Source organism: Lactobacillus sp. ESL0679, assembly GCF_029433515.1.
GTDB lineage: Bacteria > Bacillota > Bacilli > Lactobacillales > Lactobacillaceae > Lactobacillus.
In genome coordinates this window covers 115,343-173,013 of record NZ_JAQTIG010000002.1, presented here as the reverse complement: position 1 = coordinate 173,013, position 57,671 = coordinate 115,343, and the positions used below count along the sequence as shown (strand labels likewise).

Sequence of the window (57,671 nt, the reverse complement as noted above, 5' to 3'; positions counted from 1 at the left end):
CTTTGGCTGCCTTTTTAAACGGCTTATCGTACGTATTGTTATCCTGATACATTGCGTAAAGGATTCTTCTTTGTACCGGTTTTAAGCCATCACGAATATCCGGCAGAGCCCGTTCCTGAATGATGTATTTGGAATATCGTCCAAATCGTTCACCCATGACCTGCTCAAGCGGCATTTCACGAATTCGTTCTTTTATCGCCATTAATTAAAAACCTCTTTACTCATTTTCTTCTTCTAAGATTGACGCGTTTTCGCCCATTCTAAACTTAACGTTCTGTTCAATCCATTTCCGTCTAGCAGCAACCTTATCACCCATCAAAGTCGTAACTCGGCGTTCAGCAAGAGCCGCATCATCAATCTTCACCCGAATTAGCATTCTAGATTCCGGATTCATGGTTGTTTGCCACAATTGCTCGGCGTTCATTTCACCTAAACCTTTGAATCTTTGTAAAGCATAGCCGCGACCCATATTTTTCTCGTCGGTTGCTAATTCCTCATCAGTCCAAGAATACTTAACCTGTGCCTTTTTACCGCGTCCTTTTTGCAGGCGATAAAGAGGTGGCAGAGCAATATAGACCTTGCCCTGTTCAATCATCGGTCGCATGTACCGGTAGAAAAATGTCAGCAGCAAAATTTGAATATGCGCACCATCATCATCGGCGTCCGTCATAATAATGACTTTATCGTAATTAGAATCCTCGGCCTTGAATTCGGCACCAACACCAGCACCAATGGTATAAATCATGGTGTTGATTTCTTCATTTTTAAAGATGTCTTGTAATTTAGCCTTTTGGGTGTTTAAAACCTTGCCCCGCAGCGGCAAAATTGCCTGAAATTTGCGGTCTCGACCCTGTTTAGCAGAACCACCGGCAGAATCACCTTCGACCAAAAATAACTCATTCTTTTTAGGGTTACGTGACTGAGCTGGGGTTAATTTACCGGACAATACTTCTTTCTTGCGGCGTTTTTTACCATTGCGGCTCTCGTTACGCGCTTTTTTAGCTGCTTCACGGGCGTCTCTTGCCCGTTGAGCCTTTTTAACAAGGTCTTGGGCTAACTCACCGTTTTCCATTAAATAGTACGACATCTGCTCATAAACGAGCGTATCAACTACTGAACGAGCCTGAGGTGTTCCTAATTTACCCTTAGTCTGACCTTCAAACTCAAGTAATTCTTCCGGAATTTTGACTGAAAGAACAGCACTGAGACCTTCACGGTAATCTGAGCCATCAATATTTTTATCTTTTTTACCAAGCAAGCCTTGCTTTTTGGCATAATCGTTAAAGGCACGAGTGAAACCACTGCGGGCACCAACTTCATGAGTACCACCATCAGAGGTTCGGACATTATTAACAAATGAAACTAAGTTTTCTGAATAGCTATCGCTGTATTGACCGCTAAACTCAACTTCCATCCCGTCCTGTTTGCCTTCAAAATAAAATACATCATTCAGAGTATCTTTGCCCTCATTCAAATAGGACACAAAGGACTTAATCCCATCATCATACTTGAAGTCATCATGATGCTCTGGCTCACGTTCATCAGTTAAGATAAAACGCACGCCCTTTAGCAAAAAGGCAGACTCACGAATCCGTTCTTGGATAGTTTCGTATTTATACTTAGTAGTTGAAAAGATGGTCTCATCTGGCTTAAAAGTAATGGTTGTGCCGTCTTTTTCCTTGGTTTTACCCAGCGACTTTAAAGTGCCTACTGGATGACCGCCGTTAGCAAATTCTTCCTCATAAGCTTTGCCGTCACGCACAACTCTAACTTTCAGATAACTGGACAGAGCGTTGACAACTGAAGACCCAACACCGTGCAGACCACCTGATGTCTTATAGTTTTGTTCGGTAAACTTACCGCCGGCATGCAAAACAGTCAGGATAACTTCAATCGTTGGTTTTCCTGACTTGTGCATCCCCGTCGGCATTCCCCGACCAAAATCACGCACAGTCACACTATTATCTTGATGAATGGCCACGTCAATTTCTTTACCATAACCAGCCATCGCTTCATCAACTGAATTATCGACAATTTCATAAACCAATTGATTCAAGCCATGAATATCAGTTGACCCAATATACATCCCAGGCCGCTTACGAACCGCTTCTAAACCGTGAAGAATCTGAATTGACGAGTCATCGTAAGAATTTGTTTTTTTATTTGTTTTAGCCAAATAAACTCCTCCAGTTATTAAATCATCTAAAAAGTCACCGCATCTTGCTTAATCTTTGCTAAAATAGCTTTAAGATACTAAGAGAGCGGGATTTAAATGATAAATTTGAAATTATTACTGGTATTTATTCTAGCATACTTAATTGGATCCTTCCCGACGGGGGTAATCATTGGCAAACTATTTTTCCATGAAGACATCCGTAATTATGGCTCGGGAAACATCGGTACCACCAACTCATTTCGGGTTCTGGGACCACTTGCCGGCAGCTTCGTGCTCGTCGTTGATGTCCTTAAGGGGACGCTTGCAACTTGTTTGCCGCGGCTCTTGCATCTGGGGACACCTAAGTATGTCTTATTAATTTGTGGCGGGCTAGCCGTTTTAGGACATACCTTTTCAATCTTCCTTAAATTTAAGGGAGGCAAGGCAGTTGCGACTAGTGCCGGTGTATTCTTGGGGTACAATCTCCAATTCTTTGGCGTTTGCGCGGTAATCTTCCTACCATTAGTCTTTATTACATCGTATGTTAGCCTATCAAGCCTAATTTCGATTACCGCAATTTTTATCGCGACGTTTTTCTTTCACGATATTTTCTTAACCGTAATCGCGGGCGTTATGCTCATTATTCTTTTTACAAGACATCGAGATAACATTAAGCGCCTTGAGCACCATAAAGAGAATATTATTCCCTTTGGGCTACTTTATTGGTATAAGAAACGCCACCACAAATTATAAACTAGAAATAAATACAGCCAGTTAAACCTTAGTTTACTGGCTTTTATATTATAGCTATTCGAACAATTGTTCGCAAGTATTAATTATAATTAAAAAGAGACACTAACGTGTCTCCTTTTTTGCTTAATTTTAATCATGAAAAGCCATGCCAAAACCAGCTGTAAAAGTAGCATCATGAGCTAAATGGTTCATTCCGTATTTGTCTTCCAGCTTACCATTAGTATCACTTCTGTCAGCAATCCCCCACCAGGGCTCAATACATACATAATCGGCTGTTTGCGGATACTGTGACCAAACACCAACAAATGGTGCATCCCGCAACCAAACATTAACATGAAAAGCACTCGTCTCTGTCTTAAGGGATACCTTATTATCGTGCCCTCTCATTTGAAAAATCAGGGCATCATTCTTAAATAAATGATCGCTTAATGTAATCAGACTATTGGTAGAAGCAAGTGAGCGATTATCCCAGTCAAGATATGAACCCTTTAATGGAATTTGCACTCTAGCAACCGAAGGCTTCGTACTAAAGTAGTAATCTTCCTTACTAATCGAATTAGTTGTTGGAATATTAAATCCTGGATGACCACCGATACCAAAAATCATTTCACCAGCGGACTTATTCGTCACACTGAAGTTTTCTTCAAGCAAATTATTCAACAAATTGTAATTGACCCGCAATTCAAACTTAAACGGATAAATCTTCCTTGTTTCTAGGGTATCTTTTAGCAAAAAGGTAATACTCTCAGCGGTCTGCTGCTCAACAATAAATTCCATATCACGAGCAAAGCCATGTTGCGTCATGTGATAAGTCTCACCCTGATAAGTGTACTCATCATTTTTAAGCCGACCAACAATTGGAAACAACACTGGTGCATGACGTCCCCACACATTGGGGTCTGCCTGCCAAAGATATTCATAATCATTGTGCTGGCTCTTAATGCTTTGCAATTCGGCACCTTTGCTTGAAATAACAACCTGTAAAATTGTATTTTTGATAATGTAGTCCATCTTACTCATCATCCCTTGTTAAAGAATAAACTTAGTCAAATCTTTATTTGTTATTATATCACTAAGTTTTTCATTAACATATGCTTCGGTCACGGTAATTTCACCCATTTCCATGTCTGGGCCTTCATACAACACATCTTCTAGTAATTTTTCAAGGATAGTTGCCAATCTTCTTGCCCCGATATTGTCTGTTCCCTGGTTAACATCATAGGCAATTTGCGCAATGCGATCAATGGCTTCTTGTGTAAAGATTAATTTAACACTATCTGCATGCAACAAGGCAACATATTGCTCTAAGAGCGAATCTGCTGGATCTTTTAAAATTTTAACGAAGTCATCTTTAGACAGGGCATTTAGCTCAACTCTAATTGGGAAACGTCCTTGTAATTCAGGAATTAGATCACTCGGCTTAGTTTCTGCAAATGCTCCTGCAGCAATAAACAAAATGTGGTCGGTTGAAACTGGGCCGTATTTGGTCTGCACCGTCGAACCTTCGACGATTGGCAAAATATCACGTTGCACACCTTCACGAGAAACCTCACCGGAGTTTTTCTTATTACCCGAGGTAATTTTGTCAATTTCATCAATAAAAATAATTCCGTTGTTTGTTGTGCGCTCAATTGCCTTTTGGTAAAGGGTATCATAATCAATCAGCTTGTGCGATTCTTCTTGAATTAAGACTTCGCGCGCATCTTTGACCGGTAAAGTTCGCTTAACTTTTTTCTTAGGAACGAGGTCACTCAGCATTGAGCTCATGTCAAGTCCCATTTGGCCCATCATGTCACCCATTGGGTTAACCTTTGGTGCCTGCTCGACTTCAATCGTCACTTCCCGGTTTTCTAACAAGCCCTTATTCAGCTGCTCGGAGACCGTTAACCGTTGATTGCGAATGTCATCTGTGACTTCTTCTTGGTCAGTAGGTTGCTTATCAGTTTGACTACCGCCCATCAACATTGACATCATATCTTGCATTTCCTGCATCTGATTTTGGCGCTTTTCGTGCTTAATCCCAGGAACCAATAACCGCACCAAAGTCTTATTAGCTTCCTTAGCCGCTTGAGCACGCACGCGATCAAATTGATCCTTTTCTTCCATGCGGACAGCTTCATTAACTAAATCTCGCACCATTGACTCAACATCGCGGCCGACATAACCAACCTCGGTAAACTTAGTTGCCTCGACTTTAACAAATGGAGCCTGAACAATTGCAGCAAGCCGCCGAGCAATTTCCGTCTTACCAACACCGGTAGGACCTGCCATCAATAAGTTCTTAGGCGTGATGTCTTCCTGCATTTTCTTTGGCAATTGCATGCGGCGATAGCGGTTATAAAGAGCAATCGCCACTGCCTTTTTTGCCTCATCTTGCCCAATAATGTACTCATTTAGCAAATTAACAATTTGTTTTGGCGTTTTTGTTTCCATGAATTTTTCTCCTAATTAGAGTTCGTCCGTGATAATTTGATTATCAGTAAAAATATCAATTCCTGAAGCAATTTCCACTGCTTCATGAGCAATCTCTTCAGCCGACATCCCTGTTGAATGTCTTGTCAAAGCAATTGCGGCAGCCTGAGCAAAGTTACCACCAGAACCAATTGCAACAACATTTTCGTCTGGTTCCAGAACTTCACCATTTCCAGAAATCAGCAACAAATCCTTTTCATCAAATGCAATCAGCATTGCTTCTAGCTTTTGCAGAGTAGGATCTTTGCGCCATGATTGAGCCATTTCAACGGCAGCACGACGCAAGTCGCCGCCAAAGGCTTCCAGTTTACCTTCCAGCATATCCTGCAAGCTAACTGCATCCGCAACGCCGCCGGCAAAACCGATCACAACGCGGTCATGATAGATCCGCCGGATCTTTTTAGCTGTTGCTTTGGCAATTACCTTTTCGCCTAAAGTAACTTGACCGTCACCAGCAATTGCTGTTTTACCATTAAATTTTACTGAACAAATTGTTGTCATTATTTTGCCTCATCTTTCTGATTATTACGAGTGAAAAATTGCTCGTAATTAGCCTGTAAGTGGCTCATTGTAACGTGGGTATAAATTTGCGTTGTCGACAAGTTTGCATGCCCCAGTAATTCCTGCACACTGCGCAGATCAGCACCGTTGTTAAGCATTGCTGTCGCAAATGAATGGCGCAGCTCATGGGGATGCACCTTGCCGCTGACCCCAGCCTTATTAAATACTTTTTGCATCACATATTCAATTCCACGCGATGTGATTGGCTTACCTTGATTATTTAAAAAGACTGTTTGTGGGTCAGTTTGCTGACCAAGAAGTTGCGGCCGCGAGTCGGTTAGATATTGCTTTAATGCTTTTTCAGTTTGCTCATCAAAAGCGACATAACGGTCCTTATTGCCTTTACCGTGAACTAAAATAACTTTTAAATCCAAGTCTAGCTGCGACAATTTTAACCCACTAACTTCACTAACCCGCATCCCAGTTGTATAAAACAACTCAAACATCGCAAGGTTACGCACCGTTAGTGGATCACTAGCCGTCAATGTCGCAAAGACCTGCTTCATTTCCGGTGCATAGAAAAATTGGGGCAATTTGCGCGTCTTTTTGCGGAGTACAATTGTTTGCGTCGGATTAGTTTTAACTACCTTCCGCCGTGTTAAAAATCGATAAAATGACCGCAAACTGGACATCTTACGAGCCTGTGTCGTTCTAGCTAATTTACGGTCTGCAAGATTTTGTAAAAAAATCTCAATATCACGTTCAGTAATCTTTTGCCAGGACACAAACCCACCATTAGCCTGCCAAAATGCCTTTGCCTCAAGCAAATCAGTTTGGTAAGACTGGATCGTCTTTGAACTATAATGCCGCTCATTTTGCAAATAAGAAATAAAGCTTTGCAATTCTTGATCTTGCGTTGTCATTTAACCCAAGACTTCCTCTTTAAATTTAGCTAAGCTTGCTAAACCACGTTCACTAATTTTTTCGTGGCGCTCACGCTTATTCCGCACCTTTTTACCTTCAAGCCCCGGAATTAGAGCAAAACTAGCATTCATCGGCTGGAAGTGTTTAGCACTAGTGGTAGTTACATAATTAGCCATCGAGCCAAGAGCTGTCACTTTCGGGAAAACAACCGGCTCTTCTGCCAGCGCTCTTCTAGCCGCATTAATTCCAGCAACTAAACCACTGCCGGCACTTTCCACATAACCTTCAACGCCAGTCATTTGTCCAGCAAAGAACAAACCAGGTTGCTTTTTAGCTTCGTAACTAGCAGTTAAAACTTCTGGTGAAGCCATGTAGGTATTACGGTGCATTTTACCATAGCGAACAAAGCGAGCATTGGCTAAACCTGGAATCATTGAAAAGACCCGCTTTTGTTCACCATACTTTAAATGCGTTTGGAAGCCGACAATGTTGTACATTGAGGCAGCCGCATTATCCTGTCTTAATTGAACTACAGCATATGGCGTCTTACCCGTGTGCGGATCTTCCAAACCAACTGGCTTCAGGGGACCAAACAGCATTGTTTTACTTCCCCGTGCGGCCATTACCTCAATTGGCATACAGCCTTCAAAAACGTCGCTGTTTTCAAAGCCGTGCATTTCAGCTGTTTCGGCATTGACTAGTTCTTGGGCAAAGCGATCGTATTCCTCTTTAGTCATTGGACAGTTTAAATAAGCTGCCTCACCGCGGTCATAGCGTGACTTTTTGTAAACGATCTCCTGATCAATCGAATCGGCCGCCACAATTGGTGCCGCTGCATCAAAGAAGTGCAGACTATCTGTTCCAGAGAACTGTTGGATTTTGTCAGCCAAGGTATCACTAGTTAACGGACCAGTAGCAATTACTGTAATTCCATCTTGCGGAATCGTCGTGATTTCTTTATCATGAAAGGTCACATTAGGTAATGAGTGGAGCTTTTGGGTAACATACTCACTAAATTTATCCCGATCAACGGCTAAAGCACCACCAGCTGGAACCTGGGTTTTATCAGCTGCCTCTAAAATAAGCGAATCTAATTGTCGCATTTCTTCTTTCAATAGGCCAACGGCGTTGGACAATTGGTTGGACCGCATTGAGTTGGTGCAGACTAACTCGGCAAAATTACCAGTCTTGTGCGCTGGCGTTAACTTCGTGGGACGCATCTCATATAAGTCAACCTGGATTCCACGCTTGGCTAACTGCCATGTTGCCTCACTGCCGGCAAGCCCTCCACCAACTACTATTACATTTTTAGGCATCTTAAGATATTCCTTTTCTAAAAAATATTTTTTCTAAATACAAGAATATCATCAAACCATACCTGACTTGATGATATTAACTTAAATTTAACTTTCTTTTACAACGCCTTCATCCTTAGGCTCCTCTTTATAATCACCGTTAGGACACAGAACAACTAAACCCTTTTTGTTTTTCTTTTCAACCAAGAAGTGGCCATCATTAGGGCAGTTACGACCAATCGGTTTATCCCATGAGACAAAGTCGCATTCTGGATAACGCGAGCAGCCAAAGAACTTACGGTTACGCTTGGATTTCTTTTCAACAACATCTCCCTTGCCACATTTAGGGCAGGTCACACCAATCTTCTTGACAATTGCCTTAGTGTTACGACAATCAGGGAAGCGTGAGCAAGCATAAAACTTACCATAGCGTCCCATTTTAATGACCATTGGTGCACCGCAGATGTCACAATTAAAACCAGCAGGTTCATCCTTAATCTGGACCTTTTTAATGTCGGCATCCGCCTTATCGAGCTCCTTTTTGAAGGGATGATAATATTCGTCAATGACCTTGACCCAATTTTTCTTGCCTTCCTCAACGCTGTCGAGATCATTTTCTAATTGGGCGGTAAAGTCAACGTTAACAATATCAGGGAAGAACTTTTCAATTAAGTTATCAACGATTTCACCTAACTCCGTCGGTACAATCGCCTTACCCTCGAGTTTGACGTAATAACGACGCTGAATAGTATCAATAGTTGGAGCATAGGTCGAAGGACGACCAACACCGTTTTCTTCAAGTGAATGTACTAGACTAGCTTCGGTATATCTTGCCGGCGGCAAAGTAAAGTGCTGTTTGTTATCCGACTTAGTTAATTTAACTTGGTCACCTTCATTTAAATCTGGTAATTCGGTATTCTTTTCCTGTTGATTATCGTAAACCTTAGTAAATCCGGCAAACTTCATTTTCGAGCCGGTTGTTCTAAAAATAACACCATTTTGCTCAATATCAGCTCTAACTGTGTCATACACAGCCGGCGTCATTTCACTAGCTAAAAACCTGGACCAGATCAGCTTATACAATCGATATTGCTCCGTCGTTAAAACTGACTTAAGTGATTCCGGTGTCCGGTAAATGCTAGTCGGTCTAATTGCCTCATGGGCATCCTGAGCATCTTGAGCATTCTTAAAGTGCCGCTGACCCTTAGCTGCATACTCTTTACCATATTTTTCATTTAAAAACTTGGATGCTTCAACTTGAGCAATCGGCGACGTCCGCTTAGAGTCGGTTCTCATATAAGTAATTAAACCAACTGTTCCCGATTTACCAAGGCTAATTCCTTCATAAAGCTGTTGGGCAATACTCATTGTCCGCCGAGTACGGTAATTGAGGCGTTTATTTGCTTCCTGTTGCATTGTGGAAGTCGTAAATGGCGCAGCTGGTTGCCGGCGACGCTCACGAGCAACAACTTTGCTGACAGCAAACGCCCTTTTCTTATCAATTTTAGCTAAAACTTCCTTAACGGCATCGTTATTTGGTAGTTCCTTCTTTTTGCCATCAACACCCCAAAATTGTGATTTGAATGCTTTGCGATCCTTTTTAAATTCGGCATCAATTGTCCAGTATTCTTCCGGCTTGAAATTCTTGATTTCCTTTTCCCGGTCAATTACCAGTTTTAAGGCAACAGATTGAACACGACCAGCACTCAAGCCTTTTTTAACCTTATCCCATAAAATTGGTGAAAGTGAATAACCAACAATCCGGTCTAAAATACGCCGTGCCTGCTGGGCATTAACCGTGTCCATATCAATTGCACGGGGATGCTTGAAGCTTTCCTTAACTGCATCTTTAGTAACCTCATTGAAGGTTACTCGGTTTTTAGCCGTATCATCAAGATTTAACGCATGAGCTACATGCCAAGCAATTGCTTCTCCTTCACGGTCGGGGTCAGATGCCAGATAAACATCTTTGGCTTTTTTTGCTTCCGACTTTAATTCCTTAATCGTATCGCCTTTACCCCGAATTGAAATATATTTCGGTTTGTAATTATTATCAAAATCAATTCCCATTTGTGATTTTGGCAGATCGCGAATATGCCCCTTAGAAGCAATTACCCGATAATTACGGCCCAAATATTTTTCAATCGTCTTGGCTTTTGCTGGCGATTCTACAATTACTAATGTTTTTTTACGTTTTTTTGGCTTTGACTTAGTAGGCATCAAATGCCTCCTCATTAAAATTCTAATTTTTAAAAATACTATTCTGAGAATAGAATATTTAATGGCTAGTTGTCAAATCTTTCATTTAATTTAAAATCTGTTATCGGGTTAGCTCCCACTGCAATCAACTTATTTGGTCCCACTGATAATGGACTAGTAATCGGTCCGGGGACAGCATAGACATTGCGATTTTCCTGCAGTGCCAAGTTAGCTGTGATTAAGGAGCCCGACTTTTCTTTAGCTTCCGTTACCACAACACTTTCCGCAAGTCCTGCTAGAATACGATTGCGCTCAGGAAAACGAAAAGGGCGTGGCGGTGTATCTGGTAAATATTCACTTAAAATCAGTCCCTTTTGCATGATTTGCTCCTGAACCTGGTGGTTAATCATTGGATAATAGTGATTTAATCCGTTGCCGACAACAGCAATTGTCTTACCATGATTTTGCAAAGTGGCTTGATGCGCCAAGACATCGACGCCTTTAGCCAAGCCGCTGGCAATTACCACATGATTATTAACTAAATTTGGTACAAGTTGCGCTAAAACTCGCTGACTATATGCCGTTGCCTGCCGCGAGCCAACAATTGTCACAATTCTTTTTTGTAATAAAGTAATATCGCCGCGCGCAAACAAAATTAGGGGCGGCTGATATATCTGCCGCAATTGCTCGGGATAATTGTCATCAAAGAAGCTAATTACTTGGCACTGCTTTTTAATTCGCTTAATTACCTTGCCGAATTTTTCGAGCTTAAAGGCCGCCAAGCTAGCTTCTTTAACAGTTGCAGGTAGTGTCATTTGTTTGATTGTTTGTACAGTGACTTGTTCATCGTTCAGTTGACTGGCAACCTGCAGCATCTTGACATAACCAAGTCCCTTTTGTAATTTCAGGCGTAACAAAAAATTTGTTTTTTCCATTAAAAAAGCCTCCTAATTACAAATACGTAAAAAAGGAGGATATATTCTATTTTGTTTTAAAAAAGTCACTAACTGGTGCAAAGGTTTTGCGGTGAATTGGTGTCGGCCCGTATTTTTCTAAAGCAGCAAGATGGGCACTAGTACCGTAACCGGCATTATGCGCAAATTGATATTGTGGGTAAATTTTGCCGTAATCAGTCATCAAACGATCACGAAAGACCTTCGCTACAATCGAGGCTGCCGCAATCGAATTTGACTTGGCATCACCCTTAATTAAGCGCACTTGCGGCAAATCAACAGGAACATTCATTGCATCGACTAATAATGCATCAGGCTTGCAATCAAGCGCCGTAACAGCCTGCGCCATCGCTAAACGGTCCGCCTCATAAATATTAATTTCATCGATTACTTGCGCGCTTTTAACGCCCACAGCAACACTAACTGCTTCTTGCAAAATCTTCGGGTATAATTCCTGCCGCTTTTGCGGACTTAGCTTCTTAGAGTCGTTCACATCAAGCAAATCAAAATTGGCATCAATAATTACTGCGGCCGTGACTACCGGCCCGGCTAGTGGTCCGCGACCAACTTCGTCTACACCAGCCACAATTTGCCCCTTAGCCCAAAATTGCTGCTCATATTGCATTCTGGTTAAAAAAGCAGCCTGTTTTTGCGCTAGCTTTTCCTGGCGGCGATAGTAACTTGCCAATAACTTTTGAACACCCGCGCGCGGATCGGCCTTTAGAGTAGCTAATTCTGCTTCACTAACTTTATCTAAAGGCAGCTGTTTTATTTCTTTAATTGTCATGGGCGGTCCAGCGTAATTCTACCGACCTTACCCTTACGCAAACGCTGCAGTAAGTATAACGAGAAGCGGTCATAGTCGTCCCGCATCCCGTAAATCTCAGTCATTGCTAGCAATAAGTCAGTGTCGTTAATTTGCGTAATTTGATCTTTAGTTGTTCGGGCAAATTTAGCTAAATCAGCCAAATAATATTTGCGTAAATTCTTTAGTAAAAACAGCGCCACATCATCAGCGTGAAAAATGCTGTCCTTAATTGCGCCAAAAGCAGCTAATTTATAACCGACTTCTTGATCGTCAAATTTAGGCCATAAAATTCCCGGTGTATCCAAAATTTGAATATTACTTTGCGTCTTAAGCCAAGTCTGACCTTTGGTTACCCCCGGCTTATTCCCAACAGCAGCCACATTTCGGCCTACTAAACGGTTAATAATCGTTGACTTACCACAGTTAGGGATGCCAGCAAGGGCAATTCTAATCACTGGATTAGAAGCACCCTTGGCCTCGAATTTAGCAACTTTATCAGCCGCGGCTTTTTTAATCATTCGGACCAGCACTTGCATATTGGTATTGTGCAGTGAGTCCATCGCCATGACGAATTTACCCTTTTGCGTAAGCTTCTTTTGCCAAATCTTAGTTAGCACTGGGTCTGCCAAATCCGCCTTATTCAAAATGATTAGGTGTGGTTTATTGCCTACTAACTCCTCAATCATCGGATTTCTTGATGATTGCGGGATGCGCGCATCTAAAACTTCAACTAAAACATCAATTAAGCCCATCTTGTCTTCAAGCTGGTTGCGCGCCTTGTTCATATGTCCCGGATACCACTGAATTGTCGCCATTTTTTTGTCCTCTTTAACACTAAAAAAGCCCCAAATAATGAGGAGCTTGCTTAATACGCCATCTTTTCCTGATACATCTCATAAGCCTGATCAAAAATACTCATACTAGGTAAATAACCCGCATTTAGTTCTAGGTAATCAGATAGCTTTTCGTAATTTTGTTCCTGCTTAGGAAAAGTTTGATCATTCTGAGCATTATTTGCAAACTGTGCGACTTCATCATTTGAGTCACTGTCACGCTGCGTCATCAAATAACGATAAAAACTTTCTCGATAAGCCATTATTACTCCGTATAGTACAAAATTGCATAAGCACCAAGTCCAGCATGTGTTGCGATTACTGGGCTGGTCTCGCGCACTAGCACATCAATTTTAGAATTAATTTTCTTGATTTTTTGTGCAAAATCCTTTAATTCTTGCGGCACACCATCGAGTGAAACGTAAGAAATACCAACTTCCTTGATTTTATCCTTGTTTGCCTCAATATCGGCTAAAACCCGATTATCAAAAGCTAATGAGAATTTCTTGCCGCGACCTTTTTTAGCCACTTTTAAATGACCGCCCGGCATTTGCAGCTCAATGCGAATGTTCAGTAAAGTAGCAATTTTACCAGAAACAGCTCCTAGTCGTCCACCCTTAATGATATTTTCTAAATTAACAATCATCATGCGCAAGCGCTGCGTCTTTTTAATTTGCTCTAGGTGCGCCAAGATTTCTTGAACACTTTGCTCTTTAAGAGCACCGCGAGCAGCTTCTAAAACTTGCAGTCCTTCAGCTCGATCGGTCAATTGAGAATCTACAATACTTACTTGGTTGGCTTTACCCGCAATTTTAACGGCCTGCCTTGCCGCATCAACTGTGCCACTTAAGCCTTTACCCAAAAAGATACCAATAACGTTACTACCATCAGCAGTTAGCTCATTGATTGTATCAACTAGCCGACCAATTGGCGGCTGGCTAGTCTTAGGTAATTCTTTTGATGTCGTCATTTTTTCGACAAACTCTTGCCGTGTAATGTCTACGCCATCAACATATGTCTGATCATCAATCGTCACCAGTAGTGGGATAATTGTGATATGATATTTTTCGATTTCTTCTGGCGTTAATTGCGCCGAAGAATCCGTCATGATTTTTATCTCTGACAACGTATTTGCCCTCAATTCTAATTCGCGTTACATTTTATGATAAAATGTGAACAATATCAATACTTGCATTATAGCAAAAAAACCTAGTGTAGAAGAAAATGATTGGACTATTTTGATAATGGAATTTAAAAAACTTTGGCAAGAGCCAACTACAAGATCAAAAACATATTACATTTTAGACAATATTTTTAGTGCCATTACCCACGGAATTGGCTTTGGCCTAGCCGTTGCTGGCCTAGTATTGCTAGTCGTTAAAGCTGCCGCTACTGGAAATGCATTACGCATCGTAACCTTTAGTATTTATGGTGCTTGTTTGGTCTTTTTATATCTATTTTCAACGCTATTTCATAGCCTGATCTTTACCCGGGCCCGCAATGTTTTTCAAATTTTTGATCACACATCAATTTTTTTATTAATTGCTGGATCATACACGCCGTATTCACTTGTGGCTATCGGCGGTACATGGGGTTGGGTTTTATTTAGCCTAATCTGGGCACTGACCATTTTTGGCATTATTTACTATATCTTTAACCGTGGTAAGCACACAATCCTTGACACCGTTTTGTACGTTGGCATGGGTTGGCTTGTGATTTTTTCGGGGCAATCACTTTATGTTCGCCTCAGTCCTGTCGGCTTTTGGTTGCTTGTCGGCGGCGGTGTTGCGTATACTATTGGCGCCTTACTGTACACCATGCGCGGCATTCCCTTCATCCATGTCATTTGGCACTTATTTGTGATGCTGGGATCGGGCTTAATGTACTTTTCAGTTCTGCTATACGTTTAATTATTTGCCAAAAAGGCAGTAACTGCATCCGTCGTGTTTTCAAGTTCGCCAGCAATGATCTTCTGCTTAATTTCGGTCAATAAATTACCTAGTTGTGGTCCCGGAGCAATTCCAGCATTAATTAAAAACCGGCCGTCAATTGCCAGTTCAGCTGTCGACTTAATCGGCAGAGCAACATAGCGATCAACTAAAGCCTCGGAATTAACCGGCTGGCCCAAGATACGAGCGACATCAATTGCGTTTAGCAGAATATCTTTTCCTGCTTCAAAAAGTTCAAAATCAGTTGGCGTCCGTTCTGAAAGTAAATCAAAGACTGCAACCACTTTTTCAACTTCGTTAGTCATGGCGTTAGAATTTTTCCAATCGCGCATAAATTTAGCAATTTGCTCGTTAGGGATCTTAAGCAAAATAATAATAATGGCCCACAAGCTAGTTTCGATATCTGGATTAAACTTCAAGCTTGGGTAAACCGTCAACAATTCGCTTTTACCACCAAAATCTGGCACGTCTTCGCTTAATTGCGTATCTAAAAAGACCTGAAAAGCTTGGCGTGAATGCGGGCCAATCCCCATCTTAACAAACTCATCACGAATCCGTTCTACCGAAATCTTTTGCAAGAGCTGGTGGTTATCCTTAACCGCCTGCTCTGTTTTTGTTTCTAAACTAAATTGTAATTGACTCATAAAGCGGACTGCACGCATCATACGTAAAGCATCCTCGTTAAAGCGCTTTTCCGGATCACCAACAGCCCGAATAATATGCTTTTGTAAATCACCAAGACCATCAAACAAATCAATAATTTCACCACTCGTGTTCATCGCCAGTGCATTTATTGTAAAGTCACGTCGCTTAAGATCTTCACTTAAATTCTGTACAAAAGTCACATGATCGGGACGACGATAATCTTGGTAGCCAGACTCGGTTCTAAAAGTTGTAATTTCATAACTGCCATCATTATAGAGGACCGTTACGGTTCCGTGTTTAATCCCGGTATCAATCGATCGACTAAATAGTTTTTTAACTTCCTCTGGATAAGCACTGGTGGCAATATCGATGTCATGGATGTGCCGGCCCAGTATCAAGTCACGGACCGAGCCACCAACGAAGTATGCCTCAAAGCCTGCTTGTTCCAGTGTCTTAAGGACAGGAAGTGCCGCGGTAAAAATCGCGGGTAATTCATTTATTTTCATCATTAATTAATCAACTCATCTATTTATTTTTAATTTTTGTTAGTAAATTAGCACTATTATTTTAATTAATTTTCCAATAGCGTCTAAATCTTATTATAGCCTATTTACAAGTAGAACACGAACCCACTTGTATTATCTCGAAAAATTGCCAAAGAAAAAAGGCCACATCATGGTCTTTTTTACCAAAAAAATTAGTTAATTAGACAATTGATTATACAATTCCTGCATTTCGCCATCCTCTGGTTCTAGCTTTAAATAGCGCTCTAAGAGCTGCAGAACAATTTCGGTAGCATTAGCCTCGGTGTTGAAGAAACGAATCATTTGCTTCAAAAAAGCGGAATTACTTTGAAATTCTGGATATGCCAGCAAGAACTCACTCTTGGCCTTATCACTATTATCCAAATTTTCATAAGATAGCGCTATATTCCAGTGGGCTTGTGGTTCCAAATCACTTTCATCGAGTTGGGCAAACAATTGCAGGTTGGCCTCATTTTTACCTTCATGCAAATAAAGATTAGACAATTGCAGCCGTAAATCGTTATTTTCTGGCTCAACTTTTAAACCGCGAGTTAGTAAACCCTCAGCTGTCTTTAAGTCGTTCAACTTAGCAGCCGCACGTGCACCCTTAGAATATAATACTGGGTCAAGTTCATTATAGGCTAGTCCTGCTTGGCTTGACCGCAAAACCTGCTCATTATCATTTTTGTGCTCATAAGCTGTAGCTAGAAGCGGGTATGCATTCACATAGTCCGGACTTTGATTGATAACGTCATTCAAATAAGTAATCGCCTGATCGTCCTTATTAACATTGAGCATAATCAGTGCAGCTTGATATTTACTATCAATATCCAAAATATCACCGCTATGGTCTTCGATTACCTTGCTAGCTTCTTCATAGCGGCCTAATTTTGCCAATGTCTGGTACAAGCGATCAATCAGGTTGACCTCGCTAAAGTTTTTGTGGCGCGTTAATAAATCTTGATATAAGGCTAGAGCTTGCTCATTATGACCGCTCAAGTAGTCTAATTCGGCTAAACCAAACTTAACGATATCTTCATCAGGTGCCAATTTGGCAGCCTTCATCAGCTTACTATGGGCCGTCTCAAGCAAACCGTTAGTTTGATAATAATCCGCTTGAACTAACAGACTGTCAAGGTAGGCCGAAGAATCCTCTTTAATGTTATACAACAATGACAGGCCATCATCGTCTGCGCCATCATTCAGTAAAATTTCTGCTAAGTAAACCTTAAATAAGTCTTCTTTAGGAAATTGGGCAATTAGGCTGCGATAAACTTCTTTTGATAAGTTAGTAAAACCTAAGCCGGTTAAATTTTCGGCTAAAGATGCCAATACTTCTGGTTCATCATTATCCAAGGCCTTTTTTAATAAGTCTTTTTCCTGCGAAAAATCTTGTTTTTCAATTGCGTCAAGTAATTGTTCAGAATACATTTAGTCCCTCCATTACCTTAATTATGACATAAAATTAGCTTAACAAGAAACATCCTGAATTATTTATGCTCACCAAAAAAGACGGTGACCATCACATCACCGTCTTTTAAGATAAAACTATTAAATTATTTAACAGCTTCTTTAAGAGCCTTACCAGGTCTAAATGCAGGAACCTTACTTGCTGGGATTTCAATTTCATCACCAGTTTGTGGGTTACGACCCTTGCGGGCTGCACGTTCACGAACTTCAAAAGTACCAAAGCCAATTAATTGAACCTTGTTACCTTTTGCAAGATCATCTTGGATTGCGCTAAAAATTACATCAACAGCAGTAGCTGCGTCCTTCTTAGTTAATTTAGTTCTTGAAGCTACTTCTGAAACTAATTCTGCTTTATTTGCCATCTGGACTTCACCTCCCAAAATTTGAGTCCCCCTAACTGGACTCAAAGCTTATTCTTCAACCGAAGAATAAGAAATAATGATTACAATTTAATCATTGTTTCCATGCACTCAAAATAGCACAAAAGCCTTACTACAACAAGCTTTTTTATTAAAAATATTATTTTTTGTATATTTGTAATATACAAATCACTTTCGCTTCCGCGCTATTATTTTAATTGGTGTTCCTGTAAAATCAAAATTCTCACGCAATTGATTTACTAAAAAGCGTTGATAAGAAAAGTGCATTAATTCCGCATCATTAACAAAAACTACAAATGTCGGCGGATTAGTCGAAACCTGGGTCATATAGTAAACTCTTAAGCGTTTACCCTTAATCATTGGCGTCGGCACTAATTTGCTTGCTTCTAGCAATAAGTCATTGAGCACACTAGACTTAATTCGTTGATTTTGGTTTTGGTAAACTTGCTTAACCATCTTGGGAATTTGCTCAAGTCGCTGACCGGTTTTAGCAGAAACAAACAAAATCGGTGCGTAATCAAGATACTGGAATTCTTGCCGAATAGTTTGCTCAAACTCTTTAGCACTGGTGCTGCTCTTCTTAGGTAAATCCCACTTGTTAACAATGATGATAATTCCGCGGCCCGCATCATGGGCATAACCAGCAACGTGCTTGTCTTGCTCGCGAATACCTGTACTTGCATCTAAGATAAGACAAACAACGTCTGAGTGCTCAATTGCCCCCATTGCGCGCATTACAGAGTACTTCTCCGTCTTTTCGTAGACTTTACCACGACGTCTGATACCAGCGGTGTCGACAATCCTAAATTTAGTGCCATCTTCACCAACAAAAGGACTATCAACGGCGTCTCGAGTAGTTCCCTCTTCATTGTTGACGATAACGCGCTTTTCACCAACTAATTGATTAACAATCGATGATTTACCAACATTTGGTCGGCCAATAACGCTAAAAGAAATTTGGTCGTCAGCTTTTTTAGCTAGGTCTTTTGGCAACTCGCTAACAATCCGATCAAGTAAGTCACCGATTCCCGTTCCATGGACACTTGATACTGGGATTGGATCACCAAAGCCTAAGCTGTAAAAGTCATATATATCAGCCCGCTGCTCAGGGTTATCAGCCTTATTTACAGCCAAAATAACCGGCTTTTCGGTGCGATAGAGTAAATGGGCAATCCGCTCATCTAAGTCCGTCAGGTGATTAGTTACGCTGGTTAAAATCACGATGACATCAGCTTCGTCAATTGCAATTTCTGCTTGCGCCCGAATTTCATCTTCAATGCGGCCATTTTCCCACGTAATACCACCAGTATCAATTAGGTCAAACTTTTGCCCCATCCATTCAGCCTTGGCATAATTACGGTCACGAGTGACACCTGGCTTATCTTCAACAATTGCTAAACGCTCATTAATAATCCGGTTGAAAAGCGTTGATTTACCAACATTTGGTTGGCCAACAATTGCAACTACTGGTAAAACCATCTTTCAGCCTCCTTTATAAAATAAAAAAAGCCGGCTATCCAGTCGGCTTTTTTATTATGATTAACGACGGTCCTTTAATTGGTCACCAATAATGTCACCTAAAGCGAAACCACTGTCTTCGTTGTTCATGTACTTCTTAACAGAATTTCTGTTATTGTTGTATGAACTGTGTGAACGAGAACCTTCATTGTCAGAGCCTTTAGAATCAGCTGCTTTCATTGAAAGTGAAATCCGACGTTCACTTGGGTCAATGTTCAAAACCTTAACCTTAACAGTTTGGCCAACTTCCAAAACATCACTAGGTTTGTCCACGTGCTTGTATGAAATTTCTGAAACGTGAACTAAGCCTTGAATACCGTCAGCAACTTCAACGAAAGCACCAAAGTTAGTCAATGACTTAACTTCACCTTCAAAAATGTCACCTTCGTGTAAGTCTGAAGTAGCTTGTTCAAATGGAGAAGGTTCAGTTTGCTTGATTGAAAGGGAGATGCGATGTCTGTCATCATCAATACCGATAACTTTGACCTTAACATCTTGACCAGCCTTTAATACATCGCTAGGCTTATCAACGTGCTTGTATGAAATTTCTGAGATGTGAACTAAACCGTCAACACCACCAACATCAACAAAAGCACCAAAGTTAGTCAAACGAGAAACTTTACCTTCAACAACATCGCCAACAACTAATTGTGATGCTACTTTATCAAAGGCTTCTTCACGTTCTTCTTCAATTAAGTCCTTATGTGAAAGAATCAGACGATTCTTACTTGGATCAATTTCGGTAATCTTAAGTTTCATAGTCTTACCAATGTAAGGCTTAAGATCGGAAACGTAACGGTTAGAAATAAGTGAAGCTGGTAAAAATCCTCTAGTACCAACGTCAACTAATAAACCACCACGAACAGAAGCTGTGACAGTACCTTCGATTGTCTTACCTGCTTCAAAGTCCTTTTGTAATTCGTCATAAGCTTCTCTTTCCTTAAGACGAGTTACTGAGAAGAAGAACTCACCGTTTTCCTTGTCGCCACCGGCTTTTCTTAAAACTAAAGCCTTAAGTTTATCACCCGGTTTAACAAGGTCACGTAAATCGGCGTTGCGGTCTGAAGTGAATTCACGACGTGGGATTACACCTTCGACACCAGCATTTTCAACACCAACATCGATTTGGCCGTCTTCAACGTCTAATACTTCTACATCGACGATATCTCCGACCTCAACCCCTTGCATTTGTTTCAATGCATCTAAAAATTGATTACTGTTTTCTGACATTATTTACCTCCCAATATCATAATCTAATTCTAAATGAAAGTTAGATATTTTTCTACTGTTTTAACCCCTTTTTTATAGTTTTTTTTGACTTTTTTTAATTTTAGCCAAAATTGCAGCCACAACTTGGTCAATTGACATGGTCGTTGTATCGATTTCAATCGCATCTGACGCCTTTTTCAGCGGCGAAATCTCCCGATGAGAATCTTTATAGTCGCGATCTGCAATGTCTTGCTCAATTTCATCGACCGTTTTATTGGACTTAATCCCGCGCTCCTGCAAGTCAAGCATCCGTCTTTCTGCTCGCGATCTTGGTGTTGCCACTAAAAAGATTTTAACTTCGGCATCAGGTAAAACAGTCGTCCCGATATCACGGCCATCCATTATTACATTTACTTTCCCGGCCATTTGCCGCTGCAAAATAACCATCTTAGCCCGCACACCAGCCAAAGCAGACACCTGTGAGACATTGGCAGAAATTTCCGGTGTGCGAATCTCGCGGGAAATATCTTTCGTGCCAGCAAAGACCTTTTGTTCACCGTTGACAGCTTTAAGTTCAATACCATCTTGGTCGATTGCTTTTAAAATTCCAGCCTCATCGCCATAATCAAGGTGATGTGACCGGGCAATCACCGTACATGCACGGTACATTGCCCCAGTGTCAATGTAAATAAAATCTAACTTTTGCGCAATAATTTTTGCGACTGTACTTTTACCAGCTGAAGCTGGTCCATCAATTGCTACTTGCATTCAATCAAAAAGGGACGCATAGTCCCTATCCTTTCTTAATAATTATCTCAATTTAAGTGTTTGTCCGGCATATACTTGGCCGTCAGTATCAAGGCCATTAAGTCGTACTAATTCTTGCGGCAAGACGTTATTCTTTTGTGCAATACTAGTTAAAGTATCACCAGCTTGAACAACATATTGACTTGGTACCTGCTGCGTTTTTGCTTGCGGCTTTTCATCTGAGGATTTCTTAACTGTAGCTTTTTTAGCTTTAACTTTTGGTAACTGCTGCGTTTTAGCTGTAAACTTCGCCTTTTTTGGTTTGCTTTTAGCCACTTGTTTTACTTGCTTCACATGCTTAGCAGATTTTTTAGACGACTTTTTGGTTGTCTTTTGCAATTCAACAGCCTGCTCCTTGACCTGACCACTTGAAGCTAAGTGATGAACAACAGGAATAAGAGCAATAATCACAACGATCAAAACGGTCATCGTGATTAGCCAGCCTTTATAATGTGGCTTGTTAATCACAACTCTGGGCTCATTTGGACGTGCATAATGTTTATATAATTTTTCCTGTTTTTGATTCATCAAAATACCTCGATTCACCTAACTTATTTAATTTTAGCATATTTACCGGCGTTTTTGGATAAAAAAATCGGCCATTTAAATGACCGACTTAAGTTAAATTATCTCTTTAAATTAAAATTCTTTTGAACAAAAGGTTTCAAGTTACGTAAAACTGCTTCAAACAATAGGTAAACAACAACGCTGTTGATTAATCCCTTTACAAGATTGAACGGAACAATTATTCCGAAAATATATGCTCCCATTGATGGAATATGTAACATCTGACCTAAGTATACCTTTTCGGTAAACCCAAGCAAACCAGAATAGCCGTGGATTGCTGGCAATTTTGGTATCATTGTTACGGCATACATTGGCGTTAAAATTAAGGCATTCAGAGTTGCCAAAACAACTGCCATGGCAATTGTCCCACAAATCAAACCAATAATTGGCTTAACGTGGCGCTTCATTCCACTTGTTTCATCATGCTTCATATTTCTAGTAACAAAGTAAAACGGTAATGCAAAGGAAATTGATGCTAATAATGCTGCTAATTGACCAACAACACTTGGCAAGCTAAAGCCACTGTAGATTAAACTGAGCAGCATTCTAATAATCGCAATAAAAACCCCTGGCCAAACGCCAAAAAGAAACATCCCAATTGTAATAATGACATCAGAAAAATCAAATTTTAAGAAAGTCGCATTTGGTAAAATTGGAATCCCTGTAAATTTAATAATGACAAATGCTACCGCACCAAACATCGCACAGGCGATTAATAATGCTAAATTACTCGTACTCTTACTCTTCAAAAAACTTACCTCCAAAACAATATTAGGTCTGTTGCTCCAAGCAACAGACCTAATAAAAGCAAGCTTTTTATCTACTTTTCTTTTAGTTTAGTCTGTCTTCTTTCATCTAGACTTTAACTATCGGTACCACTATGGGATTCCACCGTTTACACGGGTCGCGGACTTACCGCCGGTCGGGACTTACACCCTGCCATGAAGACAACAAACTCTTTATTAATTTCTATCAATATACTAGTCTACATGTTTCAATCTGTCAACTTCTTCATGAGACAATTCGCGGTATTGACCAGACACAAGACCATCAAGAGTCAAGAAAGAATACTTCTCACGTGCCAGTTTTTCAACTTGATGGTTAACAGCCTTAAACATCTTTTTAACTTGGTGATAATGTCCTTCATGAATGGTTAATTGGACAATCTGCCGGTTATGCTTTTTATCTGTGCGAATGACCTTTACCTTAGCTGGGGAACTCTTATGGTGGTCAAATTCAACTCCGTGCGCTAATTGCTTGCTTTCTTCAGGCAATAATTGCCCCTCAATGCGGGCAACATAAACCTTAGCAACCTTATTACGCGGATGCATCATTAAATTAGCCAATTCACCATCATTAGTCATTAGTAACAAACCCGACGTATCGTAATCAAGGCGCCCGACTGGATATAACCGGTATGGCAAATCGCTAAAGTAATCGACCACCGTTTTTCTACCCTTGTCATCGCTAGCAGTTGAAACAACTCCCCGTGGTTTATAAAACACATAGGTGTGCAAGCTTTCACGCTCAATTGGTTCGCCATCAACCGTAATGTTGCTGAAAGTTTCTACTTTAGTCCCAAGTTTAGTGATAATTTCACCATCTACAGTGACGCGACCTTCCGCAATCATCTTTTCAGCCTTACGTCTTGAGGCAATTCCCGCCTCAGCAATTACTTTTTGTAAACGTTGTAATGCCATTATTTTTCTCCTTTTTGCATGCTGGTCAAGTTCTTATTAGCCTGACCCTTAGCCGCAAATAAATCTATTTCGCCTTCCGCATTAATACTGTCATCTTCAAAATCTTCAATTAGCGGCAAATCGGCTAAACTTTGGTAGCCAAAATACTGCAGGAAGTAATCACTAGTGACATACAGGTTGGGATGTCCCGGCGCATCCTTTTTGCCGTCAACCTTAACTAAACCGCGCCAAATCAATGTTTGCAATGCACCAGATGAGTTAACTCCGCGAATATCATCAATTTCAACCCGCGTGATTGGCTGGCGATAAGCGACAATTGCCAAAATTTCCAAAGCTGACTGACTGAGCGTTTTTGTTAAGTCCTTTTGAAAGTAACTAGCTACTATTTTAGCAACTTCAGGGCGTGTCGTTAGCTTGTAATTGCGGTTAATATGCAATAGTTGCAAACCTGAATCATGATTTTCCTGTAATTTATCAGCTAAATTTTTAGCTAGTTCCCGTAACGCCGGCTGACCAACCTGCAATAATTCGCATAAATTATCACTAGCAATCCCGTTGTCTCCTGCTACATAAAGTAGCGCCTCTAATTGCGCAATTTTACTTGGCATTAACATCAATTCCTTCTAATTCTAAGTCACCATAGGTTCGCGATTGACTGACTTTGATTTTCTGCTTCTTGCATAATTCCAATAGCGCTAAGAACAAGCCGATAACATCAGACAGGCTATGCAGCTCATCACTGCATGCAAAAAAGCTGACCCTTTTTCCACCAGCGGTTTTTTCTTCTAAAAAAGTAATCATTTCCGTAATTGGTGTTTCCTTTACCTCGACGGATGCAATATCAGGCTGTCTGATTTTCAGCCGCTGGAGCACTACCATAAAAGTGTTAGCAAGTTCAGTTGCCGTAATCTGCCCAGTCGGAAGAAGCTGAACTTTTTTAGTTTGCGGAACACTCTCCTCTTTAGCCGCAGTAATCGGCACTGCTTCATTACGTTTCTTAAAATAAGCCGATATCTTTTTAAAGACCGAATACTGAACTAATTGCTGAACTAACTCATCCCTTGGGTCCTCCTCGGGCTCATCTTCGACAAAATCATTCTGTGGCAATAAAGACTGCGATTTAATTCGCAAAAGCGTTGACGACATTACAAAATATTCACCCGCAATTTGCAAATTTAATTGCTGCATCTGTTGCAAGTAAGCCAAATACTGACTAGTAATCTGCGCGATTGGAATGTCATAAATATCAATTTTCTGCGACTTAATCAGGTGCAGTAGTAAATCCAGTGGGCCCTCAAAATTAGGTAATTCTAAAGTTAAATTATCACTCATGTTTTTTATTTTCTGTTAAATATTTAAGTAGGCGGGTCCAGTCAGGTAGAGCAGTCACCCGTTTATTAGGATTGCTAGCTGCCAATTCACGGACTGCCGCTGCCTCGTACTTGGGACTGCGATAATCTGGAGCAAACGAAAGATAGCGAATAATAATAAAATTCGCATCATTCTGTGTCCCGATAACCCCAATAAAATTGGCATTATTTTCGCGGTACAGGTAAAGCTGAAATTCCGAACTGGTTTTATTCAAGTTGATTTCATCTTTTAGATTGGCAAGATTTTTAAAATCCTTTAGGTAAGACAAAAGACCCATGGCGACCTTTTCCTTATCACTTTTACATTCAATTAACATTTAATCACCTAAGTTCGCGGATGCGCCTTGGCATAGACCTGGAGAATATGCTTTTGCGATAAATTAGTATAAATCTGGGTGGTACTAATATCAGAGTGGCCCAAGATTTCCTGTACAACACGCAAATCAGCCCCATTTTCTAATAAATGGGTCGCAAAAGTGTGGCGCAAAGTATGTGGTGTCACATCTTTTGTTATCACTGCCATCCGACAATACCGCTTAATAATCTGCCAAACTGCTTGCCTGGTTAATGAGCCACCGCGATTATTGAGAAAAATATAATCGCTAGCCTTACCGACCTTTAATAATAGTGGCTCGCGAACCTTAGTCTGATAACTTTCAATCCACGAAATGGCAACTGGACTAATCGGAATTAGTCGCTCCTTGGAGCCTTTACCAAAGACCTTTAGCAATTTTAATTCTTCATGCAAATCATCGAATTTTAGATTAATTAATTCGCTAACTCGAATCCCGGTGGCATATAGTGTTTCCAGTAGTGCTCGGTCTCGCAAGCCTAACTTTTGATGAACATCAGGCTGGTCTAATAAACGCTCAACCTCATCAACTGTCAGCGCAACGGGCAATCGCTGCTCCTTTTTAGGTGGATCAATCTCAAGCATTGGATTTAACTTTTGGATGTTTTGCCTAGCTAGCCACTGGTAAAATTTTCGCAAGCTTGAAATCATCCGACTAATCGAGCTGGTGGCCTTATTTAAATCACGCTGTTGAGCTAAAAAGGCATCAATATCTAAGGCCTTAGTTGGCCATGCCGTTAGATTTTCGTTAGTTAAAAACGCGAGAAACTCAGTTAAATCTTGGCGATATGCTGTAATTGTATTCGCACTTAACCCGCGCTCAACTTGACTGTACCGCAAATAATCCTCAACTTGTTCCTGCAATTTACTCATTTTGGTCATCGTTTGGATCGTTGACTAAGCTAATTGTGCCGCTAACTTTATCTTCAGTGATGTATTTGCCCTTTAATAAGTGACCTAATGCACGTTTAAAGGCAGATTTAGAGATCCCAAAGTAATTCTTAATTTCTTGAGCATCGGACTTATCGTAAAACGGCAGAGTCTTCGTATTCATTCTACGTAAACTCATCAACACCATCTGCGCGTCATCGTCAATTTCTTCAAATGCCCGTGGTAAACTGCTCAAATTAAGTCGGCCATACTGACTAATGCCGACAACGCGTCCCTTAAACTGTTCACCTAAACGCAATGGCCGTGCCATTTGTGAGGAATGAACAAAGCCCAAGTAATATTCCTTGGTAATTACAAAAGCGCCCAAGTCACGACTGGCATAAACTGTGCCAAAGATATTTTTGTTTTCCATATCATTAGGAAAATGTGCTGACAATTGTTCGAAAATATTTTCATCGGCTAATTTTGCCCAAATACGATCTTTTTCATCAGTTATCAAATGGACTAATAACTGGTCATCTTTACGGGGCCAGCGGTCTTTATTAAATGGTAAGTCGTCAACTGACAACACCACATCCTTATCAGGCAAGCCAATATCGATAAAAACACCCAAGTTATATTTAACTTCAGTAACTTTTCCCCAGCCATACTGGTCTTGTTGGGCAAATGGTAAAAACTGCGTCATTTCACGATTGTGCTGCTTATCATCATACAAAAACCCGCGAATTTCATCACCAATTTGGGGCTTTTCTTCTTGAGTAATTTCCTTACGCTTTAATTCATAAGTAATGCCATCAATTTGCACATAATATGCGTCTTCATTTTGATCAATTACTTTACCTGTTTCAATCGTGCCTAGCATAGTCACTTCTCCTAATTTTACATAATTCTGTCTTTATTAAGTATAAAAGAAAATGCTGCAAAATAAAATAGCCAGCACTTAAGCTGACTATTTTATTTAATTATCTTGTTAATTACAGGTTAGAAATTTCACCTTGGTAAATTGCACCACGACGAGCATCAACCGTAATAGTTGTACCACTAGCAATCTTTTCTGTTGCGCCAGTAACACCAACTACAACAGGGATGCCAAGTGACAAGCCAACAACAGCAGCATGTGAAGTTAAGCCAGATGCTTCAACTACTAAACCAGATGCCTTCTTAATTGCAGGCATGTAATCTGGGTCAGTTGTCTTAGAAACAAGAATGTCGCCTTCCTTAACCTTGCTGTTAGCTTCTTCTGCACTGTTAACAACAACTGTCTTACCAACAACAGAGCCGTTACCAACGCCTAAACCTTGAGCTAACTTGCTACCGATAATTTGTAATTTCATCAAGTTAGTTGTACCTGAATCACCAACTGGAACACCAGCAACAATAATTACCAAGTCACCATCTTTAACGTAACCTTGCTCTTTAGCAACTTTAGCAGCAACTTCGAACATATCATCAGTTGATTTTGGCTTTTCAGTCAATAATGGTTGGACACCCCAAGTAATACCTAATGAGTGTTGAATTTTTTCATCAAAAGTCAAAGCTAAAATATCTGCGTTTGGACGGTATTTTGAAATCATTCTTGCAGTGTAGCCTGAATTAGTGGCAGTAATAATTGTCTTAACGCCCAATTCTTGAGCAGTTCGAACAACTGATTCACCGATTGCTTCAGTTACGTTTGAACCCTTGTATTCTTCAAACCGTTGTAAAGCTAAAGTGTTACGCTTCAACAATTCACGTTCAGTTCTTTCGTCAATTTCAGCCATTGCCTTAACAGCTTTAACTGGGTAAAGACCATTAGCAGATTCACCAGAAAGCATGGTGGCATCAGTACCATCAAGAACTGCATTGGCAACGTCAGATACTTCGGCACGAGTTGGACGTGGGTTTTCTTGCATTGAGTCAAGCATTTGGGTAGCAGTAATAACTGGTTTGCCAAGTGCATTAGCCCGTTTAATTAAGTCTTTTTGAACAAATGGAACATCGATAAATGGAATTTCAACACCCATGTCACCACGAGCAACCATTAAACCATCTGAAACTTGTAAGATTTCATCAGCATTGTCGATTCCTTCTTGTGATTCAATCTTAGGATAAATCTTAACGTAGTCACAATTAGCGTCTTCACACAATTTCCGAATGTCAAGAATATCTTGTGCTTTACGAGCAAAGGAAGCAGTGATGAAGTTAATTCCGTGTTGCAAACCAAATTTAATGTCATCAGTATCTTTTTCAGTAATTCCTGGGAGGCGAATTTCAACACCAGGTGCGTTAACACCCTTCTTAGAACCAATAACACCAGTATTTTGTGCTTCACAGATTAATTCACGGTTTTCATCATCTTTGTCTGTGATTAATAAGTCAACTAAACCGTCATCGATTAAAACGTGACCGCCAACGTGGGTATCGTCAAACAAACCCTCATAAGTAACATGAATCTTGTCCTTGTTACCCTTCTTAGAGTCATCCATTGAAACGCGAATAACATCACCGGTATTAATGGTAAATTTTCCGCCTTCTTGTTCAGTAGTTCTGATTTCAGCACCCTTAGTATCAAGGTCAATTCCCAGAACTAAACCAGTTTCTTTTTCAACTTGGCGCACCATCTTCATCCGTGATAGGTGTTCTGCATGGTCACCATGCGAGAAGTTAAACCGGAATACATTTGCACCAGCTTTTGCTAAAGCAGTAATTGTTTCAATATCATTTGAAGCTGGCCCTAACGTACTAACAATTTTAGTTTTCTTCATTATGTAAAAATCTCCCCAAAAAATCGGCTAATTATTTAGTCATTTCTTCATTTATATCTAGCAGTGTTTCATCACTGTGGTGCTTTTCATCAAACAAATCAAGGATGTCATGCGTACTTAACTTATTATTCTCCATGCCGACAGCTAAACCGCCTTGACCATCGAGAAGTAACTTAACCGCATAATTGCCCATCTTTGTGGCGTTAATCCGGTCAACAACGCTCGGCGAGCCGCCACGTTGCATATGACCTAAAATATTAGCACGGGCATCAAAGTCGCCATACTTTAAGAGTTCAGCCTTAAAGTCATTAGCGTCCATCACACCCTCAGCTAATACGACAATACCATGATCTTTACCGTCTGCAAAGCCACGTTTCAGTGTTTCAGCAATTTCTTGAACATCATATTCGCGTTCAGGAACAACAATTGCATCGGCACCACTGGCAAGACCAACACGCATTGCAATATCACCACAGCCGCGGCCCATCACATTAACAATGAACACACGGTGGTGGCTGCTTGCAGTGTCGCGAATCTTATCGATTGCTTGCATCGCAGTTGTACATGCAGTATCTAAACCGATTGTATAATCAGTATACGGAATATCGTTATCAATTGTTCCCGGAAGACCAATTGAATTAATACCGAGACGAGTTAAAGCTAATGCACCATGGTATGAGCCGTCACCGCCAATAACGATAACAGTATCAATGCCATGCTTTTTTAGCTGCTCAACCCCCTTTTTTTGCACTTCTTCTTGTGCAAATTCTGGGTAGCGAGCACTATAAAGGAATGTGCCACCTAAACTTATTTTGTGGTCAACATCTTCCGCAGTAAGCGGAACAAAATCACCAGTAACTAACCCGGCAAAACCATAACGAATACCAACGACGCCAAGTCCGTGATGAATCGCAGTTTTGGTAACAGCCCTAATCGCTGCGTTCATTCCTGGAGCATCCCCGCCACTGGTTAAAATACCAATTCGTTTCATGAATTCACCTCATCAAGATTTATTGTGTAATTTCTCACATCATTTAGATTTTAACATTTTTTTAGTAAAAAATCTCACAAAAAACGATTATTTTTCTTGATTTAACGGTCTTTCAGAATGTTAGCGTTAACAACACTTACTTGTTAACACTTAAGCAAAAAATATTTAACCTTTAAAATTAATCGCCTTTAAATTAGTTAAAATATACTGCTTTTTACTTGAATCATAGCGGTCATTTTGAATTCTAATCCCCAGCAGATAAACATTGCCAACTTTTAGATTATCCTGCACTTTTTCATAAACATTAGGAAAAATAACAATTTCTTGTCTGTCAGTTGAGTCAGTAAAAGTGGCAAAAGCCATCGTGCTGCCTTTTTTGGTTCGAATTAACTTTAAATTCAGCAGCTTGCCAACAGCAATCCCCGTTTCATTAATTGCAAAATCACGCAGAGGGCGAGCATTAAACTGTTCTGCGTATTTTTGCGCGGCGACTAGTGGTGAAGTTTTGGTTGAAAAGCCGAGAACTTCATTTTCCATTTCTGCTTTTTCCGCGTTAGTAGCTTCAGGGACTTCCTTCATCGGCACTCCACCTAAACTTTCAGAAAGGGCGATATTCTGTCCTGTCAGTTCAACATTTTCAATGATTTCCTGACTATTTGCCAGTAGTTCCTTACGGTTAGGATACAAGTGATCAAAGCACCCAGCCTGAATTAACGCCTGAATGACTTTTACCTTAATAAACTTCACATCAATTCGCCGCAAGAAGTCATCAAGTGAAGCAAATGGCTTTTGTCTTCTAACTTGAATAATTTCTTTTAATAAATCCAATCGCACACCCTTGACTGCCTTCAGGCTGACCAAAATCCTGCCATTAATGACCTGATAATCCAAAGTACTGTGGTTAATGTCGGGCGGTAAAATCTTGGTACCAGCTTCCTGAGCGCGCATCACGTAATCACTTAACTTCAAGCGGCTGCCACTGTTCGAATTAAGCATTGCCGCATAAAACTCGGCAGGATAATGAACCTTTAGATATGCCAGCCAAAAGGCAATCTTGGTATAGGCTACCGCGTGTGAACGGTTAAAACCATAATTGGCAAACTGTTCAATATAATTGTAAACTCGGCTAGCAACTTCTTTGGCATGACCTTTTTTGACCGCACCCACAATAAACTTTGCCCGTTCTTGTTCAATGACATCCTGCTTTTTCTTAGACATTGCTCGCCGCAAAATATCGGCTTCACCTAATGAAAAACCGGCTAGCACTTGCGCCGTCTGCATTACCTGCTCTTGATAAACTAAGATGCCGTATGTCGGTGCTAAAATTGTCTTCAAACTTGGGTCAGGATAGGTAACTTTCTGCTTACCTTTTTTCCGAGCAATAAAAGTCTGAATATTTTGCATTGGACCCGGACGGTAAAGAGCGTTAACTGCTACTAAATCTTCAAAATTATCTGGGTGTAGTTCGCGCAAGACCTGCCTGATCCCGCCTGATTCAAATTGGAAAACTAGGTTGGTATTTCCTTGCTGGAATGCCACCATTGTCTGGGGATCATCTAGTGGTATCTGATTAGGGTCGATTTTTTTACCCTGCTGGGCAATTAAGTCCAGTGTATCGCCCAAAATTGTTAAATTACGCAAACCTAAAAAGTCAATCTTTAATAAGCCAAGTGCTTCAACGTACTTTTTAGTTTGCTGAGTAACTGGAATTCCCAGCTGCCCCGTTTGTAACCCAGAAATCCCAGCAATGGAATTATCACTGATTACCAGTCCGGCCGCATGGATTGAATAATGACGCGGCAAGCCCTCTAGTCTACTAGCTGTTTGAAACAACAATTTATTTTTGACACTAGCACCAACTAGCAGGCGCATCTTCGTCGACTGCTTATAAGCCTCTTCTAGCGTAATCTTACCCTTGGCAAAGGGAACACTATTTGACCACTTAGTTAATTCAACCTCGCTTAAGCCAAACACACGCCCCGTATCACGTAAAACTTGCTTAGCTGCTAGCGTGCCAAAGGTTAAAATCTGCGCCGCATGATCCATGCCGTATTTTTGGAACATATACTTAATTACATCATCACGCCGATTGTCCGGAATATCTAAATCAATATCTGGCATTTCATGTCTTGCTGGATTTAAAAAACGCTCGAATAACAAATGGTACTGAATTGGATCAACTTCTGTAATTTTTAAGGAATATGATACTAGAGAGCCACAAGCAGAACCACGTCCTGGACCAGTGGTAATTCCTGCACGATGGCAATAATTAATTACATCCCAAACAATCAAGAAATAATCATTAAAGCCCATCTGATCAATAACACCTAGCTCGTAATCAAGCTGCTTTTGGTAGTTAGCCGGAACTGGACGATTGGTAAACCTTGCCTGTAATCCTTTTTGAGCTAAATAATTCAGATATTCCTTCGAAGTTGGGAATTTTTGCTGCTTATATTGGGGCAAAACTGGCGTCCGAAAAATCACTTTAGCGTTGCAATCCTGGGCAATTTGCCAAGTATTCGCTAGTGCATCATCTAAATCCATTTCATGATAGCGAACACTTAATTCCTGAGCTGATGCTAAAAAGTGCGACCCCTTTTGCTTGGCTATTTCCTCGGTATCTTGTAGAACTGTTCCTGTTTTAATTGCCTGCAGTGTCCGCCGCAAAAATTGCTCATTTGGTCTCAAATAACGTGTATCCTCCACCGCGACCGTAGGAAGAGAAAATTGCTTTGCCAGTGCTTGGACATAAGCAAGATAATTTTCCTGGTGGCGTGAGGCATACACCCCTAAATAAAGCGAACTGGATTGCGGTACTAACTTAAGCAGCTGGCGAACAAAATCATTCCCTAATTGTTCCTGCTGCTCTTGCAAGTGAACCAATTCACTGCGGTCATTAGCTGGGACAATCAGCACTAATTCGCCTAAGTATTTTGTTAATTCAGTTAAAGTTAAAATCTTTTGATTAGTCCCGTTCTCAGTTAACAAATTAATCGCACTAGATAGTCGCAAAAGATTACGGTAACCGGCATCTGACTTAGCCAGAGCAATTAAGTCATATTGGTGGGCACTATCAATTAAGCCATTAAGTCGCAGCTGCATCCCTAATAGCGGCTTAATACCGACTTTTTGGGCTAATTCATAAAAATTAACCAATCCGTAAGTAAAATTAATATCCGTTAACGCAACAGCCTCATACCCCTGCTCTTTTGCTGCTTGCAGTAAGTCCTTAATTTTAATTGGACTAGCCAGCAGCGTAAACGAGCTAATATTTTGTAATGCGGCGATTTTCATCTTTAAGCTCCACCTTTCTTCTAAAATCAGTATACCAAAAACTAACTTTTTAGTTTGAAAAAGCACATAAATTTTGCTAAAATTCTACTATATATGAAAGAGGGAACTACTATGGGTCGTTATATAGTGACTATCTGTTGGAGCGTTGTCTACATGTTAATTGTGGGCTTTATCGCTGCACCATTAACACAGAACGTCTTTAACTTACAAGACGCCGTGATTGTTGGTATAATCTTCGGTATTTTGTTTGCGGCAATCATACCAACAATTACCGCTCATTCAAGTAAAGATAAAAGTAATTTTACCAAGCTTAAATAATTTTGAATTTAAAAACCGCTAACCATTTTGGCTAGCGGTTTTTATGTCTAAAAGAAATGATAATTAGCTTGCGAGTCAACTTTAACTTGCCCGCTTGTTAAAAATTCCTGAAACATTTGCACGTAATCTTTATCAGAAATTTCTTCAATTTTATCTGGGCTGTATTCAGGATAAAAGCCCCCGCCCATTACACGATAATTGTTAACGGCCAAGTAATAGTTACGTTTGTCTTCAATTGGATGGCCGTTTAATTCCAATTTAGTTAGGCGCTGGCCAACTGGACGCGTAATATCTGCTTCATAATTTACAGGGTAAAAAACATCAAAGTTAAAGAGAAAAGCACGTTTTTCTGGCAAAAATGTTACTTTGCCCGCAGCATCTTTAGTCAAAAATGACAAACTATGCTCGATCACATGGCGTAATGCGCGGCCAGTTAGTTTCACTTTGCATAGCTGGTTAGAATACGGATAATTAAGCAAAATATCCCGCATGGTCACCTGTTTGCCAAAGCCCTTAGCTGTTTCGCTCATTACCGCAGTTGCAGAAATATCAGCACCGGTAAAATGCAGCTGCATCGCCTGCAGTAAGTTAATAAACGGCGCTCCCTCTAGCCTTGCCTTAGTGGCGTTGCCAATCGGTGCTGGCTCACTTAATGTCGCAATCGGTTGATCTAACCAACTTTGTGTTTTTTGATCCAGCGCTTCGGTTAACTCATCAACTGTCTGATCTGCAGCAAAGTCCTTAGTCGTAATCAACTCAGTTGACATTGACGTGATTTTTTTAGTTGTATCGTCAATATCAAGCACTACCTTGCCAACGGCCTCGCCGCGATAGCCCGGTTGAACAATCGCGGTCTGATTAACCACCATCTGCATTTTTTGGTGCTGGTGGCCCGTTAGAAAAACATCAACTTCAGGGATTTGCGCTAAAATTTTGGCGCCCTCATTTTCACCATTATGCGGCATAATTTCACTACCTGTTTGCGGATCATCTTCAAACCCGCCATGATAAATAACCGCTAAAACGTCAACCTGGGGACGTAAAATTTGCGCATAATGCTTAACCTCGACAAAAGCAGAGGTAAATTTTAGCCCAGCAACATGGTCTGCCGGTTCCCAATGTGGAATGTACTGGGTGGTAATTCCAATTAGGCCCACCTTAATGCCATGCTTTTCAATGATGCGATAAGCCTGACCAAACGCTGTCTTATCAGTTTTTTGATTTAAAATATTAGCATTCAACATTGGCGCCGTATTTTGCGCAATATAATACTTCAGGTAATCTAAGCCATAATTAAAATCATGATTGCCTAAGACTCGTGCGTCATAGCCAATAGCATTATAAACATCTGTATACTGCTTAAGCGCCTCTTTTGTGTCCGCATTATGGACGTAGGAAGCTAAAGGCGCGCCTTGAAGGCAATCACCCGCATCAGTAACAATAACGTTTTCAGCGCCATATTTTGCTTGTTCTGCTTTAATAGCACTAGCAACTCGACTTAACCCAAAAGGAGCATCATAATCCGTATTTGTCTGATAATCCGTCGCTAGCAAATAACCGTGAATATCACTAGAATGTAAAAATACTAATTTCATAATCTTTTTTCTTTCTATAAAAATTTGGGGCAAAAAAAAGACACCAAAATTTTGGTGTCCTTTAATTAGTTGTTGTCGCTAGCGCTAGTTTCGTTAACCACTTGACGACCCTTGTAATAACCTTTAGGTGAAACACGGTGACTCAAACGGTATTCACCAGTAGTTGCATCGTAATGCATTGCTGGAACAGCTAACTTGATATGGCCACGACGTGAACGTTTCTTTTGCTTAGAAGTATGTCTCTTAGGAACTGCCATTTAAATTGATCTCCTTTATTGTAGATTTAAGTTTTAGAACGCTAATAAAAGTGCCTAAATTACCTCACGTGTGTTAATGATACTATTGAATGATAAATAAATCAAGATTTATTAGCTTTTCTTATCATGTTTGCCCTTGTTGGAACCCCAAAACCAACCAATTAGAACCCCAATAATGATCATAACGACCAGCACAATAATTAGCGGCAATTTGACGTCAAAGAAGCCAAAACTAATTGCTACTTGGTTAGTATTAAGAACAACAAAAATTACAGCTAATAAAATTAAAACTAAACTGAAAATTAATTTAACCTGTTGCATTTTATCTTTCATATTAAGCTCTACTTTCTTGAAGCGTACTTCAATGATAGCTTGTCGCCAATAGTTGGGAACAAATCATATAACTTAGCTAAGACAGCTAAGCTAAGTGGTAAATTAAGCTCGCGTTTATTGCTGCCAAAGTAATGAACAACCTGCCAAGCAACATCATCAGGATCAAGCATAAATCTTTCAACATTTTGGGCGTAATTACCGCTTTTATCGGCAATATTAAAGAAATTAGTGTAAACCGGTCCCGGATTAACCGTCATGACCTTGACGCCAAATGACTTTAATTCCAACCGTAAAACATTAGAAAACTGGATAACAGCAGCCTTTGATGCACTGTATGCGGCAGACTTAACTGTTGGTATCTTGCCGGCAATTGAACCGAAGTTGATAATTTGACCGTTCTTTTGGTCCATCATCACCCGGCCAATTAAACGAGTGAAATACATTAAGCCTAAGACATTAACTTGGAACATCGCGGTTACTTCTCGGCGGTTCATTTCAACAAACTGCTCAAATTTACCAAAACCAGCGCAGTTAACCAAATAATCAATGTGCTTAGTGACCTTAATAATTTCCTTAAAAGTAGCATCAATTTCTTCACTTTCGCCCATGTCAGTTGGAAAAGTATAAGATGCCGCACCAGATAATTCACGTGCCTCAGCCGCAATCCGCTCAAGTTTGTCCTTACTGCGAGCAATCAAAATCACTGTTGCCCCACGTCCGGCACTTTCTAACGCAATTGAACGTCCAATGCCGCTGGAAGCACCAGTTACAACTACTACTTTATTTCTTAACGAATCACTCATTGTTTTCACCTTTCATTGGAACCTCTACTCGATCAAAATCATTAGCTAAATTGGTATTTGGAAATACTTTCCGAGCCTGTTTTTCTAAATTTTTAGCTTTAGCACCCAAATATCTAGCCGAAATGTGATTTAAGTATAAACTTTTAACCCCATTATCGCGCGCAATCTTAGCCGCTTCAACCGCAGTCGAATGATAATATGAATGCGCTAAGTCAGCTTCATTGCCAGCAAACGTTGATTCATGAACTAGAACATCCGCATTCTTGGCTAATTTGGCGATTGTTGGTGTCGAACGAGTATCATAAATAATTGTTACTATCCTACCAAGTTTATCGGGACCTAAAAAGTCATGACCATCTAACACAGTACCATCGGCCAGTGAAATTTGTTCACCATTTTTTAGTTTACCAAGTAATGGTCCATTAGGTACATTATATTGCGCTAATTTATCCATCAAGAGTTCACCTTGATGAGAATCCTCAACTACCCGATAACCAAAACTAGGTACACGGTGAACCAATTTTTCAGCATAGACCTTAAATCCTTGTCCTTGATAAATTAAGCCACCTTGGTCTAAAACGACAAACTTAATCGGATAAGTAACCTTAGTTCGTGAAACCCGCAGTGCTGTTCGGACAAATTGCTCCAGGCCACTTGGACCATAAATTGTTAAGGGACCAACATCGCCTTGGAATGATCTCGTGGCAAGCAACCCTGGTAAGCCAAAAATATGGTCGCCATGATTATGCGAAATAAAAATCTTGGTTACCTTACGCAAACGAATGTTTGTCCGCAATATCTGGTGCTGCGTAGCTTCCCCAACATCAAATAACCATATTTCATTTATTTCATCAAGCATCTTCAATGCAATACTTGACACATTACGTTTTTTGGATGGCTGCCCTGCCCCTGTACCTAGAAATTGTAGTTCCATATATTTCCTGTTCTAAAATCTTGCGTGCTTAGCAATTGTTTTGGCAATCAAAGCACTATAATACTTTGATCCTACTGGAGTCGGGTGTGTGTTGTCCTGATAAAACCAGCTAGGATGCTTCTTTGAATAATTATACCAATCAATGATAATTAAATTGCGATATTTTTTAGCTGCCGTTTCTAGCAAATTATTAACCTGATTTTGCCACGGCTTACTTGGCACGTGCGTATTAATCCAAAAGACTTGCGTCTTTGGACCCACTTGCTTCATTAACTGATCCAAATCACTCATTGGAAATGGCCCGTTAGTTCCTAAGCCAATTAAGACATTGTTATCTAACGCCTTTTGCGCCTGATATTGACTAATCAGGCCAAAAGCTGCATTTAACTGCCGTGAAACTGCGGCATCAATAACTGCCTTAGGCATCAGCTGCCTAAGAGTGTCGCTTGAGCCGGCCATTACAGAATCTCCAACCGCCGTTAGTTGCACTTTTCGCGCTAATTGTAAATCTAATTGCGAAATACCATATTTTTCGAAAGACTGGTTAACTGGACGACTTTTAGCTGCACGTCGTGCCTCATTAACTAGTTTAGTCCTTTGCCGCGTTTTTTTCTTGGCTTTTTGCAATTTAGTAATTAAAACTTGATTATCTTTTTTCTGTTGCACTTGGTTGACCCTAATTCTTGTAGCTAATTGCGACCTGTTAAAATCGCGGGCTTTAACTGTAGGCGAAATTAAGATGGCTGTAGTACCAATTAAAAATACTAGACAACTAATAATTGCCTGTAACTTAGCAAAATAATTGGTCGTTGACTTCTTAAACAGCTGACTGCAATAGTTCTTGAGTTTGACCCACGTGATTTTACCCAGGGGTCGTTCAATTAACCGGTAAGAAATCTCGCTTAAGATCAAAATCAATGCAATTTCAATTAGTGGATACAAGAAAACATGATCAGCTACATTCGTTACCTTGTCTTCAAAGAAAATCATTACGGGAAACTGATAAAGATAAATCCCATAGCTCCGCGAGCCAATCCAATTAAAAACTGGATTGGTCAGCCATTTATTCCAATGACTACCAGGATGAGCAATAATACCAACTAAGATAACCGTTAGCACCGTAAACAATAACATCCCACCATTATAAGTAAAACTATGTTCTGGATCCATTTGCGGGCTAAAGAATAGCCAAATCAAGCCGACTAATGCCACTAGCCCGACACCATCAAGAATACAAGTGTCAGTAATGGTAACATCAGTCCGTAACTTTTCCATTGGCCAAATTACAGCTAATGTCGCACCCAATCCTAAAGAAAAGAAACGCGTATCTGTACCGTAATAAATTCGGTTAATGTCAACCCCGCTATGATATAAAAGCGCCATTTCTAATGCTGATGCAAGAGAAGCTCCAAACAAAATCCAAAAGGTTGTTTTACGCTTCTTAGAGAATTTAACTAGTAAATAAATCACGATTGGCCATAAAAGATAAAATTGACCGTTAATGGACATTGTCCATAAATGCGTGAACGGTGATTCATTGGTAGCAAACCGCTCAAAATAACTCTGACCATTTATAATTTGCCAAAAATTATAAACATTCAGCAAGTTGGCGACTACGATTTGCGCTAACTTAACCAGTAGATTGCGTTGAAACAAAAAGATATATGCCGCCGACAGCCACAAAACAGCAATTAACGGCGGGTACAATTTTTTTATGCGGCCAAAATAAAATTTGTGTTGATCATAATAACCTTGCTCGCGATATGCCTTAAGCATATGGTCTGTAACCAAATATCCCGATAACACAAAAAAGATCGGCACTCCAAGATAACCACCGACGAAAGTATTAGGATTTAGGTGATATAAAATCACACCAATAACTGCCAATGCTCTAAGTCCAGAGTATCCTGTAATAAACCGATTTTTTGTCATAATGTCTAACTTTTTCTATTTAATGATTCTATTGGACAAATTCAAAGTTGAATGTACCAATTATTACGTCGTCGCCGTCTACGGCTCCTTTTTCGCGTAAAGCGTCATCAACGCCTAAATTCTTTAGCTTACGAGCTAACCGCATAATCCCATCATGATAATCAATGTTGGTCCGCTCAACTAACCGCAGTAAACTTTCACTCTTAATCTCAAAGACGTGATCTTCAAGTTTTTCAATTGTAAATTCATTCTTTTTAGGAGCAGTAAATTTGTATTCCTTAGTTTCTTCAACTTGTTTAGGTGTTTGCTCTGCTTGTCGTTTTTCGACTTCAGCAACCATTGTTGCAGTATCTTGCATCAAGACGTCAACACCTTTGTGTGCCACACTTGAAATTGCGTAAACTGGTTCTTTAATCCCTGCTTCTTGCAAGTTTTGCTTAAATTCTACCAGCTTTTCGTCTGAGCCTGGAATGTCCATTTGCGAAGCAACAATTAACTCTTGCTTATCTTGAAGACTGTCATCATAGGTTAACAGCTCTTTACGAATTGCCTGATAATCGGTTAATGCATCGCGGCCATTATTGGGATCCATTGAAACTAAGTGCAAAATAACTTTTGTGCGCTCAATATGCCGTAAAAATTGGATCCCCAAACCTACACCCTGACTTGCACCCTCAATTAATCCGGGCAAGTCAGCCATTGAGAAATCACGGCCATCAGGTAAGATAACCATGCCCAAATTAGGCGTCAATGTGGTAAATGAATAGGCCGCAATTTTTGGCTTAGCCTTAGTTACAACCGACAATAAAGTTGACTTACCAACGGATGGGAAACCAACTAATCCAACATCAGCTAACACTTTTAACTCCAGTCGAAGAACACGGTCCTCACCAGGCTCGCCATTTTCAGCGATTTCGGGTGCAGTATTGACACTTGTAGCAAAGTGAATATTGCCGCGACCACCGCGACCACCATGAGCAACAACTAATTCTTGCTTATTTTCAGTTAAATCACCAATTTCTTCATTGGTTTCAAAATCATAAACCGTTGTTCCTACGGGAACCTTTAAATAAAGATCCTTTGCACCACGTCCATATTGAGACTTAATGCGCCCGTTTTCACCAGATTCGGCTTTAAATTTCCGCCGATAGCGAAAATCCATCAGGGTTCTTAATCCGCTATCCGCAACAAAAATAATACTGCCGCCACGACCGCCGTCACCACCGGCTGGACCGCCATTTGGAACGTACTTTTCATGGCGGAAAGCAACCATGCCGTCGCCACCTTTACCGGCTTGGACTTCAATCTTAGTTTGATCGACAAATGTAGGCATGTCAATTCTCCTTCCGTCTTTCTAGACTCTAATACATTACTATAACATAAAAATTACTGTTATCATCAGATAAATCCACAATTACAGAGTTAATTTCACTGTTTGTGCCTGGGGCAGCGTTAAGCCGACAGCTCGCAATTCATCAATTGATGCCTCTTTAATCTTTTTAAGCGAGCCAAATTGGCGCAATAGCTTATTTCTGCTTTTTGGTCCAATCCCTTTAATTGAATCAAGCTTACTCGACAACGCATTTTTAGCATGCGTTTTCCGATGAAAAGTAATCGCAAACCGGTGAACTTCATCCTGGATTCTTGTCATTAGGTAAAAGCCCTGCGACTTTGGATCAAGTGGGATTAATTTCAAAGGCACGCCGTTAATCGGATCACCAAACAGCAAGTGGTTGGTCCGGTGTTTATCATCCTTAACCATCCCGGCAACTGGAATATTAAGGTTTAATTCGTTGCGTAAAACATCTTCACAGGCATCAACCTGAATTTGTCCCCCATCCATCAAGATTAGGTCGGGCATCTTTTGGTGCTCACGCAGCAGTCTGCCGTAACGCCGTCTAACAACCTCACGCGTATTTCTGACTTCATCACCACCATTTTGGTGTTCGACTTCACCCTTAAGCTTATATTTACGGTAAGCATTTTTGTCTGGCTCACCGTCCTTAAAGACGACTAAAGCAGAAACGGGATCGGCACCTTGAATATGCGAGTGGTCAAAACTTTCAATAACATGGCCGTATGGTAAACCAAGTGAAGCAAAAATTTCTTTTTGGGCGCCTTTAGTTTTCCTATTGCCTAATTCTAACAATCTAAACTTATCGTCAAGCTTTAATTTAGCATTATCCTTAGCCATATCGAGTAAAGCCCGTTTTTGTCCACGCTGCGGTGTTCTAACCGGCACTTTTAGCACTTCAGCCAATGCTTCATTGTCTAGCCCCTTGGGTACCAATACTTCTTTAGGTAAAATCCGGTTCTTTTGACCGTAAAATTGCACAATAAACGATGCAAAGGTATCTTCTGGATCACTAGTATCAGTTAATGGGTACATTCTCGTTTCCCGCCGCAGCAATTTAGCCTGCCGCAAAAAGAAAATTTGAATAGAAATCCATGACTTATCAACATAAAAATTAAAAATATCGCGCTGTTTATTATCATTGGAAATAATCTTTTGTTTTTCGACGGTTTCTTCAATATATTTCAATTGGTCGCGAATATCTGCTGCCCGTTCAAACTCAAGGTTTTGTGATGCTCCCAGCATCTTTTGGTTCAAATCCTGCTTGACCCAAGCAATATCACCATTAAGGAAACTTTTGATCTTCTTGATTTGAGCATCATAAACTGCTTTAGGTACAGTTTTAAAGCAGGCACCCAGGCATTGCCCCATATGGTAGTAAAGACATGGTCGGCCCTCTTTACCATGACAATGCCTAAGAGGAAACACTTTTTGAATAAACTTCAAGGTTGCCTGTGCAGCATAAACATTGGGATACGGTCCAAAATAATAACCGCCATCACGGCGAACGATACTTGTGAGCTTGGTCTGCGGGTCCCGCTCATTAGTTATTTCAATGTACGGATACCCAGTCCCCTGCTTTAGTTGAACATTATAATACGGCTGATACTTCTTAATTAAAGTGATTTCGAGTAAAAAGGCTTCCTTATCTGTCGATACTGTAATAATGTCATAATCACGGATTTCCTGCACTAATTCAGCGCGGCGGCCTACTTGCTTACTTTTAAAATATGAGCGCACCCGATTTTTTAGATTTTTTGACTTACCAACATAAATAACTGTCCCATTAATATCCTTCATTAAGTAACACCCCGGCTTTGCGGGTAATAATTTTAATTTGTTTTCAATTAATTCAGTTGCCAAAAAATCACTCCTTCGAAAATGCACTATTAATTTTAACATAATTTGGCTGGAATCGATTTTATTCTAATTATCAGTTACTAACTTTACATAATTTTAATTATTTAAAGTTGATGAAATTTATACTAGCTCTCTGCATCAAATTTTATTATAATTGACATAACGAAAGGAAGATAATTATGGGCCTAACTTTTAAAAAACAAGACGAATTAGAAAAATTATTTGATAAATTTGCGACTGTTCCAGAAGACAAAAAGAAAAAACTAAGTAAAGATAATAAAAAGAAAACCGAAGACAAATAAATTAAATTTTATCCTGTTATTGCACCCTGGTCGTGTTTTAACAGGATATTTTTTACATCAAAATAAATAAAAAGTAGATAAAAGTATAATGATACTTTTATCTACTTTAGAACGTTTGCCACTTTATTTGCCACTTTACTGTAAACGTTGTTCAATCCAATTGCCTAATTCTTGAATATGCAATTTTTTAACCGAACTATACGTCAGAACAGTAACATTATCATAAGATAAATCCAACGTCTTCTTCAAATTAGCTAATACCTTATTAATCTGATTCTTTTTGACCTTATCAATTTTGGTGCAAACCACCAAAATCGGTAAATTCAAGTATTGAGCATAATTATACATAGCAATATCATCCTTGGTTGGCTCATGTCGTGAATCAACTAAAATGATTAATCCCCTTAAGTTCTCCCGTGTTTCGAGATAATCCTGAATCATTTCACCAAATTTAGCTCGCTGTGATTTGGAGACCTTAGCATAACCATAACCAGGAACATCAACTAGGTAAAAGCCCTCATTGACAATGTAAAAGTTCAAAGTTTGTGTTTTACCCGGCTGTGCTGAAGTTCTAGCAAGGTTTTTCCGGTTTAGGAAGGAATTAATCAAACTTGATTTACCAACGTTAGACCGCCCTGCAAGTGCAATTTCAGGCAAATCATTTTTGGGATATTGATCTTCACGAACGGCACTAATTGCATAGTTACTACTTCTAATGATCATTAGCGGTTGCCTTCATTTCATCGCCTGATTCATGTCGAATTACCTTAGGTTCAGCATTATGTAAAATGACATTTTTAGTAACGTCTACTTCTTCAATATCTGTCTCACTTGGCGTTTGGTACATAATACCCATCATTGCATTTTCAATAATTGTTCGTAAGCCACGAGCACCCATGTTACGTTCGATTGCTAAATCGGCAATTGCTTCTAAAGCACCATCAGTGAACTTCAATTTTACTTGGTCAAGTGCCAATAACTTAGTATATTGCTTAACTAAGGCATTCTTAGGTTCTGTTAAAATGCGAACAAGGTCAGAATTATTAAGTTTATCAAGGGTTGCAATAACTGGAATTCTACCAATAAATTCTGGAATCAAACCGAACTTAACTAAATCACCAGTTGTTAAATGCTGCGTCCAAGCATCGTCTTGAGCTTGATTAAGGCTATTTTCAGCACTAAAGCCAATAACTTTTTTACCCAACCGATTTTTAACTATCTGTTCAATACCATCAAAAGCTCCACCGACAATAAATAAAATGTTAGTTGTATCAATTTGGATCATTTCTTGTTGTGGGTGCTTACGACCACCTTGTGGTGGAACGGAGGCAATGGTTCCTTCTAAGATTTTCAGTAATGATTGCTGTACCCCTTCACCGGAAACATCACGGGTAATTGAAACATTTTCTGCTTTTTTAGAAATTTTATCGATTTCGTCAATATAAATAATGCCCCGCTCTGCCCGATCAATGTCATAATCAGCATTTTGCAAGAGCTTGAGTAAAATATTCTCGACATCTTCACCAACATACCCTGCTTCAGTCAGAGTAGTTGCGTCAGCAATTGCAAAGGGTACGTCCAAAATGCGCGCTAGAGTCTGTGCCAAATAGGTCTTACCAGAACCAGTCGGTCCAATTAAGGCAATATTTGACTTTTGCAGTTCTGTGGACGAATCAATATCCATTTGACTAATTCGTTTGTAATGGTTGTAAACAGACACTGACAGGACCCTCTTAGCCCGTTCCTGCCCGATCACATATTGATCAAGTTGCTCCTTGATTTCTATTGGTTTTGGCAAGTCATGAGCCTTTTTAAGTGAGTCAGACTTCAGTTCTTCGTCAATGATTTTCTTAGATAAATCAACACACTCATTACAGATATATACGCCGTTACCAGCAATCATCTTTTTAACTTGATCTTGTGTTTTACCACAAAAAGAGCATTTAATTTCTTCCTGATCAGTAAACTGTGTTGCCATACTATTCCTCCTGTAATCTACAAGAATAAGCGTATCATAAATTTAAAAAAGTACCAGACTTATTTGCTTGTAGAAAATAAAAAAGGCGGTTTAATTCAAACCACCTTTTTTATTAGAACTTAAATTCTATTTTTTATCAGACTTGTCGTCTTCTTTTTCGTCTTTAATCTTAGACTTAGCAACTTGCTTAGCGTTGTCAGCAACAAGGTCGATGGCTTTACGAACATTAATATCGTGAGAAAGCATTTCATCTGTCAAAGTACTACGGACAGTCTTCTCATCCATATTGTATTCGCTAGCAAGATCCTTAACTTCCTTGTCAATCTCTTCTTTTGAAGCCTTAAGATCTTCTGCCTTAACAATTGCTTCAAGAACTAAGTTAGTCTTAACTCTTTCTGCAGCATCCTTGCTAAATTGAGCACGCAATTGATCTTCCGTTGTATTAGTTAACTTGTAGTAAGTTTGAGGACTAATACCTTGGCGTTGCATGTTGCCCAAGTACTGGTTCATTTGAGTGTTAATGTCTTCTTGAAGCATTGCATCAGGAATTTCATCAATCGTAGCATTAGCTACAGCACCTTCAATAGCTGCTTGTTCAATAGCATCTTTAGCAGCAGATTCTTTTTGTTCCTTCAAGTTCTTCTTGATTTTATCTTTTAATTCATCAAGAGTCTCAACTGAATCATCAACGTCCTTAGCAAAGTCGTCGTCTAACTTAGGCATTTGCTTTGACTTGATTTCATGAATCTTAGTTGCAAAGTGAGCTTCTTTACCAGCTAAATCTTTAGCACCGTAATTTTCTGGGAATGTAACTACTACATCAACATCGTCGCCAGCTTCATGACCAATAAGTTGATCTTCAAAGCCTGGGATAAATGTGTTTGAACCAAGTTCAAGTGAGTAATCGTCAGCAGAACCACCATCAAAGGCAGTACCGTCAATGGTCCCCTTGTAATCAATGGTTACAGTGTCGCCCTTTTCAGAAGCACCCTTCTTAAGAACAAGTTCAGCATTCTTTTCACGGTCTTTTTCAAGTTCAGCATCAATATCCTTTGCGTAAACACGTGTATTTTGCTTAGGAACTTCAATACCCTTGTAGTCGCCCAATTTAACTTCAGGTTCAACTGAAACAATAGCTTTCATTGTCCAGTCCTTATCAGCATCCATTGCTACAGGTTGAATTTGTGGTTGACCTACAGCAGCAATACCAGCTTCTTTAATAGCAGCTGAATATGCATCAGGCAAAACAATGTTTAAAGCATTCTCGTATAAAGCTTCTTCACCATAGTATTGGTCAAAAATAACACGAGAAACGTGACCTTTTCTAAAGCCAGGAACACGTAAACTATTCTTTACTCTCTTAAAGGCTTGATCCAAGCCACGCTTAACCTCAGCTTGAGAAATATCAAAAGTAAGTTCTCCGGCAGTCTTACCGGTCTTATTCCATTTTACAGACATTAATTAAATACCTCCAATGTCAAGTTCGATCGCTTTGTTGCGTACTAAGTTATCTTACATTAAACGCGCGCAAAAAACAAATTTAGGCAAAAAAAATGTACTTCTATGAAGAAGTACATTTTTTTAACTGTCTCTTTAGAAACTAGTCAAGAATTTCAGTAACCTGACCAGCACCAACAGTACGACCACCTTCACGGATAGTGAACTTAGTACCCTTTTCAATGGCAGCTGGTTTAATTAAGTTAACAGTAAATTCTGTGTTATCACCAGGCATAACCATTTCAGTACCTTCTGGCAATTCAATTTCACCAGTAATATCAGTAGTGTGGAAATAGAATTGTGGACGGTAGTCTGAGAAGAATGGAGTATGACGTCCTCCTTCTTCCTTCTTCAAAACATAAACTTGACCCTTAAATTCTTTATGGGTTTGAATTGAGCCAGGTGCAGCCAAAACTTGTCCACGAACAACTTGGTCACGGTCAATACCACGAAGCAATACACCAACGTTATCACCGGCTTCACCTAAGTCTAAAGTCTTGTGGAACATTTCCAAACCAGTAACAACTGATTTAAGAACTTCTGGTACCAAACCAACGATTTCTACTTCGTCACCGATCTTGATAGTACCACGGTCAATACGACCTGAAGCAACAGTACCACGACCAGTAATAGTAAAGACGTCTTCAACTGGCATTAAGAATGGCTTGTCAGTTTGACGTTCTGGAGTTGGAATGTATTCATCAACAGTGTCCATTAACTTCATGATGACGTCTTGTTGTTCTTTGTCACCTTGTAAAGCTTTCAAAGCTGAACCACGGATAACTGGAATATCATCACCTGGGTAATCGTATTCAGTTAACAAGTCACGAACTTCCATTTCAACTAAGTCGATCAATTCTGGATCGTCAACTAAGTCGGTCTTGTTTAAGAAGACAACGATGTAGTTAACACCAACTTGACGAGCAAGCAAAATGTGTTCACGAGTTTGTGGCATAGGACCATCAGTTGCGGCAACAACTAAGATAGCACCATCCATTTGTGCAGCACCGGTAATCATATTCTTGATGTAGTCGGCGTGGCCTGGAGCGTCCATATGAGCGTAGTGACGATTTTCAGTTTCGTACTCTACGTGGGCGGTATTGATGGTAATACCACGTTCCTTTTCTTCTGGCGCAGCATCGATTTCTGAATAATCTTCAGCCTTTGCTAAGCCTTTTTCTGATAAAACTTTAGTAATAGCCGCAGTTAAAGTGGTCTTACCATGGTCAACGTGACCGATAGTACCAATGTTTACGTGTGGCTTCGTTCTAACGTAATGTTCTTTTTCTGCCATTAAAATGACCCTCCTGTAATTTTGCAAGAAGTCCGTTGAGTAAGTAACGGATAATTCTCTGTTGAATATTGTACTACTTTCATTGGCAAATGCCTAGTATTTTAATGCATAGAGCCATGCCTAATGAAAACGTCCTTTGCTATTATACTAAATACTTCCAAAAAGTAAAGTCTTTTTGTTCAAAATTATTTAGGTAAATTAGCATAAATTTGCTCAAACAGCTTGTGGTGACCTCGTCCATCGTGTTTTTCAATATATGAAGCAAGGTCACTAGCAAAACTGTCCGGCTCATCAACGTACTTAGCTAGTTTAGGATAAAGACTGCCTAAAATCAAGTTTACTTCACCCAAAACTGTCGGTAATTGACTTGGACGGTGATAATATCGCGATCCAATCGCCGAAATAATTTCGCGGTAAACCGTACCTTTTTCCAATAATTCAGTATTTCGAGGGATAAAATCTTCACTTTGGCTTAACACCAAAACGCGTATTTTATCCTTGACGCCAAGACGAACTAAATCTTCACACAAAGCAATTCGCACGGCAAAATTTAAACTTGGATCCAGCAAAAGACTTTGAGCAAAATTAACAAAGTTAGATAAATCTAATTTAAATAGCTGCTCATAATCAAATTGCGTAACGTGTTTTTTCTGCTTAAACTGCCGCATAATTTCCTGTTGCTCAGTTAAATCTATCGGTGTAACCGCTATCTGCACACTTTTTTTACTTAAATTTTCCACTTCAAGTGCTTCAATCAAGAAATGATTGGCTTGCAAAATTTTACTGTATTCAGCAAAAATATCCTGCTCAGAAAAGAGATCTGGCTCTTCTTTGATCAATGCAAAAGCAGCATATTCTTGTCCATTCTTTAAGTATAAGTCGCAGAGTCTAATCACAAGTTCAGCCGTGCGCCCACCGCGCAAAGCCTCTTCTAAGTATTGAATAGCTTGTTCAAAATCACCATTTGCTTCGCTTTTTTGAGCTAAATTAAGTAAATTTTTTTGACTCAATGAAGTCATGTTTAGTCCTTCTGTCCAGGTTTTGGGTTGGACTTTTGCTTAGGTGACATTTGCTGCTCAGCATCATTTTTACTGTTACGCTTTTGCATTGCACGGTGGCGATTTTGATTAACTTCCATCACAACGGGCAAGACTACGGGCCGACGATTAGTCTGCTTGTACAAAAACTTCTCAAGGTCATTACGCACATCTTGTTTAATTTCTGTCCAATCAAATTTTTTATGGGCAAAATTATTATTGATGGTTTCCTTGATTAGCTCGATACTATCATGCATCAGCTTATGGTTAGCCTTAATGTAAACAAACCCGCGGCTAGTAACTTGCGGCTCTGCAATAATCTTCTTTTTACGACGATCAATTGTTACAACAGCAATAAAAATACCGTCATCAGACAATACTTCACGGTCGCGTAAAACTATATTGCCGACATCCCCAATACCTGAGCCGTCAATCATCGTATCCTCACCAGGTACTGGATCTGTTAAGTACAACTTCTTTTGTTTAAAGTCATAATTCAGGCAGTCACCATTTTTGGTAACAAAAATGTTTTCTGGTTTCATGCCAGTTTTGGTTGCTAAATCCTTATGCACTTCAAGCAAACGGTATTCGCCAATAACAGGAATCAAGAATTGCGGCTTTAATGTGTCAATCATCAGCTGCAAATCGCGACCTGTCGCATGACCACTAGTATGTTTAGCGTGCCCTAATTGGATGACGGTGCCACCAGCACGATAAACCATATCACTTGTTTGTGCGAGCCGCGTTTCGACTGAATGCGATGGCGTTGTCGAGACAAAGACTAAATCGCCCTTGTGGATGGTAATCATGCTATGCCGGTTTTGTGCCATTTTTTGTAAAGAATTAAGTGGCTCGCCCGTTTGTCCGGTTTCTACAATTACCGTCTTGTTTTCAGGCGTTGTCTTAAGGTCTTTAACTCGCATTAATAAGCCTTTAGGCACCTTTAAGTAACCTAATTCCATTGCTGTTCGCGTAATTTTAGCGACATCACGACCTGTTAACAAAACGCGTCTGCCCGTTTGTTGAGCAGCATTAAATACTTCCTGCATTCTAATAATGTTCGATGCTTTGGCAGCAACAATAATGCGCCCTTCGGTATTACGGAAAACATTGGTAACATAATCGCCAATACTCTGCTCAGAATTATTTGGAAATGATGCTTCTGCATTTGAAGAATCACTTAAAAGCGCCAATACCCCCTTTTGTGAAATTTCAGCAAGCCGATCCATGTCAGTGCGGTAATTTGGCGCTGCCGATGGGTCAAACTTAAAGTCCCCTGTGTAGACAACTTCACCAGCTGGTGTATGAACATCAATTCCTAATGAATCTGGGATTGAATGTGTTGTATGGAAGAACGAAATATTAGCGTTCTTAAAATCAATTTCGGTTTCGGCATCAATTGTATGGAATAAACTGTTTTTACAACGCTTATTAACCCGCTTAACCTTGATCTTAGCCAGCTCAATTGTTAATTGTGACCCAAATACTGGGATATCATAATCTCGCAAAATATATGGTAAGGCACCGATAGAATCAGCGTGTCCGTGCGTCAAAAAGATGCCGACAACCTGATCGCCATATTGCTCAAAGAAATCAAGATCGGGAATAACCAAATCGATTCCAAACAAAGAACTATCAGGATACTTCAATCCTGCATCAAGGACAAAAATTTCATCATTGACTTGAACGGCAAACATGTCTTTTCCTTGTTCGCGTACGCCGCTCAAAATCATTATTTTAACTTGATCAGCCATTATACTTCCTTTTCTATTGCTATTCAGTTGTTATTTTATGGATCATTGCGATCACAACGTAAAAAGTATCTTTGTTAATTTTAGCATAAAAAGTAATGATGACAAAAATAAAAAAGCCAGTTCTAAACGAGCTGACTTTTTTATCATATTTGCAATTAACGACGTAAACCTAACTTCTTGATTAATTCACGGTAACGATTAATGTCGTTATCTTGTAAGTAACGAAGTAAGTTACGACGGTGACCAATCTTCTTCAGTAAACCAACGTAAGAATGGTGATCATGTGAGTGACTCTTCATGTGTTCAGTCAAGTTGTTGATATCTGTAGTCAAGATAGCAACTTGAACCTCAGTTGAGCCAGTATCGCCTTCGTGGGTTGCATACTTCTTAATGATTTCGTCTTTTTCAGCTTTTGAAATTGCCATAATATTTTTTCACCTTTCACTAAAATAATTGCCGTTAACAACGTTAACCGTCAGGTGTGAGCGTGCAAACAGCGTTAACGGTTCACAACAATAGTATAATACAGATTATTTTTTTAAAAAGCAAGTATAAATTATCTTGCATCTGAGATTATTCTCCAGTATAATCAATTAAGTAAAATTACGATCAATGGAGGTGAATCTCATGCCACAAATTAAATCAGCTATCAAACGTGTTAAAACTCAAGATACTGCAAGAAAGCGTAACGCCGCTCAAATGAACCAGTTAAGAACTGCTGTTAAGAAGTTCAAGACTGCTCAAGCAGCCGGTGCTGAAGACGCCTCCGAATTACACATTGCTGCTGCTCGTGCTTTGGACAAGGCCGCTTCAAAGGGTCTTATTCATAAGAACAAGGCTAGCCGTGATAAGAGTCGTTTGGCTAAATTGGCTAAGTAGTTAGCCTAATTTTTATTGACTAACAAATTAAAAAGACAAGAATCATCATGATTCTTGTCTTTTTTATACATTCAAAATAAATAATTTTAGAAAATTATCTTCACGATATTGGCCGTTTTTGTAATTAAAGTCTAGCTTAATTGCCTCTTCGAGTAAGTTCATCAATTTTTCAAGCGTCAAACGATTACTCAGCGCCAATTTTACTCGGTAAGGATGAACGCCTAGTTCTTTAACAATCTGTGACTCATTTCTTCCCCGCTTTTGTAAAATTTTTGCCGCTAAAATTAATTCCAACTGATTTTCAAAAACTGCTAACAATTGAATTGGGTTGCTACCTTCGCGCAATTGATTGTCAAGTCGACTAATTGCCTCTTGATAGTTGTGTTTTAATGCGGCCTCTAAAATGGCAAAAACATTTTGGGCAAGTGACAAGTCAACGTTTTGCTCAATTGCCTGTTCAGTGATTTTGCAACCAACTGCAATCACCTTCAGCTTATTGTAATTGCCTAAAATAGTATCAAGCACTTGGTCACTGCGCTGCAGTAATAATTGCAATCCCGTACGCGAAATTTGATAACCTTCTGCGGCAATCAACGCCTTAGTTATCGCACCAACTTCGTAAGTTTTTACTTTAGTTTCAACGACATTGAACTGCTGCAAGACCGTTTTAGTTAATTTTTTACGGCGGTCAACTTTCTCATAAGAAGCAATTAGGATAACAACGTCATCCAGCTGCTGCAAGTTAGCAAAAATTTCCTGCAGCTGCTCCAACTGCTTCTGCATTTTTTTAGGAACTTTAGCCGTTAAGAAAAACGGATTTTTGACTGTGATAATTTTTTGCTGGCTAAATAAACTTGATTCGGTTAAGTCGGCAATCAATTCATCAAGACCATCACTCTCACAATCAATACTGATGCGCTCAAGATCATTAAACCGCTCTTCGTGTGTATAAGAGCGGGCTAAATAGTCATTTAAAAAGCTATCTTCACCCAAAATTAATGTTTGGGGATTACTATTATTGGAATTTTTAAATAAGGAAAGTAATGTCATTTGTTATTCACCGGGATAAAACGCGTTAATTTAGGTTGGATTAATTTGCCATAAGTCCATGTAATCATACCACAGTCTTGGGTTGAAGCCCACGGTATATGTTGCGCTTCTAGTGTTGCTAGTGTTTCTGGATGTGGATGGCCAAAACGATTATCACGACCAGCAGAAATAAAGACCATTGCTGGGTGCAATTTTTGTAGAAAATCTGGATTTGAGGCAGTCTTGCTGCCATGATGCCCTAATTTAAAATAATCAGCATGCAGCCTGTATTTCGCCATAATTTCCTGCTCACCCTTTTGACCCAAGTCACCTGTAAAGAGCCAACTCTTATCTGCTAATGTAAAAGTCAAAGATAAGGAATCATCATTAGTTCCTAATCCCGGCTTAAACGGATAAACAACATGAAATGGCAAGGGGCCTGGAACAGTCATCCCTGCCAGCAATTGAACAATCTGATTTTTAGCAATTCGCCCGCTAATCCGCTTTTGAAAAGATGGATTATTAATTAATCCTTGTGCCATATACAGCTTTTTAACTTTCATTTGTTCCAAAAAAGGACCTAAATCTCCCACGTGGTCTGCGTCTTGGTGCGATACAAAAAGCCCGTCAATTTGACTAATGCCCTCAGCCTTCAAAAGTGGAATCGTTATTTTATTGACTTGCGGCGTTAATTTTTTACCGCCAAAATTTAACTTACCACCAACGTCAATCATGTAGACATGGCGCCAAAGTGGCGTTGTAATTAAAATGCTGTCACCTTGACCAACATCAATGAAAGTTACTTGGCCAGTAAACGGAAAATGGATCGTAATTAAGATAGTTAAGTAAGTTAATCCAAGACCAGCCGCTAGTTTACGACCTTGCCTAGTTAGTTTAACTTTTTCATTCACATTGACTAGTATTATTGTAGTTAGCGCCAACAAAAACAAGCATTGCCACCAATTAATCTTGCCAAAAGTTAATAGCCCAATTTTAGTTGCTGATAGTTTACTAATTAACTGCTCACCATAATTTAAAATAGCTTCAAATATGTTGGAGATATTAGGCTTCCAGCTAAATACCACTAAATTAATAAAGGTTAGCGGCATTACCACCCAGTTGAAATACGGTACAATTAACATATTAAACAAGACCGTCAACAAGTTAAATTGGAAGAAATAAACTAATAACAATGGGGTTAATAGTAAATTAAGCATGGCCGACTGCTTGAAATCAGCCATTTTATCAGTCATCTCTAAGCCAAGTGCCAACGTATAAGTTAAAATGGCGCCAACTCCCATCATTAAACGAGGATTGACTAGCAGATGCACTAAACAAGTTAAGCCTAATAAATCAAAATGTTTTATTTGCCAACCTTTAAAGCTAAAAAATTTTCCTAAAAGATAAGTTAAGCTGGCACGCACAAAACCAGCCTGACCATTACTTAAAAACACCCAGCCCGATAAAATAATTAAACAGCAGACGAAAGTTTCTTCTTCAGTAAATTTCAGGTAGTAACACAAGGTGCTGATTAGCAACGCATAAATCCCAACATGCAATCCCGAAATACTTAAAATATGGATGACACCAAGATCACGATAATTATCTAAAATTTGCTGGTTATCTTGATTAGGATTTTCTCCTAAGAGTAATTCACTACTAAAAAAGCTCAAAATACGTGGCATTTTGCGAAAATAAGATTGTAATTTAAACCTTAGATAATGAAAATAATCGCTCAAATTACCAGTCTTGGTTTGCATCCGGCAACTTTTAAATTTAACCTGCTGCCAAATATTTTTGCCGGCATAGTACTGACGTGAATCAAATTGGCCATAATTAGTTGCTGGCATAATCTGCTTAACGTCGCCTACTAAACTTGACAGGTATACAGGCTGGCCCTGATTAAGCTGGTTAATCTGCTGATTAGTTATCGTTCCTGAGACTAAAACTTTACCGGTTTTGACACTACCAATTCCAGATAACCAATCATCATCAACCTTAACTTGGTCAGGGTAGATTTTGATTACTGCATCTTCGGTTAAGACAAAGTTAGTTTTAGAATTATGTAAAAAGGCATCAACCATTCCCACTACTAGCAAGATGACAACTACCCACTTTAAGTTACCGAATTTTTGTAAAAGTAGTAAGCCCAAGTAGCACGCTAACAATATCCAGGTTAATTGCTGTAAGAAGCCGCGACTTTGGTAAAATCCAAAGCTTAAGTCAACGCCAAGCAGCGCAGTTAATAAGAAAAATCCGGGCGTTAATAATTCAGACTGCCAGTTGGTCTTTGAGCGCCGCAAAGGTTTTGTCGCCAATTCCTGAAACCTGCTTTAAATCTTCAATCTTTTTAAAATTACCATTTTTTTGACGGTAAGCAATAATCTGCTCCGCCTTTTTCTCGCCAATACCGTTAAGCTGCTGCAATCCTTGGGTATCTGCTGTATTCAAATTAACTTTGGCTCCAGACTTTGCGGAAGTGGTTGAACTACCAGCATCATCTGAAGTGGTAGCTGCTGTAGAACTGCCGCCAATCGATACTACAATTTCATCAGCCTTAATTTTTTCGCCCTGATAAGGAATATGAACCTTATCCTGATCTTGCAATATTAACGCGCGATTAACCTGCTTTAATTGTGCGTTCCTAGCAGCACCGCCAGCGGCTTCAATTAATTCTTGCAGTCTCGCACCTGTCTTTAAAGTATAGACTCCCTGATGCTTAACGGCTCCAGAAATATCGCAAGTAACATTTTTCGGCTTGGCTGGCTCCTCCTGAGCAGTAGTACTCTTAACATCCTTAGCTGCACTTTTAACTGATGTGCTTTTTTGCTCTGTTTGCGAGTCTTCAGTAAATTCGGTAGCAGTATCATTTTGACTACTTCCTTGATGAGTCCAAAGAGCAATCCCAATAACAACTAATCCAACCAAAAAATATTGTTTATGCTCTAAAATAAAATCTTTGATTTGTTCCCAATCCACGTTTTTCACCTCAATTATTAAATACGCAAAAAAGCCCAGAAATTTTTCTGGACTTTTTGATTAATAATGTTGTTTTAAATAATTGAGTGCATCAGTAAAGGTCTTGACGGGAACAATTTTCATCTTTGAATGAATTGTTCGCGCTGTTTTCTTAGCAACTACATAATTGCTAGCCGACTTTTTGACACCAGTTGTGTCATTTGGCGCAAAGAAGACTTCGGCACCAACTCTATCTGCGGCGACAACTTTCTTATCGACCCCACCAATAATGCCTACCTTACCGTTAGGTGCAATTGTCCCAGTACCAGCAATCTTATGTCCTCGAGCCAGTCGACGGCCCGTAAAAGTTTCATAACTGGTCAAAGTAAACATCAACCCAGCTGACGGACCACCGATTTCACCTGCGTCAATTGTCAATCGTGGTTTAGTGGTTACCTGAACATGTTCAACTAACTGGATACCAATTCCAGGCTTGCCAGTTCCCGCCACTTTCACAATTTTACCGGTAAAAAATTGCTTTTTGCCTTCACGTAGCACCGTAATTTTAATCTGCGAGTGAAGCGGCTGCTTTTGCAAATACTGCATCATTTCTTCGGTTGATTTAAAGCGGTGCCCATTAGCCCCAAGGACAGTATCGCCCACTTGCAACTTGTCCTTAAAACTCGACTGTTTCTGGACCTGCATCACATAAACGCCTTTGTAATTGAGTTGTGGATTTAAGCCAGCTTTTTTTGCAGCGTAGTAAATCGCATTTTGCTGGCTGGTTTCCATAAACCAATTCTGCAGTTCTTGATATTGGCTATTGGTTTGCCCACCAAGTAATTCGGAACTCGGGATTCGCGTTGTATATTTTTGTGTATAGCTCCATAAATATTGCAACACGGTTGCTGGTTGACTGGTTTCACTCACCGTTACCAAATATAAATTATTAGGTGCATTTTGACTGCTTTTCACAAATTGACCGGTAGAAACAGCTTCTCCCGGCATTTCTAGGTAATAATTAGTTGGCCAACTTAGACCAACAACTATTAACATGAAAAAAATAATTCCAAATAGCCAGTTGCGTAGTCGTCTTTTGCCTTGTGGCAGATTTTGATGCTCTTTTGTCATGATTATCCCAACTTTTGCTTTACAGCTTCAGCTGCCATTTTAGGCAGAAACGCACTAATATCGCCGTGAAAATGAGCAACTTCTTTGATAATACTTGAGGCAACAAAACTATCTTCTGGCTTAGTAAATAGCAAAACTGTTGCCACTTCTGGCACCATTTTTTTATTCATTGCTGCGATTTCCTGCTCATACAAAAAGTCGGAACTGTTGCGCACGCCGCGAATAATTGCCTTTGCATGCAATTCACGAGCCACATTAACCGTTAAATCTTCCGGCCGTTTCAAAACCTCAACATTAGGGCAGTCCTTTAACGCATCTTGGGCAAAAGCAACCCTCTCATCAACGGTAAATAAATATTTTTTAGCCATATTAGTCATTACCACTACGTACAGTTTGTCAAACATCCCTGCAGCTTGTTTGATAACGCCAACGTGGCCATTCGTAATTGGGTCAAAACTTCCCGGAAACAATGCAGCCGTCATTACTCTTCCCTCCGATAAAAGCGGACAATCGTTTTGCCCAAATGATGCTCCTTAATTAATGCAAAATTAGCAATGTCACCTAAACTAGTTTCATCATCAGTCTCTGCAACAATTAATGCCTCTGGTGTTAACAAGTCTAGTTCCACCATCTTTTGCATATCTTTTGTAATTTGCTGTTTAGCATACGGCGGGTCTAAAAACACTAGGTCAAACTGCTGCTCATCCTGCGCCAATTTTTTAAGCGCTACACTACTGGACATTTTATAAACCGAAAACTGATCTTCTTCCTTAGTGAGCGCAACATTTTTGCGAATAATTTCTACAGCTGCATAATTAATATCAACTATTGTTGCGTGGTCACAGCCTCGTGACACTGCTTCAATTCCTAAAGCACCACTGCCACCATACAGGTCAAGCACTTGTCCACCGGAAAAAAATTGCCCCAGACTATTAAACAGCGATTCCTTAACTTTATCGCTTGTTGGTCTTGTCTTTTGGCTTTTTAGCGTAAATAAATTGCGTTTAGCATATTTGCCAGAAATAATTCTCATGATAAATGTTCCAATTTTTCTTGTTCTTTTAATAGCTTATCTTCTGCGGCTTGTGCCATCTCTGTAATTTGTTGCTCAATATGACTGCT

General features: G+C 39.8%; 57 protein-coding genes and 1 riboswitch (2 of these 58 running past the window's edge). Of the genes, 5 read left to right on the top strand and 52 right to left on the bottom strand.

Annotation, left to right across the window (positions count from 1 at the left end; translation table 11 throughout):
- Together parC and parE are read right to left on the bottom strand one after the other, a co-directional pair.
- Positions 1-202, bottom strand: partial view of a DNA topoisomerase IV subunit A gene (parC, locus tag PT287_RS03810; RefSeq protein WP_277132731.1) — the beginning only. The gene continues 2,252 nt to the left of window position 1, outside the view; the window shows 202 of its 2,454 coding nt (coding positions 1-202); the start codon lies at positions 200-202; the stop codon falls past the left edge of the window.
- 15 nt (positions 203-217) lie between these two features.
- Entirely contained in the window at positions 218-2,176 is a 1,959-nt protein-coding gene (gene parE, locus PT287_RS03805; protein ID WP_277132730.1) for a DNA topoisomerase IV subunit B, read from the bottom strand.
- Between the two features lie 96 nt (positions 2,177-2,272).
- Here parE and plsY point away from each other — a divergent pair, with 96 nt between their 5' ends.
- Positions 2,273-2,908: a glycerol-3-phosphate 1-O-acyltransferase PlsY gene (gene plsY / locus PT287_RS03800; protein ID WP_277132729.1), complete on the top strand. Its 636-nt coding sequence runs from the start codon at positions 2,273-2,275 to the stop codon at positions 2,906-2,908.
- Between the two features lie 129 nt (positions 2,909-3,037).
- On the opposite strand, the gene PT287_RS03795 is transcribed toward plsY, so the two are convergent.
- The 11 genes from PT287_RS03795 to PT287_RS03745 all read right to left on the bottom strand — a co-directional run bounded on the left by PT287_RS03795 (position 3,038) and on the right by PT287_RS03745 (position 14,019).
- Positions 3,038-3,919 (bottom strand): aldose 1-epimerase family protein, encoded by an 882-nt coding sequence (locus PT287_RS03795; protein ID WP_277132727.1) that lies wholly within the window; start codon positions 3,917-3,919, stop codon positions 3,038-3,040.
- 18 nt (positions 3,920-3,937) lie between these two features.
- Complete coding sequence (hslU, locus tag PT287_RS03790; protein ID WP_277132725.1) at positions 3,938-5,341, bottom strand: ATP-dependent protease ATPase subunit HslU; 1,404 nt, start codon at positions 5,339-5,341, stop codon at positions 3,938-3,940.
- A gap of 15 nt (positions 5,342-5,356) precedes the next feature.
- On the bottom strand, positions 5,357-5,881 hold the full coding sequence (gene hslV, locus PT287_RS03785) for an HslU--HslV peptidase proteolytic subunit (RefSeq protein ID WP_277132724.1): 525 nt from the start codon (positions 5,879-5,881) through the stop codon (positions 5,357-5,359).
- Positions 5,881-6,804, bottom strand: a complete 924-nt coding sequence (xerC, locus tag PT287_RS03780) for a tyrosine recombinase XerC (protein ID WP_277132722.1) — start codon at positions 6,802-6,804, stop codon at positions 5,881-5,883. Before xerC ends, hslV begins: the two co-directional genes overlap by 1 nt.
- Complete coding sequence (gene trmFO, locus PT287_RS03775) at positions 6,805-8,121, bottom strand: methylenetetrahydrofolate--tRNA-(uracil(54)-C(5))-methyltransferase (FADH(2)-oxidizing) TrmFO (RefSeq protein ID WP_277132720.1); 1,317 nt, start codon at positions 8,119-8,121, stop codon at positions 6,805-6,807.
- Between the two features lie 87 nt (positions 8,122-8,208).
- The gene (topA, locus tag PT287_RS03770) at positions 8,209-10,320 is read right to left on the bottom strand and encodes a type I DNA topoisomerase (protein WP_277132718.1); all 2,112 of its coding nucleotides are present in this window, start codon (positions 10,318-10,320) and stop codon (positions 8,209-8,211) included.
- A gap of 65 nt (positions 10,321-10,385) precedes the next feature.
- Positions 10,386-11,234: a DNA-processing protein DprA gene (dprA, locus tag PT287_RS03765; RefSeq protein ID WP_277132717.1), complete on the bottom strand. Its 849-nt coding sequence runs from the start codon at positions 11,232-11,234 to the stop codon at positions 10,386-10,388.
- Between the two features lie 46 nt (positions 11,235-11,280).
- Positions 11,281-12,039 (bottom strand): ribonuclease HII, encoded by a 759-nt coding sequence (locus PT287_RS03760; protein WP_277132715.1) that lies wholly within the window; start codon positions 12,037-12,039, stop codon positions 11,281-11,283.
- Entirely contained in the window at positions 12,036-12,875 is an 840-nt protein-coding gene (ylqF, locus tag PT287_RS03755; RefSeq protein WP_277132713.1) for a ribosome biogenesis GTPase YlqF, read from the bottom strand. The genes PT287_RS03760 and ylqF overlap by 4 nt, the downstream gene beginning before the upstream one ends.
- A 50-nt stretch (positions 12,876-12,925) precedes the next feature.
- Complete coding sequence (locus PT287_RS03750; RefSeq protein WP_277132711.1) at positions 12,926-13,156, bottom strand: YozE family protein; 231 nt, start codon at positions 13,154-13,156, stop codon at positions 12,926-12,928.
- 2 nt (positions 13,157-13,158) lie between these two features.
- Complete coding sequence (locus PT287_RS03745) at positions 13,159-14,019, bottom strand: DegV family protein (protein WP_277132709.1); 861 nt, start codon at positions 14,017-14,019, stop codon at positions 13,159-13,161.
- A 118-nt stretch (positions 14,020-14,137) separates the two neighbouring features.
- Here PT287_RS03745 and PT287_RS03740 point away from each other — a divergent pair, with 118 nt between their 5' ends.
- Entirely contained in the window at positions 14,138-14,803 is a 666-nt protein-coding gene (locus PT287_RS03740) for a hemolysin III family protein (RefSeq protein ID WP_277132708.1), read from the top strand.
- Here the strand turns inward: PT287_RS03740 and PT287_RS03735 are convergent.
- The 17 genes from PT287_RS03735 to PT287_RS03655 form a co-directional block, all read right to left on the bottom strand.
- Entirely contained in the window at positions 14,800-15,996 is a 1,197-nt protein-coding gene (locus PT287_RS03735; RefSeq protein WP_277132707.1) for a CCA tRNA nucleotidyltransferase, read from the bottom strand. The genes PT287_RS03740 and PT287_RS03735 overlap by 4 nt on opposite strands.
- Positions 15,997-16,188: 192 nt before the next feature.
- A complete protein-coding gene (locus PT287_RS03730; RefSeq protein ID WP_277132706.1) occupies positions 16,189-17,442 on the bottom strand; it encodes a tetratricopeptide repeat protein in 1,254 nt (417 codons plus the stop codon).
- A 125-nt stretch (positions 17,443-17,567) separates the two neighbouring features.
- The gene (locus PT287_RS03725; protein WP_277132704.1) at positions 17,568-17,843 is read right to left on the bottom strand and encodes an HU family DNA-binding protein; all 276 of its coding nucleotides are present in this window, start codon (positions 17,841-17,843) and stop codon (positions 17,568-17,570) included.
- 186 nt (positions 17,844-18,029) lie between these two features.
- Positions 18,030-19,340: a ribosome biogenesis GTPase Der gene (der, locus tag PT287_RS03720; protein ID WP_277132702.1), complete on the bottom strand. Its 1,311-nt coding sequence runs from the start codon at positions 19,338-19,340 to the stop codon at positions 18,030-18,032.
- 60 nt (positions 19,341-19,400) lie between these two features.
- Positions 19,401-20,609, bottom strand: a complete 1,209-nt coding sequence (rpsA, locus tag PT287_RS03715) for a 30S ribosomal protein S1 (RefSeq protein ID WP_277132701.1) — start codon at positions 20,607-20,609, stop codon at positions 19,401-19,403.
- 72 nt (positions 20,610-20,681) lie between these two features.
- Positions 20,682-21,356 (bottom strand): (d)CMP kinase, encoded by a 675-nt coding sequence (gene cmk / locus PT287_RS03710; protein ID WP_277132699.1) that lies wholly within the window; start codon positions 21,354-21,356, stop codon positions 20,682-20,684.
- Positions 21,357-21,398: 42 nt separating this feature from the next.
- On the bottom strand, positions 21,399-21,923 hold the full coding sequence (locus tag PT287_RS03705) for a LysM domain-containing protein (RefSeq protein WP_277132698.1): 525 nt from the start codon (positions 21,921-21,923) through the stop codon (positions 21,399-21,401).
- Between the two features lie 98 nt (positions 21,924-22,021).
- Entirely contained in the window at positions 22,022-22,711 is a 690-nt protein-coding gene (locus tag PT287_RS03700) for an ECF transporter S component (protein ID WP_348635271.1), read from the bottom strand.
- 90 nt (positions 22,712-22,801) lie between these two features.
- Positions 22,802-22,915, bottom strand: a riboswitch (FMN riboswitch).
- Between the two features lie 27 nt (positions 22,916-22,942).
- Positions 22,943-23,662, bottom strand: a complete 720-nt coding sequence (locus tag PT287_RS03695) for a pseudouridine synthase (protein ID WP_277132696.1) — start codon at positions 23,660-23,662, stop codon at positions 22,943-22,945.
- Positions 23,662-24,270 carry an SMC-Scp complex subunit ScpB gene (scpB, locus tag PT287_RS03690; protein WP_277132694.1) on the bottom strand — a complete coding sequence of 203 codons (609 nt, stop codon included), beginning with the start codon at positions 24,268-24,270 and terminating at the stop codon, positions 23,662-23,664. Before scpB ends, PT287_RS03695 begins: the two co-directional genes overlap by 1 nt.
- Positions 24,260-24,994 carry a segregation/condensation protein A gene (locus PT287_RS03685; RefSeq protein ID WP_277132692.1) on the bottom strand — a complete coding sequence of 245 codons (735 nt, stop codon included), beginning with the start codon at positions 24,992-24,994 and terminating at the stop codon, positions 24,260-24,262. The genes scpB and PT287_RS03685 overlap by 11 nt, the downstream gene beginning before the upstream one ends.
- Entirely contained in the window at positions 24,987-25,349 is a 363-nt protein-coding gene (locus tag PT287_RS03680; protein WP_277132690.1) for a reductase, read from the bottom strand. The genes PT287_RS03685 and PT287_RS03680 overlap by 8 nt, the downstream gene beginning before the upstream one ends.
- A gap of 8 nt (positions 25,350-25,357) precedes the next feature.
- Positions 25,358-26,266: a site-specific tyrosine recombinase XerD gene (xerD, locus tag PT287_RS03675; RefSeq protein ID WP_277132688.1), complete on the bottom strand. Its 909-nt coding sequence runs from the start codon at positions 26,264-26,266 to the stop codon at positions 25,358-25,360.
- Positions 26,250-27,137 carry a S1-like domain-containing RNA-binding protein gene (locus PT287_RS03670; protein WP_277132686.1) on the bottom strand — a complete coding sequence of 296 codons (888 nt, stop codon included), beginning with the start codon at positions 27,135-27,137 and terminating at the stop codon, positions 26,250-26,252. Before PT287_RS03670 ends, xerD begins: the two co-directional genes overlap by 17 nt.
- 112 nt (positions 27,138-27,249) lie before the next feature.
- Positions 27,250-29,019 carry a pyruvate kinase gene (pyk, locus tag PT287_RS03665; protein WP_277132684.1) on the bottom strand — a complete coding sequence of 590 codons (1,770 nt, stop codon included), beginning with the start codon at positions 29,017-29,019 and terminating at the stop codon, positions 27,250-27,252.
- 31 nt (positions 29,020-29,050) lie between these two features.
- Positions 29,051-30,010, bottom strand: a complete 960-nt coding sequence (gene pfkA / locus PT287_RS03660; protein ID WP_277132682.1) for a 6-phosphofructokinase — start codon at positions 30,008-30,010, stop codon at positions 29,051-29,053.
- 165 nt (positions 30,011-30,175) lie between these two features.
- Positions 30,176-33,304, bottom strand: coding sequence for a DNA polymerase III subunit alpha (locus PT287_RS03655; protein ID WP_277132680.1), 3,129 nt, complete (start codon positions 33,302-33,304; stop codon positions 30,176-30,178).
- 111 nt (positions 33,305-33,415) lie between these two features.
- On the opposite strand from PT287_RS03655, the gene PT287_RS03650 reads away from it, so the two are divergent.
- Complete coding sequence (locus tag PT287_RS03650) at positions 33,416-33,622, top strand: YjzD family protein (protein ID WP_277132678.1); 207 nt, start codon at positions 33,416-33,418, stop codon at positions 33,620-33,622.
- Between the two features lie 47 nt (positions 33,623-33,669).
- On the opposite strand, the gene PT287_RS03645 is transcribed toward PT287_RS03650, so the two are convergent.
- The 8 genes from PT287_RS03645 to uvrC form a co-directional block, all read right to left on the bottom strand.
- Positions 33,670-35,217, bottom strand: coding sequence for a bifunctional UDP-sugar hydrolase/5'-nucleotidase (locus tag PT287_RS03645; RefSeq protein WP_277132676.1), 1,548 nt, complete (start codon positions 35,215-35,217; stop codon positions 33,670-33,672).
- A gap of 65 nt (positions 35,218-35,282) precedes the next feature.
- Positions 35,283-35,474 (bottom strand): 50S ribosomal protein L32, encoded by a 192-nt coding sequence (gene rpmF, locus PT287_RS03640; protein WP_277129694.1) that lies wholly within the window; start codon positions 35,472-35,474, stop codon positions 35,283-35,285.
- 111 nt (positions 35,475-35,585) lie between these two features.
- A complete protein-coding gene (locus PT287_RS03635; RefSeq protein ID WP_277132674.1) occupies positions 35,586-35,807 on the bottom strand; it encodes a lipopolysaccharide assembly protein LapA domain-containing protein in 222 nt (73 codons plus the stop codon).
- Between the two features lie 8 nt (positions 35,808-35,815).
- Entirely contained in the window at positions 35,816-36,610 is a 795-nt protein-coding gene (locus tag PT287_RS03630) for an SDR family oxidoreductase (protein WP_277132672.1), read from the bottom strand.
- Complete coding sequence (gene rnz, locus PT287_RS03625; protein ID WP_277132670.1) at positions 36,603-37,544, bottom strand: ribonuclease Z; 942 nt, start codon at positions 37,542-37,544, stop codon at positions 36,603-36,605. Before rnz ends, PT287_RS03630 begins: the two co-directional genes overlap by 8 nt.
- Positions 37,545-37,556: 12 nt before the next feature.
- Positions 37,557-39,476, bottom strand: a complete 1,920-nt coding sequence (locus tag PT287_RS03620) for an acyltransferase family protein (protein ID WP_277132668.1) — start codon at positions 39,474-39,476, stop codon at positions 37,557-37,559.
- 28 nt (positions 39,477-39,504) lie between these two features.
- On the bottom strand, positions 39,505-40,809 hold the full coding sequence (gene obgE / locus PT287_RS03615) for a GTPase ObgE (RefSeq protein WP_277132666.1): 1,305 nt from the start codon (positions 40,807-40,809) through the stop codon (positions 39,505-39,507).
- Between the two features lie 81 nt (positions 40,810-40,890).
- Positions 40,891-42,693, bottom strand: coding sequence for an excinuclease ABC subunit UvrC (uvrC, locus tag PT287_RS03610; protein WP_277132663.1), 1,803 nt, complete (start codon positions 42,691-42,693; stop codon positions 40,891-40,893).
- Between the two features lie 176 nt (positions 42,694-42,869).
- On the opposite strand from uvrC, the gene PT287_RS03605 reads away from it, so the two are divergent.
- Positions 42,870-42,992 (top strand): SPJ_0845 family protein, encoded by a 123-nt coding sequence (locus PT287_RS03605; protein ID WP_277132662.1) that lies wholly within the window; start codon positions 42,870-42,872, stop codon positions 42,990-42,992.
- Between the two features lie 135 nt (positions 42,993-43,127).
- Here the strand turns inward: PT287_RS03605 and yihA are convergent, their stop codons facing one another.
- The 7 genes from yihA to rpsO form a co-directional block, all read right to left on the bottom strand.
- On the bottom strand, positions 43,128-43,715 hold the full coding sequence (yihA, locus tag PT287_RS03600; protein ID WP_277132660.1) for a ribosome biogenesis GTP-binding protein YihA/YsxC: 588 nt from the start codon (positions 43,713-43,715) through the stop codon (positions 43,128-43,130).
- The gene (clpX, locus tag PT287_RS03595; protein WP_277132658.1) at positions 43,705-44,970 is read right to left on the bottom strand and encodes an ATP-dependent Clp protease ATP-binding subunit ClpX; all 1,266 of its coding nucleotides are present in this window, start codon (positions 44,968-44,970) and stop codon (positions 43,705-43,707) included. The genes yihA and clpX overlap by 11 nt, the downstream gene beginning before the upstream one ends.
- Before the next feature lie 126 nt (positions 44,971-45,096).
- Entirely contained in the window at positions 45,097-46,428 is a 1,332-nt protein-coding gene (tig, locus tag PT287_RS03590; protein WP_277132656.1) for a trigger factor, read from the bottom strand.
- 142 nt (positions 46,429-46,570) lie between these two features.
- Positions 46,571-47,761 (bottom strand): elongation factor Tu, encoded by a 1,191-nt coding sequence (tuf, locus tag PT287_RS03585; protein WP_277132654.1) that lies wholly within the window; start codon positions 47,759-47,761, stop codon positions 46,571-46,573.
- Between the two features lie 185 nt (positions 47,762-47,946).
- A complete protein-coding gene (locus tag PT287_RS03580; protein WP_277132651.1) occupies positions 47,947-48,780 on the bottom strand; it encodes a tetratricopeptide repeat protein in 834 nt (277 codons plus the stop codon).
- A gap of 2 nt (positions 48,781-48,782) precedes the next feature.
- Entirely contained in the window at positions 48,783-50,552 is a 1,770-nt protein-coding gene (locus tag PT287_RS03575) for a ribonuclease J (protein ID WP_277132649.1), read from the bottom strand.
- Positions 50,553-50,707: 155 nt separating this feature from the next.
- Positions 50,708-50,977, bottom strand: a complete 270-nt coding sequence (gene rpsO / locus PT287_RS03570; RefSeq protein ID WP_277129710.1) for a 30S ribosomal protein S15 — start codon at positions 50,975-50,977, stop codon at positions 50,708-50,710.
- Between the two features lie 202 nt (positions 50,978-51,179).
- On the opposite strand from rpsO, the gene rpsT reads away from it, so the two are divergent.
- A complete protein-coding gene (gene rpsT, locus PT287_RS03565) occupies positions 51,180-51,431 on the top strand; it encodes a 30S ribosomal protein S20 (RefSeq protein ID WP_277132647.1) in 252 nt (83 codons plus the stop codon).
- Positions 51,432-51,494: 63 nt separating this feature from the next.
- Here the strand turns inward: rpsT and holA are convergent, their stop codons facing one another.
- The 7 genes in view from holA to PT287_RS03530 are tightly spaced (at most 60 nt apart) and all read right to left on the bottom strand, a layout consistent with a single transcriptional unit that may run on beyond the window.
- On the bottom strand, positions 51,495-52,481 hold the full coding sequence (gene holA / locus PT287_RS03560) for a DNA polymerase III subunit delta (protein ID WP_277132646.1): 987 nt from the start codon (positions 52,479-52,481) through the stop codon (positions 51,495-51,497).
- Complete coding sequence (locus PT287_RS03555) at positions 52,478-54,763, bottom strand: DNA internalization-related competence protein ComEC/Rec2 (protein ID WP_277132969.1); 2,286 nt, start codon at positions 54,761-54,763, stop codon at positions 52,478-52,480. The genes holA and PT287_RS03555 overlap by 4 nt, the downstream gene beginning before the upstream one ends.
- A complete protein-coding gene (locus tag PT287_RS03550) occupies positions 54,732-55,439 on the bottom strand; it encodes a helix-hairpin-helix domain-containing protein (RefSeq protein WP_277132644.1) in 708 nt (235 codons plus the stop codon). The genes PT287_RS03555 and PT287_RS03550 overlap by 32 nt, the downstream gene beginning before the upstream one ends.
- A 60-nt stretch (positions 55,440-55,499) precedes the next feature.
- Positions 55,500-56,549: a SepM family pheromone-processing serine protease gene (locus tag PT287_RS03545; protein WP_277132642.1), complete on the bottom strand. Its 1,050-nt coding sequence runs from the start codon at positions 56,547-56,549 to the stop codon at positions 55,500-55,502.
- Positions 56,550-56,551: 2 nt separating this feature from the next.
- Positions 56,552-57,031, bottom strand: a complete 480-nt coding sequence (coaD, locus tag PT287_RS03540; RefSeq protein ID WP_277132640.1) for a pantetheine-phosphate adenylyltransferase — start codon at positions 57,029-57,031, stop codon at positions 56,552-56,554.
- Positions 57,031-57,582 (bottom strand): 16S rRNA (guanine(966)-N(2))-methyltransferase RsmD, encoded by a 552-nt coding sequence (rsmD, locus tag PT287_RS03535; protein ID WP_277132638.1) that lies wholly within the window; start codon positions 57,580-57,582, stop codon positions 57,031-57,033. The genes coaD and rsmD overlap by 1 nt, the downstream gene beginning before the upstream one ends.
- Positions 57,579-57,671, bottom strand: partial view of a YlbG family protein gene (locus PT287_RS03530; protein WP_277132636.1) — the final stretch only. Its footprint extends 249 nt past the window's final position; only the last 93 of its 342 coding nucleotides appear in the window; its start codon lies off the right edge, out of view; its stop codon occupies positions 57,579-57,581. The genes rsmD and PT287_RS03530 overlap by 4 nt, the downstream gene beginning before the upstream one ends.

Coding starts and splice junctions, on each gene's coding strand:
- plsY (WP_277132729.1), top strand. CDS start 2,273: ATGATAAATTTGAAATTATTACTGGTATTTATTCTAGCATACTTAATT.
- PT287_RS03795 (WP_277132727.1), bottom strand. CDS start 3,919: ATGGACTACATTATCAAAAATACAATTTTACAGGTTGTTATTTCAAGC.
- hslU (WP_277132725.1), bottom strand. CDS start 5,341: ATGGAAACAAAAACGCCAAAACAAATTGTTAATTTGCTAAATGAGTAC.
- hslV (WP_277132724.1), bottom strand. CDS start 5,881: ATGACAACAATTTGTTCAGTAAAATTTAATGGTAAAACAGCAATTGCT.
- xerC (WP_277132722.1), bottom strand. CDS start 6,804: ATGACAACGCAAGATCAAGAATTGCAAAGCTTTATTTCTTATTTGCAA.
- trmFO (WP_277132720.1), bottom strand. CDS start 8,121: ATGCCTAAAAATGTAATAGTAGTTGGTGGAGGGCTTGCCGGCAGTGAG.
- topA (WP_277132718.1), bottom strand. CDS start 10,320: ATGCCTACTAAGTCAAAGCCAAAAAAACGTAAAAAAACATTAGTAATT.
- dprA (WP_277132717.1), bottom strand. CDS start 11,234: ATGGAAAAAACAAATTTTTTGTTACGCCTGAAATTACAAAAGGGACTT.
- PT287_RS03760 (WP_277132715.1), bottom strand. CDS start 12,039: ATGACAATTAAAGAAATAAAACAGCTGCCTTTAGATAAAGTTAGTGAA.
- ylqF (WP_277132713.1), bottom strand. CDS start 12,875: ATGGCGACAATTCAGTGGTATCCGGGACATATGAACAAGGCGCGCAAC.
- PT287_RS03750 (WP_277132711.1), bottom strand. CDS start 13,156: ATGGCTTATCGAGAAAGTTTTTATCGTTATTTGATGACGCAGCGTGAC.
- PT287_RS03740 (WP_277132708.1), top strand. CDS start 14,138: ATGGAATTTAAAAAACTTTGGCAAGAGCCAACTACAAGATCAAAAACA.
- PT287_RS03735 (WP_277132707.1), bottom strand. CDS start 15,996: ATGATGAAAATAAATGAATTACCCGCGATTTTTACCGCGGCACTTCCT.
- PT287_RS03730 (WP_277132706.1), bottom strand. CDS start 17,442: ATGTATTCTGAACAATTACTTGACGCAATTGAAAAACAAGATTTTTCG.
- PT287_RS03725 (WP_277132704.1), bottom strand. CDS start 17,843: ATGGCAAATAAAGCAGAATTAGTTTCAGAAGTAGCTTCAAGAACTAAA.
- der (WP_277132702.1), bottom strand. CDS start 19,340: ATGGTTTTACCAGTAGTTGCAATTGTTGGCCAACCAAATGTTGGTAAA.
- rpsA (WP_277132701.1), bottom strand. CDS start 20,609: ATGTCAGAAAACAGTAATCAATTTTTAGATGCATTGAAACAAATGCAA.
- cmk (WP_277132699.1), bottom strand. CDS start 21,356: ATGCAAGTAGCAATTGATGGACCAGCTTCAGCTGGTAAAAGTACAGTC.
- PT287_RS03705 (WP_277132698.1), bottom strand. CDS start 21,923: ATGAATCAAAAACAGGAAAAATTATATAAACATTATGCACGTCCAAAT.
- PT287_RS03695 (WP_277132696.1), bottom strand. CDS start 23,662: ATGGCATTACAACGTTTACAAAAAGTAATTGCTGAGGCGGGAATTGCC.
- scpB (WP_277132694.1), bottom strand. CDS start 24,270: ATGCCAAGTAAAATTGCGCAATTAGAGGCGCTACTTTATGTAGCAGGA.
- PT287_RS03685 (WP_277132692.1), bottom strand. CDS start 24,994: ATGAGTGATAATTTAACTTTAGAATTACCTAATTTTGAGGGCCCACTG.
- PT287_RS03680 (WP_277132690.1), bottom strand. CDS start 25,349: ATGTTAATTGAATGTAAAAGTGATAAGGAAAAGGTCGCCATGGGTCTT.
- xerD (WP_277132688.1), bottom strand. CDS start 26,266: ATGACCAAAATGAGTAAATTGCAGGAACAAGTTGAGGATTATTTGCGG.
- PT287_RS03670 (WP_277132686.1), bottom strand. CDS start 27,137: ATGCTAGGCACGATTGAAACAGGTAAAGTAATTGATCAAAATGAAGAC.
- pyk (WP_277132684.1), bottom strand. CDS start 29,019: ATGAAGAAAACTAAAATTGTTAGTACGTTAGGGCCAGCTTCAAATGAT.
- pfkA (WP_277132682.1), bottom strand. CDS start 30,010: ATGAAACGAATTGGTATTTTAACCAGTGGCGGGGATGCTCCAGGAATG.
- PT287_RS03655 (WP_277132680.1), bottom strand. CDS start 33,304: ATGAAAATCGCCGCATTACAAAATATTAGCTCGTTTACGCTGCTGGCT.
- PT287_RS03650 (WP_277132678.1), top strand. CDS start 33,416: ATGGGTCGTTATATAGTGACTATCTGTTGGAGCGTTGTCTACATGTTA.
- PT287_RS03645 (WP_277132676.1), bottom strand. CDS start 35,217: ATGAAATTAGTATTTTTACATTCTAGTGATATTCACGGTTATTTGCTA.
- rpmF (WP_277129694.1), bottom strand. CDS start 35,474: ATGGCAGTTCCTAAGAGACATACTTCTAAGCAAAAGAAACGTTCACGT.
- PT287_RS03635 (WP_277132674.1), bottom strand. CDS start 35,807: ATGAAAGATAAAATGCAACAGGTTAAATTAATTTTCAGTTTAGTTTTA.
- PT287_RS03630 (WP_277132672.1), bottom strand. CDS start 36,610: ATGAGTGATTCGTTAAGAAATAAAGTAGTAGTTGTAACTGGTGCTTCC.
- rnz (WP_277132670.1), bottom strand. CDS start 37,544: ATGGAACTACAATTTCTAGGTACAGGGGCAGGGCAGCCATCCAAAAAA.
- PT287_RS03620 (WP_277132668.1), bottom strand. CDS start 39,476: ATGACAAAAAATCGGTTTATTACAGGATACTCTGGACTTAGAGCATTG.
- obgE (WP_277132666.1), bottom strand. CDS start 40,809: ATGCCTACATTTGTCGATCAAACTAAGATTGAAGTCCAAGCCGGTAAA.
- PT287_RS03605 (WP_277132662.1), top strand. CDS start 42,870: ATGGGCCTAACTTTTAAAAAACAAGACGAATTAGAAAAATTATTTGAT.
- yihA (WP_277132660.1), bottom strand. CDS start 43,715: ATGATCATTAGAAGTAGTAACTATGCAATTAGTGCCGTTCGTGAAGAT.
- clpX (WP_277132658.1), bottom strand. CDS start 44,970: ATGGCAACACAGTTTACTGATCAGGAAGAAATTAAATGCTCTTTTTGT.
- tig (WP_277132656.1), bottom strand. CDS start 46,428: ATGTCTGTAAAATGGAATAAGACCGGTAAGACTGCCGGAGAACTTACT.
- tuf (WP_277132654.1), bottom strand. CDS start 47,761: ATGGCAGAAAAAGAACATTACGTTAGAACGAAGCCACACGTAAACATT.
- PT287_RS03580 (WP_277132651.1), bottom strand. CDS start 48,780: ATGACTTCATTGAGTCAAAAAAATTTACTTAATTTAGCTCAAAAAAGC.
- PT287_RS03575 (WP_277132649.1), bottom strand. CDS start 50,552: ATGGCTGATCAAGTTAAAATAATGATTTTGAGCGGCGTACGCGAACAA.
- rpsO (WP_277129710.1), bottom strand. CDS start 50,977: ATGGCAATTTCAAAAGCTGAAAAAGACGAAATCATTAAGAAGTATGCA.
- rpsT (WP_277132647.1), top strand. CDS start 51,180: ATGCCACAAATTAAATCAGCTATCAAACGTGTTAAAACTCAAGATACT.
- holA (WP_277132646.1), bottom strand. CDS start 52,481: ATGACATTACTTTCCTTATTTAAAAATTCCAATAATAGTAATCCCCAA.
- PT287_RS03545 (WP_277132642.1), bottom strand. CDS start 56,549: ATGACAAAAGAGCATCAAAATCTGCCACAAGGCAAAAGACGACTACGC.
- coaD (WP_277132640.1), bottom strand. CDS start 57,031: ATGACGGCTGCATTGTTTCCGGGAAGTTTTGACCCAATTACGAATGGC.
- rsmD (WP_277132638.1), bottom strand. CDS start 57,582: ATGAGAATTATTTCTGGCAAATATGCTAAACGCAATTTATTTACGCTA.